We start from the raw sequence: 54,563 nt of genomic DNA, 5'->3' as shown, positions 1-54,563 counted from the left end.
CGAGTGGGTGGCGGGCATCATCAACGGCACCACCAACTTCATCCTGACCAAGATGCGCGACGAGGGCCTGGGCTTTGCCGAGGCCCTGGCCCAGGCCCAGGCCCTGGGCTATGCCGAGGCCGACCCGGCCTTCGACATCGAGGGCGTGGACGCCGCGCACAAGGTGACGCTGCTGGCGGCCAATGCCTTCGGCATGCCGGTGCGCTTTGCCGATGCGCAGGTGGAGGGCATCACCGCGCTGCAGGGGCTGGACGTGGCCTGCGCCGAGCAACTGGGCTACCGCATCAAGCTGCTGGGCGTGGCGCGAAAACGCGCGGACGGCGTGGAGCTGCGCGTGCAGCCCGCGCTGGTGCCGGCCACGCACCTGCTGGCGCATGTGAACGGCTCGATGAACGGCATCCTGGTCAAGGGCGATGCGGCCGGCGTGACCATGTACTACGGTGCCGGCGCGGGCTCGGAGCAGACCGCTTCGGCCGTGATCGCCGACCTGGTGGACGTGGCCCGGCTCGACGGCACGAACGCCGCACAGCGCGTGCCGCACCTGGGCTTCCACGCCCACGCGGTGGACGAGGCGCTGGCCGTGTTGCCGCGCGCCGCCGTGCACACGCGCCACTACCTGCGTGTGCCTGTGCATGCGGCGCAGGACATCGAGGCCGTGGGCGCCTGGCTGGCCGCCCAGCATGTGCCGGTGGCGCAGGTCGCGCTGGCCGCCGAAAAGGCCCTGCCGCCCGGCAGCGGCCCCCAGGTGCTGGTACTGACCGACGCCGTGGCCCAGGCCACGGTGGATCTGGCCGTGCATGCGCTGGCCGCGCACAAGGCCGTGGCCGGGCCCGTGACCTCGCTGCGCGTGGAGATGCTGGACAGTTAAAGAAGGATCCGTTGGCTATGCCGCTGCGCACCGCCCGCGGGGCATGAAACTGGCGCGGCCGAAGCCAGTGCCCCCGTGCAAGGGCCGCCAAGCCGCGAATGCGGCGCTTCGCTTGCGTGCACTGGGGGCGTCCCCCTCCCGACTCGCGCAGCGAGTCGAGAGAGGGGTGAAGGCGCGAAGCGACTCAGGGGGTGTTTAACTTCAAGCAGGGGAGCCCTGCCGCACCAGCGCCGCCATCTCCAGCGCGGCGGGTGTGCCCTCGGCCGTGAGGCCGGCCACCACGCCCGCGCGGTCGGTCTCGGTGCGGTTCTGGCTGACCTTCCACACCCCCTCCCAGCGCTCCACCGCGAGCTCGATGCCGACGATGGCGCGCATCAGCTGCTCGATGTAGGCAGGCGGCGCGTCGTCCAGGCGCCAGGGCTCGGGGCGGTGCGCCTCGTGCGCCTCGCTCAGCGTGTGCAGGATGGCGCGCAGCGTGGAGGGGTCGTCCTGGAGCGCCGTGAGCCTGCCATGCGCATGCACCGTGGCGTAGTTCCAGGTCGGCACCTGCTTGCCGTCGATGGCCTTGGAGGGGTACCACGTGGGCGAGATATAGGCCTGCGGCCCGTGGAAGATGGCCACGGCCGTCTGCGGCAGCAGCGGCCACACGCCGTTGGCGCGCGCCACATGGCCGACCAGCGTGCCGTGCTCGCCGCGCGTGGGGTCCAGGTACAGCGGCACGTGGTTGGCGTGCAGCGCGCCTTCGTGCGTGATGACCAGCGTGGCCAGGGGCTGGGCGCGCACCAGGGCCTGCAGCACGGCGGCATCGGCCACGCGGAATTGGCGGTTGGCATTGGCCATGTCAGCCCCCTTCGCTCAGTTGCAGCACGGGCGCGCAGTCGATCTGCGTCTTGACCGAGTTGGCCAAAAAGCACGAGGCGTGGGCCTTGTGGTGCAGCGCGTCAAGCTGCTCGGCACTGGGGGCGTGCGCAGGGTCGAAGCGCGTGACGGGCTTGAGCTGCACATGGGTCACGACGAGCTGGCCCGCCTCGTTCCTGGCCATGGTGCCCACGGCCGCGTCGCTGTAGCTGTCGAGCCGGTAGCCCGCGCGGCTCGCATAGTCCATGAACCACAGCATGTGGCAGCTCGACAGCGCGGCGATGTAGGCCTCTTCGGGGTCGACCGCGGCCGCATCGGAGTAGGGCAGGGGCACGACGTGGGGTGAGGACGATGCGGCCACAGTGGCGCCGCCGTCGAACTGCCAGGTGTGGGCACGGTGGTAGCGCTTGTCGAGGAAATCGTCGCTGCCGCGTTGCCAGGTGATGGTGGCGAAATGCTCTGCCATGGTGGGATGCTTTCGTGGGGTGGGTGCCTACAATGGTTCCTCAGTCTATTGCGATACTGCACCATCGAAGGGGCCAATTCGTGCCAAGCGCCAGAGCCAATTCCACCGTGGCGACCAGCACCCTGCGCCAGCAGGTCTACGAGCAGTTGCGCAGCGCCATCGAGCAGGGCAGCCTGCGCGCGGGCACGCGGCTGCCGCCCTCGCGCGAGCATGCCGCGGCGCTGGGCGTGTCGCGCAACACGGTGCTGTGGGCCGTGCAGCGCCTGCAGGCCGAAGGCTATGTGGAGGCGCGCGTGGGCGATGGCACCTATGTCTCGCAGGCGGCCGCGGGCGCTGCCGGCCGCAGCCCGCAGCTGGTGGCGCCGCCGCGCGGCCTGTCGCGGCGCGGCCAGCTCATCGCCGACACGGCCGCTCGCTGGAACCCACCGGTGGCGGTGGCGCGGGCCTTTCGCATGGGCGCGCCCGAGGTGGACACCTTTCCGTATGCGGTATGGGACCGTCTGGCGCGCCAGGCCGGCCCGGGCCAGCGCGCGGCACGCGCCCAGTACCTGGACCCGGCCGGCGACCCGCAGTTGCGCGAGGCCGTGGCGCAGTGGCTGTGGGCCTCGCGCGGCATCCGCTGCGATGCGGCGCAGGTGGTGGTGTGCTCGGGCTCGCAGCAGGCCATCGACCTGATTGCGCGGCTGCTGCTGGACGCGGGCGACGAGGTGCTGGTGGAAGACCCTGGCTACCCCGGCATCCGCGCCGCGCTGCTGGCGCACGGTGTGCTGGCCCGCCCCATGGCCATGGACGGCGAGGGCGCCTGCATTGCCGAGGCCACAGAGCGCTGGCCCGGCGCCCACATGGCCGTGGTCACGCCCACGCACCAGTACCCCACGGGCGTGCGCATGGGCCTGGCGCGGCGCCAGGCGCTGCTGCAGTGGGCGCGCACGCACGATGCCTGGGTGGTGGAGGACGACTACGACGGCGAGTTCCAGTACGGCGCGCAGCGCGTGCCCGCGCTGTGCAGCCTGCCGGGGTCGGAGCGGGTGCTGTACGTGGGCACCTTCTCCAAGACGCTGCACCCGGGGCTGCGCCTGGGCTTCATCGTGGCGCCGCCCGCGCTGGTGCAGCCCTTTGCCATGGCCCGCGCCATCACCGACCGCCATGCGCCCGGCGACACCCAGGCGGTGCTCGCGCAGTTCATTGCCGAAGGCCACCTGCTGCGCCACCTGCGCCAGATGCGCGAGCTGTACCAGGCACGCCAGCAGGCCCTGCGCGATGCGCTGGCCGATGCCAGCGATGGCGCGCTGCAGCTGGCCGCGAGCGACCGCGGCATGCACCTGCTGTGCGAACGCGCGCCGGGCAGCGACGACGAGGCGCTGTGCCGCCAGGCCCAGGCGGCAGGGGTCATGCTGGCGCCGCTGTCGCGCTATGTGATCGCGTCAGAACGGCGCGGCTGGCTGTTCGGCTATGCGGGCTTCGACGTCGCCGAGATCACAGCCGCGGCACGCACCGTGGGCCAGCTCGCCAGGCGCCGGTCGCGCGGCTAATCACCCGGTTCGGTTCACTCCGCGCTTTTCCACCAGCTTTGCGAAAGGGCCGGGTTGCGGATGTCCAGGCGCTCGCCCATCACCGGTGCCACCAGGGGCACATTGGCAGTCGCGGCCAGCTGGGTGATGCGGTCGAAGGGCTCGTGCCAGGGGTGCATGGCCAGGTCGAAGGTGCCGTTGTGGATGGGCATCATGTGGCGCCCCTTCACGTCGCGGTGGGCCTGCAGGCTTTCCTCGGGCTGCATGTGCACGTCGGGCCACTGGGCATCGTAGGCACCGGTCTCGACCATGGTCAGGTCGAAGGGGCCGTAGCGCTCGCCGATGGCCTTGAAGCCGTCGAAGTAGCCGGTGTCACCGCTGAAGAAGATGCGCGTGTCGCCCGCCATGATGACCCACGAGGCCCACAGCGTGCGGTTGCCGTCCGACAGGGTACGACCCGAGAAATGCTGGGCCGGGGTGGCAACGAACTTCACGCCGCCCACGCTGGTGCCCTGCCACCAGTCGAACTGCTGCACCTTGGCGGCCGGCACGCCCCAGCCGATGAGGCGGTCGCCCACGCCCAGGGGGGTGAGGAAATGCTCGACCTTGGGCGCGAGCTTCTGGATGGCATCGAAGTCCAGGTGGTCGTAGTGGTCGTGCGAGAGCACCACGCCGGTGATGGGCGGCAGCTCGTCGATGGTGAGCGGCGGCGCGTGGAAGCGCTTGGGCCCGGCGAACTGAAAGGGCGAGGCGCGCTCGGAGAACACCGGGTCGGTAAGCCAGTACTTGCCGTCGAGCTTGAGCAGCATGGTCGAATGGCCCAGGCGCCACAGGCTCTGGTCGGGCGCGGCCAGCACATCGGCCTGGGTCAGCGGCTTGACCTCGATGGGCTTGGTCGGCACGGTGTTGGCGGGCTTCTCGGTGGCAAATTTCCAGAAGATGGCCACGGTCTTGAGGAAGCCCGGCGCCTGGCGCGGCACGGCGTTGCGGAACTTGCCGTCCTGGTACTGGGGCGAGGCCTCGTAGGAGCCCGAGGGCAGGGTGGCACAGGAAATGATGCTGTAGGCCATGGCGGTAATTGCGGTGAGGATGAGGAGGATTCGGGGCACGCGGCGGAACATGGGGACTGCCTTTTCTGAAAAGTGCACTGCACAGTGTAGTGTTGTTTTTGAAAAAGTAAACTACCCGGTGTAAAATTTCTCCTATGCACCCGATAGCCCCCACCGCCGCCCCGACCCGCCTGACCGACCGCAAGCGCGAGGCGATCGTGCAGGCTGCGATTGCGGAGTTCCGCGAGAACGGCTTTGCCGGCACCAGCATGGACCGCGTGGCCGCGGCGGCCGATGTCTCCAAGCGCACGGTGTACAACCATTTCCCGAGCAAGGACGAGCTGTTCGAGGCCATCCTGGCCCAGATGTGGGAGCGCAGCCATGCCCAGGCCGAGATCCCCTACGACGCCAGCGGCCCGCTGCGCCCGCAGCTGCTGGCGGTGCTGGAGCAGAAGATGCAGATGCTGGACGATGCGAGCTTCATCGACCTCTCGCGCGTGGCCATGGCCGAGCTGATGCACACGCCCGAGCGCGCCCGTGCCCTGGTGGACCGCCTGTCCGAGAAGGAAGAGGGCCTGCCCCAGTGGCTGCGCGCCGCCCAGCAGCACGGCCGCCTGCGCGCCGGGGTGGACGCAAACTACGCCGCCCACCAGTTGCACGGCCTGGTCAAGTCCTTCGCCTTCTGGCCGCAGCTGGCCATGGGCCAGCCGCCGCTGGAGCCCGCGCTGCGCCAGCAGGTGCTGGAGGATGCGGTGGATATGTTCCTGGGGTTCTACGAAGTCGCTGCGCCGGCCTGACGCGTGCGGCGTATGCTGCCAGCCCATGGCAGCACAGCAACAACCCTCGCAGATCATTTTTCTCCCAGGCGTCGGTGGCGACCCGCAGTTCTGGCAGCCCGTGTCCGCCCTGCTGGAGCACCCGGCCGCCCGCCGGCTGATGGGCTGGCCCGGCTTCGGCCCGGTGCCGGCCGACCCTGCGGTGCGCGGGATGGAAGACCTGGTGGCGCGGTTGGTGGATGCCATCGACCAGCCCACGGCCCTCGTCGCCCAGTCCATGGGCGGCACCGTGGCCGTCCAGGCCGCTCTGCGCCGCCCCGATCGGGTCACCCACCTGGTGCTCACCGCCACCTCCGGCGGCGTGGACATGGCCGCCCATGGCGCGCAGGACTGGCGCCCGGCCTTCGCCCAGGCCCACCCCACGGTGCCGCCTTGGTTTGCCGACTACCGCGGGGACCTGAGCGAGGCCCTGGCGACCCTCCAGGCCCCCACGCTGCTGCTGTGGGGCGATGCCGACCCCATCAGCCCCGTGGCCGTGGGCCGGCGCCTGCAGGCGCTGCTGCCCCAGAGCCGGCTGCACGTGGTGCCCGGTGGCGCGCACGACCTGGCGAACCGGCATGCGGCGCAGGTGGCGCCGCTGGTCGCAGCCCACCTGGGTGGCGGCGCCTGACTTTGCACTACGCTCGGCGCTTTCCCTGCATTCTAAGCCCCTAAAACCATGCCCACCGCTCCCTACCTCGATACCGCACCCGTGCTCGGCACGGGCGTCTTCCTCCACAGCTCCGCCCAGGTGATCGGCGACGTCACCCTGGGCAAGGACGCCTCGGTCTGGTGCAACGCCGTGCTGCGCGGCGATGTGAACCGCATCGTGGTGGGGGAGGCGAGCAATGTGCAGGACCTCACCATGGGCCATGTCTCGCACCGCAATGCGAGCAAGCCCGAAGGCTCGCCCCTCATCATCGGCAGCCATGTGACCGTGGGCCATTCGGTGATCCTGCACGGCTGCCGCATCGGCAACGAATGTTTGATCGGCATGGGCTCCATCGTCATGGACGACGCTGTCATCGGCGACCGCGTGATGCTGGGCGCCGGCAGCCTGGTCTCGCCCGGCAAGGTGCTGGAGAGCGGCTACCTGTACATCGGCCGGCCGGCGGTGCGCCAGCGCGCGCTGACCGACCAGGAAATCGCCTATCTGCGCTACTCGGCCGAGCACTATGTGCGCGTGAAGAACAACTACCTGGCGGGCACGCCCGAGGCGGTGGTGGAGCCGCCGGCCCAACCGATGTAAGGCCGACGCGCCCACCGGATAAGGGCCAGGCGGGATAATCGGGCACTTCCACGATTCCCCTTGAGGCGGCACTGCATCGCTCAGCCGCCCCCACCATGTCTGCCGCCCCACCGCTTCGCGTCCTGTCCGTCATCCCGCCGATGACGCAGCTGAACACGCCCTACCCGTCGACCGCCTACCTCACGGGCTTTCTGCGCTCGCGCGGCATCACGGCGGTGCAGGAGGACCTGGCGCTGGCCCTGGTGCTGCAGCTGCTCTCGCCCGAGGGCCTGCGCGCCGTGGCGGCGAAGGTGGATGCGCTGCCCGCGAAGAAGCACAGCCCGGCGGTGCAGGCCTTCGTGGCGCAGCGGGAGCGGTATTTCTCCACCATCGCGCCCACCATCGCCTTTCTGCAGGGGCGCGACACCACGCTGGCTCACCGCATCGTGGGGCGCAACTTTCTGCCCGAGGGGCCGCGCTTCGAGTCGCTCGACGTCTACGTGGACGACGAGGGCGGCGACCCGCTGGGCTGGGCCTTCGGCGCCCTGGGCCTGCACGACCGGGCCAAGCACCTGGCCACGCTGTACCTCAACGACCTGGCCGACGTGCTGCGCGACGCGGTGGACCCGCGCTTCGAGTTTGTGCGCTATGCCGAGTCGCTGGCGGGCAGCCAGCCCACCTTCGACCCACTGGCCGAGGCCTTGGCCGAGCCCCTGAACCTGGTGGACGAAACCCTGCGCACGCTGGCACTGGCCGCGGTGGAGCGCCATGCGCCCACGGTGGTGCTGCTGTCCGTGCCCTTCCCAGGCGCGGTGTACGCGGCCTTTCGCATCGCGCAGGCGATCAAGGCGGCGCACCCGCACATCGTCACCGTGCTGGGCGGCGGCTTCGTGAACACCGAGCTGCGCGAGCTGGCCGAGCCGCGCGTGTTCGACCACTTCGACTATGTGGCGCTGGACGCGGGCGAGCGCCCGCTGCTGGCGCTGCTGGAGCATGTGCAGGGCCAGCGTGGGCGCCAGCGCCTGGTGCGCACCTTTGTGCGCGAGGCCGGCACGGGCGCGGTGCGCTACATCAACATGCAGGAGGCGGACATCGCGTTCGCCGAGGTGGGCACGCCCACCTGGGACGGGCTGCCGCTGGACAAGTACCTGTCGCTGCTGGACATGCTCAACCCCATGCACCGGCTGTGGAGCGACGGGCGCTGGAACAAGCTCACCGTGGCCCACGGCTGCTACTGGAAGAAGTGCAGCTTCTGCGACGTGAGCCTGGACTACATCAGCCGCTACGAGGGCGCCTCGGCCAGCACCCTGGCCGACCGCATCGACACCATCGTGCGCGAGACGGGGCAGACGGGCTTCCACTTCGTGGACGAGGCCGCGCCGCCCAAGGCCCTCAAGGCCCTGGCCACCGAACTGATCGCGCGCAATACCGGCATCTCGTGGTGGGGCAACATCCGCTTCGAGAAGACCTTCACGCCCGAACTGGCGGAACTGATGGCCGACAGCGGCTGCATCGCCATCTCGGGCGGGCTGGAGGTGGCGTCCGACCGGCTGCTGAACCTGATGAAGAAGGGCGTCTCGGTGGACCAGGTGGCGCGCGTGACGCGGGCCTTCACCGACGCGGGCATCCTGGTGCATGCCTATCTGATGTACGGCTTTCCCACGCAGACGGTGCAAGACACGGTGGATGCGCTGGAGTATGTGCGCCAGCTGTTCGCCAACGGCTGTATCCAGAGCGGCTTCTTCCACCGCTTTGCCTGCACGGTGCATTCTCCCGTGGGCAAGAACCCCGAAGAATACGGCGTGACGCTGGCGCCGCTGCCGCCCGGGGACTTCGCCAAGAACGACGTGGCCTTCATCGACCCCACGGGCGTGGACCACGACGCACTGGGTGCCGGCCTGAAGAAGGCCATCTACAACTACATGCACGGCATCGGCCTCGAAGAGGACGTGCGCAGCTGGTTCCCCTTCAAGGTGCCCAAGACGACGGTGCGGCGCGACCGCATCGAGCGGGCGTTGCAGCAACGCGGCTGACCTCGGGAGGTCAGGCCGCAGCCACGAACGCCAGGATGTCGTCGAAGTCCTTGCGGTCCTTGGGCGTCTGGTACTTGTAGGCAGCGAACGATTGCTGGAGCATGGTGGTCAAGCGGTCCCGGCTCCCTTGCAGTTCGGCCTTCCACGCCGGATCGCGCACCAGCAGCTGGAAGATGGCGAGCTTGCCGTCCAGGTTCTCGTACATGGCGTCGAACGAGGTGGCCGTGAAGTCCAGCAGGTTGGCCAGTTGGGGCAGGCCGCGGGTGCTCGCACCCTTGTCCAGCAGCGACTGCACGATCCTGGCCTGGTGGTAGTAGATGGCGATCTCGATAGGGTAGCTGGCACTCGAAGATCCCTTCTCGCGCACGTCAGGATCGGCGCCGTGCTGCAGCAGCAGGTCCACGATCTTGGGGGCCGAGAAGCGGCAGGCCTCGTACAGGTTGGGGTAGCCTTTGTGCGGTAGATTCGGGTCGGCGCCATGTTCCAGCAGGAGCTGCACGACCTTCACGCGCTTGTCGGTGATGGCCTTGTTCAGGCAGGAATAGCCCGACGAGAACTTGCTGTTCGGATCAGCCCCCTTCTCCAGCAGGGCCTGCACGGTGGCCTGGTTCTTGGAAAAGCCAATGGCACGGATGAAGGCATAGGTCGGGTCGTTCTCTTCGCGCTCGGCGGCCTCAATGGTGCGACCCACGCGGCCCAGCTGGGCGGTCGGGGCCAGGGTCTTCATCAAGGCTACGACGTCGGCAGGCGGCTTTTTCTTGCCGTCGATGAAACCGTATTCAAGCTTGCGCGCCACTTCGTCGTCCACCAGTTCCGCATGCAGGGCGTGGCAGACCTTGGACAGGGGCCCGATGAAGTCCCCGACATCGGTGGAGCCTGCGGTGAAGACCGCGTCGATGACTCGGCCCGAGCGCTCATAGTGGTCGAAGCCCAGGTGGTCCGTGGGGTGGATGGCGATCTTGCGGGCCGCAAAGAAGGCCTTGACCGCGGCTTCGAGCGACGCGCCCTCGGGAGTGCTCGTGAACACCGCATGCAGCGCATCGGCATCGGTGTCGTTCTTGCAGACCAGCGTGAATCGCGTGGTGGTTTCCATGGTCCCTCGGAGGCAGTGGTTTTGCAGGCATCATATTTCGATGCCGACCCCGCACCCGCCCTTCGCCGCCGCCATCTTCGACATGGACGGCCTGCTCATCGATTCCGAACGCGCCACCCTGCGCGCCTGGACCGAGGCCGCCCTGGCGCTGGGTGTGGTGCTGCACGAACCCGACTACCTGCAGGTGGTGGGCAAGGCGGCGCAGGATTCGCATGCCATCCTGCAAAGGCACCTGGGCGGGGTGGCGCCGTTCGAGCAGGCCATGGCGGCGGTGCGCACCGCGCTGGGGGAGGGGGAGGGCCGAGAGCTGCTGTTCCCGCTCAAGCCCGGCGCGGCCGCACTGCTCGCGCGATTGCAGGCCGCAGGCATTCCCTGTGCGGTGGCGTCATCGTCGCGCACCGACGAAATCACCCACCGCCTGGCGCGCGTGGGCGTGCTGCAGCACTTTGCGGCGGTGGCCGGCGGCAACGAGGTGCTGCGCGGCAAGCCCGACCCGGCGCTCTATGCGCTGGCGGCCGCGCGGCTGGGGGTGGACCCGGCCCGCTGCCTGGCCTTCGAGGACAGCCACAACGGCGCCTGCGCGGCGCTGGCCGCGGGCATGGGCCTGGTGGTCGTACCCGACCTGCTGCAGCCCGCGCCCGAAGTGGCGCAGGACTGTGTGGCCGTTTTGGGCTCGCTGGAAGAGGCCCTGGCCGAGGTGCCGCGCTGGTTCACGCGCAGCACCTGACGCCATCAGATGGCGGTCTGCGACTCGGCTTCGAGCACCTTGCGGCGGGCCATGGCCAGGTTGGCGCGGCTGCGGTCGAGCACGTAGTAGATGAACAGGCCGTCGTGCTTTTCCACGGGGCGGATGATGTGGTACTGGTGGGTCAGGGTGATCAGGATGTCCTCGATGGTGCCCTGCATGCCCAGCGACTTCATGGTCTTCATCTTGGCGCGCACGACCTCGGTGTTGCCTGCGGCCGCCAGCTCCAGGTCCATGCCGCTGCCCACGGATTCGAGCAGCATGCCGCTGTTGTAGTCCACCAGCGCAGCGCACATGGCGCCCTCGGTCTGCATGAGCTGGTTCAGGAGTTCTTTGGGGGTCATTGCCATGGCGTGGTCTCCGGTGGTGGTGGAACAAGGGAACGGGAACGGCAAAACAGGGGATCAGCCCGGCTGCGGCGCTGCGGCGCAGGCCGCAATCACCTGGTCGGCGGTGTTGCGGCAGCTCCAGAGCAGCTTGCCCAGCAGCGAGGATTCGTTGGTGACCACTGTGAGCACCAGGTCGCCCGAGGGCACGGGCACGTTCATCGAGACGATGTGGCCGCTGCCCGATTCGAGGATCAGGCGCTCGGGCGCGCTGTGGCCGGCCTCGCGCGTCATGGCCCCGGCCAGCGCGCTCAGCGAGCCCGACATGGCCGAGAGCTTGTCGGCGTCCTGGCTGTCCGAGAGCGTGGAGGCCACCGTGAAGCCGTCGGCGCTGGCCAGCGTGGCGCTCAGGATGCCCGGGGTGCCGCGCTGCAATTCGCCCAGCAGTTCGGCCAGGCGCGCAATGGTCACCAGGCGCAAGGACGCCTGAACCGCCGGGGCGGCAGAAGGAACGCCGGTGGAACTGTCGCTGCTGCTACTACTCATGTTCGATCTCCGCCATGCTCACCAGGACCGACAGCAGAAGGCGCACGTCGGCATCGCGCCGCACGTCCACCTCCAGCACCGGGGGGTTGTAGCCCAGGGCGCCCAGCTGCTCGCAGTAGTCGGCGATGCCGGGCGCGGGATGGGTGTCGAGCCGGCCCACGCCGACCACGGTGCGCCGCGTGGGCACGTGGGGCGCAAAGGCCTTGAGGTAGCGCGCCACCTCGCCCACGGGGTCGCTCTGCGAGTTGTCGGCCAGCACGATGAGGCCGAAGGCCCCCGCGCCCAGGATGTCCCACATGAAGCGAAAGCGCTCCTGCCCCGGCGTGCCGAAGAGCTTGAGCTTCCACTGGCCGCCGTCCATCTGGCATTCGCCGTAGTCCAGGCCCACGGTGGTCATGGTCTTGCCCGGCATGGGCAGCTCGGCCCAGCCGGTGATGGGCACGTCGGTGGACAGGGCCTGGCCATCGCTGATGGCCTGGATCGCGGTGGTCTTGCCGGCCCCCATGGGGCCGGTGAAGACGATCTTGAGATCGCGGGAAGTGCCTGCGAACACCGCAGGCCCGGTGGAAGGCATCACCATAGCTTGAGCCGTTCTCGCAGGTTGCCGAGCCAGCCTGCGGGCGCGGCGGCCGGGACGGGGGTTTTGGCCGCGGCCACGGGTGCGGGCGTTGCCACGGCGGCTGCAGCGGCGGGCGCCGCAGGCGCGCTCTCCTCCACCGCCAGGCCCAGGGCCAGGCTGGCTTCGAGGAACCAGCGCACCGTGGCCTCGGGCACGCCGCTCTTGGCGCACAGCTGCTCGCAGCTCAGGGGCCGGCTGGTGAGCAGCGCCGCCAGGCGGGGGTGGCCGGCCGCCGACAGGCCGATGGCATCGGGCCAGCGCAGCAGCCGGTACCAGCCGGGGCGGGCCGGGGCGCCCGCGCGGGTCTCGGCCAGGCGCATGGCCAGGCTCCACAGCAGGTGGCGCAGGCTGTGCGAGGGCATGGACCCGATGAGCGCCTCCTCCACCGGGCTCACGCGGTGCGGCTCGCCCAGGGTGTAGGCGCCCGAGAGCAGCGCATCCATGGACATGGAGGTGTGCACCAGCTGCTGCACGAAGTCGAACACGATCTGCTGGCCCCCGCTGATGGGCACCACGGCCCGGCGGCGTTCGGCGACACGGGTGCGCTCGGCGAGCAGGTCGAACATGGCCCGCAGGCCCTGGACCGGGTCGAATTGCGAGGCCCCATGCACCCGCTGGGTCGCCGACTGCAGCACGGCGATGACATTGGTCATGCGCAGCGGGGTGGAGACGGTGAGGTCGGCCGTGGCCTCGGGCAGGGCGCCGGCATCTTCGGGGTGCAGCACGCGCACGGTGATGCAGGGGGCATGGAAACGGTAGGGCCAGCTGCCGGGCACGAAAACCACGTTGCACTCGGCCAGCTGCTCGCTGAAGCGTGCGCGGACATTGACCCCGCCGTCCAGCAGGCGCACCAGCGCGCGCAGCACCATCTGGTCCTTCTGCGCGATGTCCTGCGTACCGATGACCAAGCCGTCGCCCATAGTTCAAGCCCCCTGTGCAGGATGGCGCCCTGGAAGGCGGCCATGGAAGGCCCGGCCCGCGCTCGAAGCAGGAAGAACAGGAACAGGAACGGCGGCGAGTGCGGGACCGTGGCGGTGTTGCATCGCTGGAGGCAGCCTCGTGGTTGTAGGTATGCGACAACAACTGAGACGGCGGCTCCCCTGAGCAACCCTGGATCAACGTGGCAGTCCCGCCGTCCTGGGCCCGGGAACTGCTTCCAGGGCCGGTAGACCGGTGACTTTGCGGACCCGGCTTTCGCACGGGGGTGCCGTTTCAGTGCTTTTCAGTATAGGGGAATGGGTTGCGCTGGCAACCATTAGATTGGCGCGCAGCGCCGCCTGCACCCGGCAGGCTTTTTTCGGGTGTTGTTCTGGCGCACACCCGCAGGGTGGGCTGCGCCGTTCGCACCGGGGCTACTTACTTCTGCTTCTGGTAGGCCTTGTCGGCCGGGGGCCCGCGGTCGGTGTCCTGCAGCCCGCGCTGCACGTCGCGGTAGGCCTGCTGCACCTGCACGTCGGGCTGGCCGTGGGTCATGTCCACGGATTGATCGCGCTCGTGGGGGAGCTTGGGGTCCTGCGCCTGGGGCTTGCCCGTGGCCACTGCACCACCGGGTGAGGGGGTGTTGGCGCTCTGGCGCCGGGTGGTGTCCACCGAGGCGGGGGTCGTGCGGGGTTCGGCGCTTGTGGTCATGGGAATCTCCTGGGCCGCGCCATGGGGCGCGTGTACAGCCCCATGGTAGGCAGGCGCCAAGGGCTGCCGTGTAGGCCCATGCCCTCAAAAATACTGTATGCCCAACCATATGCCACACTCTCGTCCTTATGTCTTCAGCAGAGTGGGCCCAGGCGGCCCTGCAGTCGTTCGATGCGGTGGTGCAGGCCACCCCGGGGTTTCGCAGCCGCGGGGGGCAGCGGCGCATGGCCGAGCAGGTGGCCCACACCTTCAGCCACGCCACGCTGGGCAAGGTGGACGAGGAGGCGGGCGAGGCCGCGCCCACGCGCTCGATCGCCGTGATCCAGGCCGGCACGGGCGTGGGCAAGTCCCTGGCCTACTGCGCACCGGCGATCGCCATGGCGCTGTCACGCGGCACGCGCGTGCTGATCTCCACCGCCACGGTGGCGCTGCAGGAGCAGCTGGTGCACAAGGACCTGCCGGCCCTGGCCAAACTGCTGCCCCAGCCCTTCAAGTTCTCCCTGGCCAAGGGGCGCGGGCGCTATGTCTGCAAGCTCAAGCTCGACCGGCTGGCCGGCACCGGGGAGGCGAGCGAAGACCCGATGGAGGACGACCTGTTCGCCGAGGAAGAGGCCGCGGCCCGCGCCAAGCGCCCGCGCCAGGAGACCGAGGCGCGCATCCAGTTCTATTCGGCCATGTCGCAAACCCTGGCCCAGGGCGCCTGGGACGGCGACCGCGACAGCCTGGACACGCCGCCCGAGCCCGAGGTCTGGAGCGCCGTGGCGGCCGAGGGCGCCTCCTGCACCGGCAAGCACTGCCCGGCCTTCAGCCAGTGCACCTACTACGACAAGCGCAAGGAGTTGGTGGGTGCGCAGGTGATCGTGGCCAACCACGACCTGCTGCTGTCCTCGCTGGGCGCGCGCGTGCTGCCCGAGCTGGACAACTGCCTCTTGGTGCTCGACGAAGCCCACCACCTGCCTGCGACCGCGCTGGACCAGTTCTCCTGCAGCATGGACCTGAGCCGCCTGACCTGGATCGAGCGCCTGGCGAGCCGCGGCCTGCGCATCGGCGCGCTGCTGGAGGTCGAGGAGATCGCCGACATCCCCAAGCATTCGGGCCAGTTGCGCCAGACGCTGCAGGACCTGGCGCGCATCGTGATGGACGTCTACGGCCCGGCCCTCAAGAGCCAGAGGGACACCTGGGGCCCGGCGCGCGTGCGCGTGCCGCGCGGCGAGCTGCCCGAGCCGCTGCTCGCGCCGCTCGGCCTGCTGTCGGCCAGCGCCGAGGGCTTTCTCGAAGCGCTGCGCGCCATCTCCAAGGCCTTGCGCGCCGAGATGCGCGACAAGCCCGACGAGGCGCGCCGCCTGTCCACCCTGTATGCGCAGATCGGCATGCTGGCGCCGCGCCTGGAAGAGCTGCACACCACCGCCCAGCTGCTGCTGCAGGACGCGCCCGAGGGCGCCGTGCCGGCGGCCAAGTGGTTCACGCTGGAGGTGGAGGGCGACTTCATCGTCGTCAAGGCGCATGCCAGCCCCATCCTGCCGGGCACCACGCTGCGCAACCACCTGTGGAGCGCGGTGCGCGGTGCGGTGCTGACCTCGGCCACGCTCACCAGCTGCGGGCACTTCGAGTTCTTCATGCGCGAATCGGGCCTGCACGGCGATGCGGCCGCCACCACGCTGGAGGTACCGAGCCCCTTCGACTACGCCGCCCAGGGCACGCTGATTGCGGCCGAGACGCGCGCCGACCCCAAGAACGCCGCGCAGTTCACGGCCGAGATGGTGGAAGCGCTGCTCTACGACATCGCCAACGTGGAATACGGTGCGCTGGTGCTGTTCACCTCGCGCGAGCAGATGCGCCAGGCTGTCGATGCCCTGCCCACCGCCATGCGCAATGTGGTGCTGGTGCAGAACGCGCTGCCGCGCACCCAGTTGCTCAAGCGCCACCGCGAGCGCGTGGCCGACGGCCTGCCCTCGGTGATCTTCGGCATGCAGTCCTTCGGCGAGGGGCTGGACCTGCCGGGGCGGCTGTGCGAGTCGGTGTTCATCACCAAGCTGCCGTTTGCCCCGCCCGACGACCCCGTGGGCGAGGCCCGCGCCGAATGGCTGCGCGCCGTGGGGCGCGACCCGTTCAGCGAGCTGGTGGTGCCCGCCACCGCGATCCGCCTGGCCCAGTGGGTGGGCCGCGCCATCCGCACCGAGGAAGACCAGGCCCATGTGTACTGCTACGACAAGCGGCTCATGAACACCTCGTACGGGCAGCGCCTGCTCAAGGGCCTGCCGCCGTTTGCGCTGGAACGGCGTACGGCGCGCTGACCCCGCGCGCTGTCGGACAAACGCCCTAGGCAAGCCGGGCCGGATACCGACGCCCCCGGGCTGCCTGGCGGCCTACAGTGAATTTTTACCGATTCACCACCCGCCGGAGGCACCCCATGCAACACGAGACCCCCGCCCGCGAGACGCTGTGGAAGCTGATCAAGGACATTAAATTCGGCATGCTCACGCACCGCCATGCCAACGGCATGCTGCATGCCCACCCGCTGACCACGCAGAACCGCAGCATCGACGAGCAGTCGCTGCTGTACTTCTTCATTCCACGCAACGGCGAGCTCTATGGCCGCCTGCTGACCGACGGCCAGGTGAACGTGTCCTATGCCGATCCCGGCGATGACAGCTATGTCTCCCTGTCGGGCCAGGCCAGCTTCGTCGAGGACCTGGCGCAGAAGGAGGCCCTGTGGTCGCCCATGGCCAAGGCCTGGTTCCCTGCGGGCCACACCGACCCCAACCTGGCACTGCTGGCCGTGCGCATCGGCCACGCCGAGTTCTGGGACGTCAAGGAAAGCAAGATGGTGCAGCTGTTCAAGATGGCCAAGGCCGCCATCACCGGCGAGCAGCCGCGCGACCTGGGCGAGCACCAGGAACTGACGCTGTCCTGAGGCAGGCAGCAGCGTGCACACCGCGGTGCGCCCGCCCGGCGCGCCCTTCATGACCGGACCCGAGGAGATTGCCATGAGCAGCAAGGAAAACCAGCCAGACGACCCGAATGCCGCCAGTGACGGCAGCGGAAAGGTGGCCAACGCCCACAACAGCGCAGGCGACCAGGCCACCCAGACCAACCAGGGCCGCCGCACCCCCGAAAGCCGCGGCGACCGCGACACCCACCTGGGCAGCGGCAACCAGGGCCAGTCGCGCCAGGGCGCGGCCGGCAGCAGCAGTGGCGGGGGCAGCCGCGGTGCGGGCTGATCTCGCCGCGCCGCCGCCACGCACCAGAAAGGGCCCTTGGGCTCTTTCTTTTTTGAGGACCTGCACTTGAAAAGGCCGGCACACCATCCATTTACCATCCATATGGATGGCGTAAACCGACCAGAAGGCATACCATGACCCCCACTTTCAGCCCCCCCTCGGCCTTGCGCAGCAAGGTCCCTGATTCAGAGAAGATCACCATCAACCTCGGCTATGTGGACCTGGGGCACATCGATCTGCTCGTATCGGAGGGCTTCTACGCCAACCGCACGGACTTCATCCGCACGGCCATCCGCAACCAGCTGAGCACCCAGAACGAGGCCGTGCGCCAGGTGGTGGCACGCAAGATGCTGGTGCTGGGCCTGCAGCGCTTTGGCCGCACCGACCTGGAGACCGTGCAGGCGGCAGGCCAGACGCTGGAGATCCGCGTGCTGGGACTGGCCAGCATCGAGGACGACGTGACGCCCGAGCTGGCACAGGCGACGATCGCCTCGGTCACGGTGCTCGGGGCGTTTCACGCCAGCCCGGCGGTCAAGGCGGCGCTGGCGGGCCGCATCATCGGCTGAAACAAGCGCCTCCCACCGTGGCGCGGTGTCCAGGGCACCACAACGGCGATTTTTTGCCCCCTTCCATTCCAGACCGGCCCCTTCGAGCGGCGGCATCCCGAGACAAAAACCGACGGCACCGGCCGCCCCAGGGCGCCGGCGCCATGACCGGCGCATGCCCTATCCGCAGACCCAAGGACCTTCCCATGGACTGGAACCCCCATCTCAAGCAATTCCTCGGCAACGCCACCGACCTGGTGCGCAAGGGCCAATTGGCCGACGCCACGCGCGCCATCCAGCAGGCCCTGGGTGGTGCGCCGCTGCGCGAAGCCCGGGCGCCTGCAGCCCCGGCACCCACCCTGGCCGCCGCGCCATCGGGCCCGAGCTGGCGCAACGGCTATGCGCAGGCCGATGTCGAAGACGCCACCGTGATCCTCGACCGGGTGGAGGAAGCGCCCACGAGCGCGCAGCCACCGCAGCCCGCCCCGGCACACGCGGCCGAGGCACCCGGCAGCTTCCGCCGCGTGGCCTTTGCACGGGCCGGCGCGCCGCAAGACCACTACTACCTGTATGTGCCGCCGGGTGCCAGCACCGCCGCCGGCCCCTTGCCCCTGGTGCTGATGCTCCACGGCTGCACCCAGGACCCCGAGGACTTCGCCACCGGCACGGGCATGAACCGCGCAGCAGCGCGCGAGCGTGCCCTGGTGCTCTACCCCGCCCAGTCCGGCCAGGCCAACCCCAAGGCCTGCTGGAACTGGTTCCAGCCCCAGGACCAGCGGCGCGGCAGCGGCGAGCCCGCCACGCTGGTGGCCATGGTGCGCGAGGTGATGGCGCGCCACCCGGTGGACGCACGGCGGGTGTATGTGGCGGGCCTGTCGGCCGGCGGTGCCATGGCAGCCCTGCTGGCGCGCGAATACCCCGATGTGTTTGCCGCCGCGGGCGTGCACTCGGGCCTGGCGGCCGGTGCCGCCCAGAACGTGATGGCCGCGCTGTCGGCCATGAAGACCGGCGCCAAGCCCACCAGCACCAGCCCTTTTGCACCGGTGCCGCCCATCGTGCGGCTGGAGCAGGCGCCACCACTGATCGTCTTCCACGGCGATGCCGATGCCACCGTGCACCCGCGCAATGGCGAGCAGCTCATCGAAGCAGCGCTGGCCGTGGCCCCCGAGGGAGCAGTGCCGTCGGTCAGCACCGGGCGGTCGGCCCAGGGCCAGGCCTATACGCGCACCGTGTACCAGGGCGGCGGCACCACGCTGGCCGAGCACTGGGTGCTGCATGGCAGCGGCCACGCCTGGGCCGGCGGCGATGCGCGCGGCAGCCACACCGATCCGCGGGGAATCTCGGCCACCGAGGCCATGCTGCGCTTCTTCCTCGCGCATTCCCGCAGTTGATACCGCAGCGCGCGCCACCATAATCCGCCCCCGGGACCACCCGCGCCGCCCATTGCAGCGACAGCCAGTACACACAAGGCGCGGTACCGACCAAGGGAGAGGGGAAATCACATGGAGAACGTCTACATCACCATCGCGGGGCTGGTGGCCATCGGCCTGGTGGTCTACTTCTGGCGGCGCGCCCGGCGCCAGGACAACACCCGCACCGACCTGAAGATCACCGGCGTGCGCATCAACCCGCCGTCGGGCAGCGTGCTGCCCGCCAACACCCCCATCACCGTGACCCTGGACTACCGCTACACGGCGCCCCGGGAGCCGCTGCATATCTGGGTGAAGATCCTCGATACCACCTACGACTCGATCTACGAGGGCTCGCGCGACAGCCTGGAGCCCGGCAAGGGCCAGGTGACCCGCCGCGTGCACCTGACGCAGGCAGGCACCGTGCGCGAGCTGTTCATCGTGGCCAAGAACCAGGAGTTCGTGGAGGTGTTCAACCAGCCGCTGGCCGTGGACTTCACCTACGAAGCCGACGACGAGGCCGACGAGGAATGGCTGAACGATGGCCGGGGCTCGGAGATCACCGGCGTCAAGGTGTCCATTCCCTCCCCGGCCGTGGTCAAGGCCGGCACGCGCATCGACGTGGACCTCGCCTACGCGATCAACAGCGAAGAGGGCCTGGACATCTGGGTCATCCCCGAGACCGAGGCCAACATGACCTACGAAGGCACCACGGGCAAGCAGGTGGGCACGGGCGTCGTGTCCAAGCATTTCACCGTGATCGACCCCGGCAAGCTCAGCAGCGTGCGGCTGGTGATGAAGAATGCCGCCAGCCAGACGGTCTACGAGCTGCGCGTGCCGGTGGACTACACCTACACGGCGGCCTGAGGCCCGCCCGCCACGGCACGGACGGCGGCAAGCCCTGGGCCCGGGACGGGGCAAGGGCTTCGGTATATCCTCCGGACCCCATGTCCCGCATCGCCGTCATCGACTTTGAAACCACGGGCGTCTCGCCCGGCCAGGGCGCGCGCGCGACCGAGATCGCCATCGTGCTGCTGGAAAACGGCCGCCGGGTGGACCACTACCAGAGCCTGATGAAGACCGGCGCCTGGATCCCCGCCTTCATCATCCAGCTCACGGGCATCACCAACGCCATGGTGAATGCCGCGCCCGATGCCGCCGGCGTGATGCAGGACGCCGCGCGCTTTGTGGGCGATGCGCCCATGGTGGCGCACAACGCCGCGTTCGACAGCAAGTTCTGGCAGGCCGAGCTGGCCCTGGCCGGCGTGGCCGCGCCGCACGCCTTCGCCTGCACGGTGCTGCTGTCGCGCCGCCTGTACCCCGAGGCGCCGAGCCACAAGCTCGGCTCGCTGGTGGACTACCACGGCCTGCCACGCACGGGCCGGGCCCACCGGGCCCTGGCCGACGCCGAGATGGCGGCCGAGCTGCTGGCGCGCATGCAGCACGACCTGCGCCAGCGCTGGGGCGTGGCCGAGCCCGGCCATGCGCTCTTGATGGCGCTGCAGCGCTGCGCCAAGCCCCAGGTCGGCAAGCTGCTGGCCCAGCATGGCAACAGGCCTGCGGTGCCGGCGGCCTGCTGATCCCCTGCCCGCAACCTTGCTTTGCCGGCGCGGGCATGCCGCCAAATCGCCGAAAATGCGCGGTTGCCGACTTGAACCGAACCCCCTTTGTTTCCATGACCGATACCACCCAAGCCCCACCGCTGCCCGACCACCTGTCTGCCGACCCGCGCAGCCCGCACCATGTGGCGGCCGTGTTCGAGCACGACATCGGCATCCGCTTCAACGGCAAGGACCGCACCGACGTGCAGGAATACTGCATCAGCGAGGGCTGGGTGAAGGTGCCTGCCGGCAAGACGCTGGACCGCAAGGGCCAGCCGCTGATCATCAAGCTCAAAGGGAAAGTGGAAGCGTACTACCGCCAGCCCGAATAAGGCACCGTCCACCGCCACCATGGACCTGCCCGCGCCCTGGGTCATCCACTGCGATGGCAGCGCCATCCCCAACCCGGGCCGCATGGGCCTGGGCGCCGTGCTGGTGGCGCCCGACGGCACGCGCCATGCACTGTCGCAGGCCACGCACACCACGGGCTGCAACAACGAGGCCGAGTTGGGTGCCCTGGTGCTGGCGCTGACCGAGGCCCGCGCCCACGGTGCCACTTCACTGCAGATCTACAGCGACAGCAGCCTGCTCGTGGAGCAGATGGGCACACCTGCGGCCGCCCACGCGCGGCTCGCGCCGCTGTACGCGGCGGCACGCGCGCTGCTGGCGGGCTTTGATGGCGTGAAGATCCATTGGATACCGCGCCACCGCAATGGCGAGGCCGATGCGCTGGCGCGTGCGGCACTGGGGGCTGCGCCCAAGCCGGCCGTGCACCCCTCCCTGAAGCACCTGCCGCGCAAGAAGCGCAAGGCCCTGGCCGCCCCTTACAGCGGATCGAACCCCATCGACGCCCGGTAGGCCGCGATCCGCGGCAGCAGCACCTGGCGGCGCGCCAGGCTCTCGGGCGGCCAATGCGCCTCGCGTTCGTAGTATTCGGGCACCACCCTGGCGCCCTCGGGCAGCACCACCCAGGGCTGTTTGGACCGCGTGAAGATGTGGATGTCGGGCGGCAGGTGGTCGGGCGCATCGAGCGTGCCCACGCGCACGAAGGAGACCAGCGGCCCCGCGCCCGCATAGTGGCTCCACAGGGCCACGTGGCAGTGCGGGCAGCGCGCGATCTTCTGGCCCAGGCCGCTTTCCGATGGCGTTTCGACCAGCACGGGCTTGCCGCCCTGCAGGTGCACACGGTCGGCCTCGATCATGGCGTTGAGTGCGAACGAAGCCCCGCTCTCGCGCTGGCACCAGCGGCAGTGGCAGCAGTGCACGAACAGCGGCGCCGTCTCCATGCGGTAGCGCACATGGTGGCAGTCGCAGCCGCCTTCGAGCGGGAACGGGGGCGTGGGCGCAGGGTGCATGGCGGTCGCTCCTTGGAGGGCTGCACGTTACGGCAAAGACCGCCCCCTGTCACGCGCCGCATTGCGCGGCGCGCTGCAGCAGCAGCGCCTGCTCCTGCGCGTTGCGCGTGAGCGTGGCGGCATGCGCGAACTGGGTGCGGGCCTCGCCGTGGCGGCCCAGCTTGGCCAGCAGGTCGCCGCGCACGCTGGGCAGCCAGTGGTAGTCGCGCAGGGCGGGGTCGGCGCCCAGCTGCTCGACCAGCGCCAGCGCCGCGGCGGGACCGTCGGCCATGCCCACGGCCACGGCGCGGTTGAGCGCGACCACGGGCGAGGGCGAGACCTGCAGCAGCGCGTCGTACAGCGCCACGATGTGGTGCCAGTCCGTATCCTCGGCGCGGCGTGCACGCGCATGGCAGGCCGCGATGGCGCCCTGCAGCGCGTACGGCCCCCAGGGATGGCCGGCGCGCGCCAGCTGCTCGGCCTTGTCGAGCGCGGCCAGGCCGCGGCGCACCAGCAGGGCATCCCAGCGCGAGCGGTCCTGGTCCATGAGCAGCACCGGGCGGCCTTCGGCATCGGTGCGCGCAGCCAGGCGCGAGGCCTGGATCTCCAGCAGCGCCACCAGGCCCTGCACCTCGGGCTCGTCGGGCGCCAGGCCTGCGAGCACGCGCACCAGGCGCTGGGCCTCGCCGCACAGGGCCGGACGCATCCAGTCGTCGCCGGCCGTGGCCGCATAGCCTTCGTTGAAGATCAGGTAGATGACCTCGAGCACCGAGGCCAGGCGCGGCGCGCGCTCTGCAGCACTGGGCACCTCGAAGGGCACATGCGCGGCCGTGAGGCTGCGCTTGGCGCGCACGATGCGCTGGGCCACGGTGGCCTCGGGCACCAGAAAGGCGCGCGCGATCTCCACCGTGGACAGGCCGCCCAGCAGCCGCAGCGTCAGGGCCACACGCGCCTCGGTCGAGAGCACGGGATGGCAGGCGGTGAAGACCAGGCGCAGCAGGTCGTCGCCGATGTCGTCCTGGCGCGCGGCGTCCAGGGCGTCGACGAAGTCGGGCGCGTACTGGGCTTCGAGCGCCTCCATGTCATGGCCCAGGGCCTCGTGCTCGCGCGCCTGCATGGCCTGCTGGCGCAGGTGGTCCAGGGCGCGGTTGCGGGCGGTGGTCATGAGCCAGGCGGCGGGGTTGTCAGGCAGGCCGGTGGCGGGCCAGTGCTCCAGGGCGGAGACCAGCGCATCCTGCGCCAGCTCCTCGGCCCGGCCCACGTCGCGCGTCATGCGCGCCACGCGGGCGATGATGCGGGCCGCCTCGATGCGCCATACCGATTCGATGGTGCGGTGCAGCGCATCAGCGTCGGGCACGCCCATGGCCTTCAGCCCAGCGCCTTGCTGGCGTCCACCATGTAGGCGAACTCCCAGGTGTGGCCGTCGAGGTCATCGAAGCCGTGGCCGTACATGAAGCCATGGTCCTGCGGCGGGCGCGGTGCCGTGGCGCCGGCGGCGACCGCCTTGGCCACCAGGGTGTCGATCTCCTCGCGGCTCTGGGCCGAGAGGCAGACCAGCACTTCGGAGGTCTTCTTCGCGTCGGCGATGGCCTTGTCGGTGAAGGTCTTGTAGAACTCTTCGACGAGCAGCATCACGAACAGGTTCTCGCCCAGCACCAGGCAGGCGCCCTGTTCGTTGGTGAACTGGGGGTTGAAGTCGTAGCCCAGGGCGCGGAAGAAGGCTTGCGAGCGGCCCATGTCCTTGATGGGCAGGTTGACGAAGATCATCTGGTGTTGCATGGCGGTCTCCAAAAGTGGTGGAACGATAAGGGATAAGGGACGGGGAAAACAGGGGGTGATGCGAAAGCCGGGCAGCATCACTTGGCGGCCTCGGCCGCGAGGAAGCCGAGGCCCTCCTCGAAGTCCTTGCCGACCATGCGGTCCACACTGAAGAACAGGTGCATGACCTTGGCCATGTAGGGCACGGGGCCGTGCATGGCCCAGGTGACACGGGTGGCGTTGCCCGCCTCGGGCTGCAGCGTGAAGTCTGCCCGGTTGTGCGCCTCGAAAGGGGCGATGAAATCGAGCTTCATGCCCACGTGGGCGGGGGCCGTGGCCTCGGTGATCTCCATGCTGCCCGTGCCCACCTTGTCGCCCTGCCAGGCATAGCGCGCGCCGGGGCCGGCGGTGGCAGCGCTGTACTGGCCCTTGGCGCCGGGGTCCTTGCGCTCGTAGGGGTTCCAGGTGTTGAAGCGGCGCAGGTCCTGGATCAGGCCGAAGACGCGCTCGGGCGGGGCGGGGATCACGCGGCTGCGCTCCACGCGGAAGGTGTCGGGGCGGGTGGCGGCAAAGGCCAGCAGCAGGGCAATGGCAGCAAGGGCCACGAGGGCGATGGTCTTGATCATGGGGTTCTCCTGGGATGAATGCGTCAGTGGCGGGCCGCTTCGATGTCGCGAAAGCGCTGCACGGCTTCGCCCTGCACGAAGTCGTCGAGCTCGAAGACCGGGCGCACCTCGATCTCGGCTTCCAGCCCTTCGCCGCGCGGGTTGGGAAAGCGCCGCGCCCATTCCATGGCCTCTTCGCGCGAACGCACCTGGATCAGCGTGTAGCCGGCCAGCAGTTCCTTGGTCTCGGCAAACGGGCCGTCGACCACCGTGCGCTGGCCGCCGCTGCCGTAGCGCACGCGCCAGCCGTGGGTGCTGGCCTTGAGGCCCATGCCGTCGAGCAGCACGCCGGCGCGCGACAGCTCCTCGTGGTAGGCGCCCATGGCGGCCAGCAGGTCCTCGCCGGGCAGCACGCCGGCTTCGCTCTCGGGGCTGGCCTTGACCAGAATCATGAATCGCATGGCAGATCTCCTGTGGTGGAAGTGGTGGCGCAGAGACCAAGATTTCTCTGCGCTCATACCTCCACGACGGATGGGCCAGAGCGGAATCGACACGGATTCTGGAAAATCAGGGTTTGCACCTAGAAAATTTCCGTCTTCCGAATGAAAACAGCCCATGCCGGGTGCGGCATGGGCTGTGTGGCGAGCGGGACTGCGGCGCTCAGCGCTTGGCGGCAGGGTTCTGCGCCATGTACGCCAGGGTGGCGCTGGTGAGCGCACGCACGCCGATGCGCAGCGCTTTCTCGTCGATCACGAATTCGGACGAGTGGTTGGGCGCACCCGGCTTGTCAGCGAACGGCGAGGCGTACAGGTTCCAGAACACCACGGGCACGCCGCTGCCGCCGAAGGAGCCGAAGTCTTCCGAGCCCATCGAGGGCGGCACCTCCCTGGCCTTGTCGGCGCCGCCGGCCGCTGCGGCGAAGGCAGGGGCCAGGGCGGCGGTGATCTTCGGGTCGCTGACCACGACCTCATAGCCGGTGTCGATGGTCACCTCGGCCGTGAGCCCCGCGCTCTCGGCGATCTTCTCGGCCTTGAGGCGAATGCCCTCGTGCGCGACCTTCTGGTTGCGCGCCGACAGGGAGCGCACGGTGCCGCCGATCTCGGCCGTGTCGGGCAGGATGTTCACGCGGTTGCCGCTTTGCAGCAGGCCCACGGTGACCACGGTGGGGCCGTCGAGCGGGTCGATCTGCTGGCTGATGATGCCCTGCAGGGCGAGCACGATCTCGGCCGCGGCCAGCGTGGGGTCCTTGGCCGTCCAGGGCGAGGAACCGTGGCCACCCTTGCCCTTGAGCTTGATGTTGAAGGCATCGCCGCTGGCCATGAAGCTGCCCGCGCGGTAGGCCAGGGTGTTGCCCGGTGCCCGCGCGCTGATGTGCTGGCCCATGACGACGTCGACCTTGGGGTTCTCGAGCACCTTGGCCTCCATCATGGCCTTGGCACCGCTGGGCACGGGGCCGGGGCCCAGTTCCTCGGCCGGCTGGAACAGGAAGACCACCGTGCCCGCGAGTTCGCTGCGCACGCTGGAGAGCGCCTGCGCCGCGCCCAGCAGCATGGCGACATGGGTGTCGTGCCCGCAGGCGTGGGAGACGGGCGTCTCGTTGCCGCGCCACTGGGCGCGCGCGGTGGACTTGAAGGGCAGGTCGTTGCGCTCCTGCACGGGCAGGGCGTCCATGTCGGCGCGCAGGGCCACCACGGGGCCGGGCTTGCCGCCGCGCAGCACGGCCTTGATGCCGGTCTTGGCAATGCCGGTCTGCACCTCGATGCCGGGCATCTTGGCCAGCGCCGCCGCGATGTAGGCGGCCGTCTGCACCTCTTCGTACGACAGCTCGGGGTGCTGGTGGATATGGCGGCGCCAGGCGATCACCTGGGGCTCGGCCGCGTCGGACAGGGCCAGCACGCGCTGGGCCAGGGGAGATGCCGTCTGGCTCTGGACAGAGCTGGTGAACGCCAGGCTGGCGAGCAGGGCGGCAAGGGGCAGAAGCCGGTGGTTCATGGAGAAAGCCTTGGGGAAGGGTGGGAACGACGGCCCCCACTCTATCGACACACCCATGCCACGAACAGTCACAATTTCGTTACTGTGAAAACTGAAATGCATCACCCCCTTCGCCCAGGATGCCGATGAAGCCGCACCAGCTCAAAGCCTTTCTCACCGTGATGCAGCTGCGCAGCATCCGCCAGGCAGCCAACGCGCTGCACATCACCCAGCCCGCCATCTCACGTGCGATCCGCGAACTGGAGGACCACCTTGCGGTGCCGCTGTTCGTGCGCGGTGCCCAGGGCGTCACACCCACCGAGTACGCTCTGGCCTTCGAGCGGCGCGCGCGCCTGCTGGAGCAGGAGGCCGAGCGCGCCCGCGACGAGCTGCGCCAGATGCGCGATGGCCGGCTCGGCTGCGTGCGCGTGGCGGTGTCGTCCGTGCCTGCGATGGCGCTGCTGCCCCAGGCACTGGCCCTGTTCCGTACCGAACTGCCGACCACGGCGCTGGAGTTCAGCGAAGGCCTGGCTCCCATGGTGCTGCCGGCGCTGCGCGAGGGCCTGCTGGACCTGGCCCTGGTGCAGCACCGCATGGAGCGCACGGGCCCCGAGTTCGATTGCGAGGAACTGCTCACCACACCGCTGGCCATCTGCGCGCGCGTGGGCCATGCCCGTGCGCGGGTGCGCAGCCTGGCGGCGCTGCAGCAGGAGGAGTGGGTGGGCTGGGACCGGGCCATGGTGGAAGACCTGTTCGCCGGCAGTGGCACGGAGCCGCCCCAGCGCATCGTGGTGAGCCGCTCGATGGAGATCACGCGCGCCCTGGTGGGCCGCGGCGATCTGGTCAGCGCGTTTGCGCGCCCGGTGGTGGAACGCGAGCTGGCGCGCCACGGCATCCGCGCGATCCCCGTGCGCGAGCGCCTGCCTGAACTGACCATCAGCGCCATCACCCGGCGCGGCGCGCAGCCCACCCCGGCCGCAGCGAAGTTCCTGGCCGCCGTGCGCGCGGCTGCCAAGTCCCTTCGGCACTGAAGGCAACAGTTTTCACCAACTGATACATCCACCCCGGTCGGCCTGGCGCCACCCGACAGGGCGTGGTGCCAGGTGGCGCAAAGCGTGACAAATGCCCGGCTTTTCGCGCAGGCAGGGGATCGGGGGCCCGGAGTGTCCAGGCCCGCGCTTACGATCCCGCGCGGAGGAAAAGGACCATGGAAAAGAACACCGCTGCCACCCCCCCGTGGATTGCCCACATTCCGCTGTCCCCCGACAGCACCCGCCATGCCCGTGTGATCGTGCACCGAGGCCGGGCCGTCAGCCCGCCCGAGGGGCTACAGGCGCTGCTGCGCTTCAATGCCGACGGCCAGGGGGGCTGGATCTCCGCGGCCCAGGCGGGCGATGGCCGCTGGGGCTACATCGATGCCGAAGGCCGCTGGCGCGTGCCGCCCACGCTGGAGAACGCGCGCAGCTATTCCGAGGACGGCATGGCCCGCTTTCAGCAGGACGGGCGCTGGGGCTTCGTGAACCTGGCAGGCGAGGTGGTGATAGCGCCGGCCTTCGAAGACACCCGCCCGTTTCGGGACGGGTTGAGTGCGGTGAAGGTGGGCAAGAATGCCTGGCGCATCATCGACCGCGCGGGCCAGTTCACCTGCGACGAGAGCTTTCGCGATCTGAGCCTGTTTGGGGCAGGGGGACTGGCGCGTGCGGTCAGCAAGATCAAGGGCACGAACCAGCTCGGCGATGGCTTCGTGGACGGCACGGGCCGCTGGGTGATCGAGCCGCGCTTCAAGCGCGCACAGCCCTTTGGAGAGACCCCCACCACCCCGGCCTCGCTGGACGGCGAGAGTTACGGCCTGATCGACACGCGCGGCCAATGGGTGCTGGAGCCGTGCTATCCCAGCATCGACACCTTCAACAGCGAGGGACTGGCCTTTTTCGACGAGCCCAATTCCTGGGACAGAGGCCATGGCTACCTGGATGCCAAGGGCCATGTGGTGGTGAAAGGCGAGCGCCACCTCTCGCGCCACATGGCCTGCGGGCTGGCGGCCAGCACCTACAACGGCACCGCCTTTTTGCGTGCCGATGGCACGCCGCTGCCCACCCCGCCACTGGCCTGGGGCAGCCATTTCCGCGAGGAGGGCGGCTTTGCCGTGGTGCGCACCTACCAGCGCCGCAAGGGAGACCGCCCGGCCACCTGGGGCCTGCTGCACACCGATGGCCGGGTGTTCACCGTGGACGATGGGCTGCTCGAACCCCTGACCGATGGCGAAGGCTGGCTGGCGGACGAGCAGCCCGACACCCCCGTGGTGCCCTTTCTCACGCGCGATGGCCAGGTGGCCTTTGTCGACAAGGAGGCGGCCGTGGTCTGGCGCGCCGTGTACGACGGCCAGCATGTCGCACTGCTCGATGCCGAGGGCCAGGCGCTGTGGCGCAGCGGTGCGCAGGAGAACTGCCGGCCGCCCCGGCCCTTCTTCGAGCCTGCGCCCACCGAACACCTCGAAGCCGTCGACAGCGTGGAAGGCATTGCCCCGCTGGCCCAGACCCTGCTGGACGAAGCCGAAGCCCGGCTGCACCAGCTGGCCGCTGGCGCGACGCTGGAGCGCGAGTCCTCATCAGAAGATGACGACGAGGATGATGAGGACGACGACGGTGAAGACGAGGACACCGTGCAGGCGAACCGCGCGGTGGTGGTGCGCCGCGTGGCGCGCACCTACACCAACGAGGAACACAACGGCCACTACGACTACCTGGCCAGGGAACTCGACCAGGCCGTGAACGGGATCCGCGAGGCCATGGTCCAGGCCCTGTCCGCGCGCTACGGCACGCCCGACCCCGACCCTGAGCACGCCGCACCCTGGAACCGTTCGGGCGATCTCACCCAGGCCTGGGCCGTGCCGCTGGCACAGCCCCTGCCGGGCGACAGCGGCGTGCTGCGCGAATCGCGCGAGCAGTGGCTCACGCTGTACAAGCATTCGGACTCGGGCGATGGCGATACCTGGTCGGAGCTGTACCTGATGGTGGCGCCCAGCCTGGATGCACTGGAGACGGCGCGCCGCGCTCGCCGCGGCATGGCACCGCAGAGTGCCGGTGATGCTCTGGTACAGGAGCCCAATGGCGACACCAGCGCGGAGCCTGCCGAGCGGCCGAAGCCGCAGACGCGCGAAGAGTGGCTGCAGGCCGTTGCCAGCGACCGCTATGCGATCGCCCATGTGCCCGCCCCCTGGCTCGACGATGCGATGGTGGATGCGGCCCTGGCCAACGATGTGGAGGCCCTGGCCTGGGTGCCCGGCCCGTTCCAGACGCCGGCGCGGCTCGCGGCGCTGATCCGCCGCGGCGTGGACGAGGCCTCGAACATCCCACCCGAATGCATGACCGCCGAAGGCCTGGCCCTGGCGCGCGAGCTCTATGCCGACCAGCACGAGTGGGACTGGCGCGACGAGCGCAACAGCCTCCTGCCCAAGACCTGGGACCACAACAGCCTGTGCGACATCTGGGGCTGCCTGCTCACGCCGGAACTCGCGCTCAAGGCGGTGCGCGCCAAGGCCCCGCTGCGCGACCTGGCGCACTGGCTGCGCACCGATGCGGTGGAGCAGGCCGCGCTCAAGGCCGATATCTACAACATCAGCTACATCGACAAGGCGAAGATCACGCCGGAGCTGGCGGCGCTGGCCGTGCGGCACGACTATGGCACCCTGATCGAGGAGATTCCGCCCGAACTCATCACGCCCGAGCTGTGCCTGGTGTCGGCGCGCGTCAACGGCCTGTCGCTGGAGAAAATCCCCGAGCCGCTGCGCAGCGTGCCGGTCTGCGTGGCCGCGCTCAAGGACCGCTCGGACGTCTTCCTGCACGTGCCCGAAGCCCTGCGCCTGGCGGTGACCACACAGCTGATCGAAGACGATCTGGCCGAGGCACGCAAGGACGGCGAACCGCGCGAGGGCAGCCACTGGCATGGCTACCGTGCCTGGGTGAAGCTCTGGGCCGGCGACTACGAGGGCGCGATTGCCGATGCACAACTCGGCCGCCCGCAGATGCGCTACGAGCAGCACGCGCACTATGTGCTGGCCAGTGCCTACCGGGCCCTGGGGCGCGAGCAGGAGGCGGCACTGGAGGCATCGACCGTGCTCTCCATCCACTCGCCCTACAGCGCGCAATGGGACGATGCCGAGGACACGCGCTGGCTGCAGGCGCTGGCGCAGGGCCAGGCCGGCGCGGCCGACGATGCGGCGCTGGTGGCGCAGCTGCAGTCGCACCCGCGCACGCTGGCCGACATTCCGCGCGAGCGCATCACCGATGCCATGGTGGACGCGGCCCTGGCCGCCGACGAGGACACGGTGCGCTTCGTGCCACGCCGGCTGATGACGCCGGCACGCTACGCCGCCGCGCTGCGCCAGGGTGTCAAGGAGTTCAAGCAGATCCCGCCGGCCTTGCTGAGCGAAGAGGCCTGCATCGAGTACGTCAAGGACAGCGGCTGGCGCCTGGAGTACCTGCCCGAGGCCTGGCGCACGCTCACCGTGTGCGCCTATGCCGTGCGGCGCAGCAGCAGCGCCATCGAGCATGTGCCCGAGGCCCTGCGCGACCAGGTGCCCGGTGCGATCAAGAAGCTGCCGCCCGAGGAGGAAGACGATTCGTCCGGCGGCTCCTCGTCATCCAGCGACTGGCTGACCCGCAAGCTCGTCGACTCGGTGATGGGCAGTCAGCAGACGGCCTCCAGCCGGCTGCAGCAGAAGGGCCTCTTCACGGCCTTCATCGTCAAGACCATGCTGGGCGCCAAGTCCGACGACACGCCCACGCTCAAGGGCCTGGCGGGCTGGTTCGAGGTGCGGCCCTTCCTGGCCATGGTGAACAACCTGGTGCTGGGCCTGGCAGCCCTGATCGCCCATGCCTTCGTGTCCGTGGGTGCCTGGCGCGCCGAGGGCCCCTGGGTGGGCCTGGGCACCTTCGCGCTGATGGGCTTCTCGGAGCTCTACTGGGCCTGGCGCTTCTTTTTCTCCACCCCGTTCCGGCCCGGCCTGGGCGTGGCCTGCCTGGTGGTGATGCTCTATGTCTTCGCCTGGCGCTGGATGTACCGGCGCATTGGCCTTGTTTACGCAGCCCAGGCCAAGGAGAAGGGCGAGGATTGATGGGTCAGGCTACCGCGCCGTCGTAGCAGGGGGCGATGGCGCGCACTTCGATGGTCGCCCATTCAGCCGCCGGGCATTCGCGCGCGATGGCCAGGGCCTCTTCGCGCGTGGCGCAGTCCACAAGGAAGAAGCCGCCGACCATCTCCTTGGTCTCGGCGAAGGGGCCGTCCACCAGGCGCGGCTGGCCTTCGCGCACCTGCAGGCGCACGCCTTCGGTGTCGTTGGCCAGCGATTCGCCGCCCAGCAGCAGGCCGCGCGCCTGCAGGCCGGCACCGAAGCGCTGCATGCGCGCATAGACCTCCTGCCCGGCGGCCAGGCCGCGCTCGGCGCGCTGGCCTGGGGGTTCCATGATGAGCAGCATGTAGGGCATGGGGTCGTCTCCGGCAGTGGGTAGTGAAGATGGATGGGCGCGATTCTAGAACTCAGAACACGGCACGGCCGGGGGTGCGCAGCGCCTGCGCCAGGTCGACCGCCAGGTGCACCATGTCCGTGGGCCGGCATTCGCCCAGGCTCACGCGCACGGCGGGCGCGCTGGCCAGGCGCAGCGGGCTGCCGGCCTGCACGGCCCAGCCAAGCGAGGCCAGGGACTGCACGACCGCCGCCTCGTCGGCCACGGGCAGCCACAGGTGCAGGCCCTCGCCGGGCGGCACCACCACCTGGTGTGCGGCCAAGGCCTGGACCAGGGCCTGGCGCCGCGCGGCGTAGGAGCCGCCCGCCTGGGCCAACGCGCTGCCTTCGCGCATCTGGCGCCACAGGCCGGCCACCAGGCCCTGCAGGATGCGGCTGACCCAGCGCGGCCCCAGGGCCTGCTGCGCCTGCATGGACTGCAGCAGGGCCGGGGTGCCCGTGGCCAGGGCCACGCGCAGGTCGGGCCCGAGGAATTTGCTGACCGAGACCACATGCAGCCACAGCGCAGGCAACGAGGCCGCCATGGCCAGCGGTGCGCTGGACAGCGGGCCCCAGTGGTCGTCGAGCACCACGAGCAGGTGGGGCAAGGCCTGCAGCTGGCGGTGCAGCGCCTGCCAGCGCGCGGGGCTGACAGCAGCCCCCGTGGGGTTGTGCGCGCGCGGCGTGAGCACCAGGGCCGCACAGCCCTGCAGCACGGCGGCATCGGGCACACACAGACCCTCGCCGTCCACCGGCAGGGGCACGGGCTTGAGGCGCAGGCTGTGCAGCAGCGCCACCATGGGCGGCCAGCAGGGGTCTTCGACCGCGACCCGCTCCCCCGGGTGCGTGTGCGCGCGCAGGGCGCGTTCCACGGCATCCAGGGTGCCCGAGAACACCCCGACCTGCTCGCAGGGCAGGCCCTGGGCCGTGAGCCATTGCCGTGCCTCGGCCTGCAGCGCGGGCAGGTCGGCCGGGGCCTCGTAACCGGCCGACGAGGCCAGGGCCGCCCAGGCCGCCGCGCCGCCCTGCAGCTGGGGCAGCAGCGACGCATCGACATTGCCGCTGGCCAGGTCGCGCAGGCCTGCGGGCACGGCATAGGCCTGGGGCAGGGTTGCGGGCGGGGCCACCACGCGCGTGCCGCGGCGCCCATCGGTCACCACATGGCCGGCATCGCGCAGGCGCGCATAGGCCACCGCCACGGTGTTCGGGTTGACGCCCAACTGCTGCGCCAGCGCGCGCACGGCGGGCAGGGCGTCACCGGGCTGCAGCGCGCCGTTGCGCAGGGCTTCCAGCAGGCTGTCGGCAATCTCGGCAGCGGTTTTGCCTGAGGCGTACAATGTTCTCATACATTAATTTTAATGTATTAGTACAAAAAAGGAAACTGCCATGAAAACCGCGCTTGTGCTGCGCCATGTGCCCTTTGAGGACCTGGGCCTGCTCGCGCCCTTGCTGCAGCAGCGCGGCTATGCCGTGCGCATGCACGATGCCGGCGTGGGCCCGCTCAAGGACCACCTGCACCCCGCGCCCGACCTGCTGGTGGTGCTGGGCGGGCCCATCGGTGCCTTCGACGAGGCCGCCTACCCCTTCCTCGCCGACACGCTGGCGCTGGTGGGCGAGCGGCTGGCGCGCCGCCAGCCGGTGCTGGGCATCTGCCTGGGCGCGCAGCTCATGGCGCGGGCCCTGGGCGCCGGCGTGGCGCCCATGGGGCACAAGGAGATCGGCTTTGCACCGCTGGCCCTCACGCCGGATGGCGAACGCTCGGTGCTGGCCCCCCTGGACGACGGCACGCCGGTGCTGCACTGGCATGGCGACCAGTTCGAGATCCCTTCGGGTGCCCAGGGCCTGGCCGCCACGCCCCTGTGCCCGCACCAGGCCTTTGCCGTGGGCACGCATGCACTGGCCCTGCAGTTCCACCTGGAGGCCGACCTTGCACGCATCGAGCAGTGGCTGGTGGGCCATGCCTGCGAGCTGGCCGCTGCGGGCGTGGATCTGCATGCGCTGCGCGCCGGTGCGCGCAAGCACGGTGCGGCGCTGGCCCGCGCGGCCGACGCCGTGTTCGGGGCCTGGCTCGACGGCATTGGCGCCCCATGACCCCAGTATTGCTGGGCCAGGTGGTGGCCGTGCTGCGCGGGGCCGCCGTGCCCTTCGGGGACCGGCCGGACGTGCGCAGCGCCATCGCCAAACAGGCCGTGGCGGGCCCGGTGTCCGTGGACGCCGCCGGACTGCAGGGTGACGAACAGGGCGATACGCGCATCCATGGCGGCCCCGACAAGGCCGTGCACCAGTACCCGTTGGACCACTATGCGCTGTGGCGCAGCGAACTCGGTGATCTGCCCGTGCTGGATAGCCCGGGCGCCTTTGGCGAGAACATCGCCAGCACCGGCATGGCCGAGGCCGACCTGTGCTGGGGCGACCAGGTGCGCATGGGCAGCGTGCTGTTCGAGGTGGCGCAGACGCGCCAGCCCTGCTGGAAGCTCAACACCCGCTTCGGCCAGCGCGACATGGCGCTCTCCCTGCAGCGCACGGGCCGCACCGGCTGGTACTACCGCGTGCTCGAAGCCGGCACGCTGCAGGCCGGCGACGCCATCACGCTGGTGGCGCGCCCACACGCGCACTGGCCGCTGTCGCGCGTGATCGAGGTGCTCTACCACCGCACGCTCGATGCGGTGCAACTGCGCGAACTGGCGCAACTGCACTTGCCACCGTCGTGGCAGAAGCTGGTGGCGCGGCGGCTGGAGCAGGGCGAGGTCGAGGGCTGGGACCGGCGTACGCAGGGCGGTTAAAAAAGCCGGGGCCTGGCAGCGCCACCGGGCCTGTGCTAGGATTTGCCGCTATGCAACGCAGCATGTCCCTATCCACCCTAGCTCTAGGCCTAGTGCCTGGCCGGGGTCTGCCTGCGTTCGCCATCGTTGCCATTCCGCGCAACACCTGATTTCCCCCTGACCCCGGCCCGCGAACCAGCCTTTGCCCACCAGCAAAGGGCTGCAGGGGACGTCATCCGTATTCATTTCGTTTGACCTGCATGCAGGCGGCGCCCACCACATGGCGCACTGCACGCACCTGTTCGTGGAGCCTCTCATGATTGCCAAGCCCGCCACCAAGTACCAGCCCATCGCCCCGGTTGCGCTCACCGACCGCACCTGGCCCTCGCGTTCCATCACCCAGGCGCCGGTCTGGCTGTCCACCGACCTGCGCGACGGCAACCAGGCCCTGTTCGAGCCGATGAACGGCGAGCGCAAGATGCGCCTGTTCCAGGAGCTCGTGCGCATCGGCTTCAAGGAGATCGAGGTGGGCTTTCCGGCCGCCTCGCAGACCGATTTCGACTTTGTGCGCCGCCTCATCGACGAGGACCTGGTGCCCGCCGATGTGACCATCATGGTCATGACGCAGTCGCGCCCCGACCTGATCGAGCGCACCGTGGAGGCCGTGCGCGGCGCACCGCGCGCCATCGTGCACCTGTACAACGCCACCGCGCCGGCCTGGCGGCGCATCGTCTTCGGCATGAACGTGACCCAGGTCATGGAGTTCATCGACCAGAACGTCTCGCACCTCAAGCGCTTGACCGATGCCGAGCCGGGCACAGAGTGGACGCTGCAGTACTCGCCCGAGACCTTCAGCGCCACCGAGCTCGAAGTCTCGCTGCGCGCCTGCCAGACCGCGATCAAGGCCTGGGGCGTGGGCCCGGGCCGGCGCATCATCATCAACCTGCCGACCACGGTGGAGAACGCCACGCCCAACGTGTTCGCCGACCAGATCGAGTGGATGCACCGGCGCCTGGCACCGCGCGAGCACGTGGTGCTCTCGGTGCACCCGCACAACGACCGCGGCACCGGCGTGGCCGCGGCCGAGCTGGCCATGATGGCCGGTGCCGACCGCGTGGAGGGCTGCCTCTTCGGCAACGGCGAGCGCTGCGGCAACGTGGACATCGTGACCCTGGCGCTCAACATGTACACCCAGGGCGTGCACCCGGGCCTCGACTTCTCGGACATCACCGCCGTGGCACGCGTGGCCGAGGAATGCACGGCCCTGCCCGTGCACCCGCGCCACCCCTATGCGGGCGACCTGGTGTTCACCGCGTTCTCGGGCTCGCACCAGGACGCGATCAAGAAGGGCTTTGCCGCGCAGGACCCGAATGCGCTCTGGGAAGTGCCCTATTTGCCCATCGATCCCGCCGACCTGGGCCGCACCTACGACAGCGTGATCCGCGTGAACAGCCAATCCGGCAAGGGCGGCATCGCCTTCTTGCTCGAACGCGAGCACGGCGTGGTGATGCCACGGCGCATGCAGGTGGAGTTCAGCGCCGTGGTGCAGCGCCAGACCGATGCCAGCGAGGGCGAGATGACCGGCGATGCGCTGTGGACGCTGTTCCAGTCCACCTACCTGGCCAGCGGCCCCGACGCGGCCATCGTCTGCCATGGCCACAGGCTGGCCGATGACGGCCAGGGCATCGAACTCGACGTGAGCATCGATGGCACGCGCCAGACCCTGCAAGGGCAGGGCAACGGCCCGATCGCCGCCACGGTGGACGCATTGGGCCTGCCGCTGCGCGTGGACCACTACGAAGAGCGCGCCACGGGCACGGGCGCCAACGCCCAGGCCCTGGCCATCGTGGAGGCCGCGCTCGAAGGCGTGGCCGGCTCCACCTTCGGCGCGGGTGCCAGCCACAACATCGTGACCGCCTCGGTGCAGGCCATCGTGAGTGTGGCCAACCGGCTCGCGCAGCGCCGCAGCGAAGGCACGCGCGCCGCCACCGCAACGGCCTAAGCAAGCACAGGGGTTCAAGGGGACGCTGCCGGCACAAAAGGCAGTGACCCCGGCGGGGCATTCACCCCCGCGTGCAGGGTGCGGTACGCTTGCGATCCATGCGTGCCCTTTCCTGCCTGGCCCTGGTGTCCGCTGCGCTGCTGATCGCAGGCTGCGGCAGCTCCCGGCCCCCCTCGTCATCGCCGTCCTCGTCCTTTCCATCCGCCCCGGTCCGCACCACGCCGCCGCTGAGCCCGGACCAGGCGCACGGCATCGCCATCCATGCCCTGGGCCTGGTGGGCACACCCTACCGCTACGGCGGCAACACGCCGGATTCGGGTTTCGACTGCAGCGGCCTCATTGGCTATGTCTACCGCAACCAGGTGGGTACACCGCCACCACGCACCGTGGCCGCGCTCAATACCTGGGGCTACCCGGTCGAAGGGGGCGAACTGCGCGCCGGTGACCTCGTGGTCTTCGGCACCGGGCGCCAGCCCAACCATGCGGGCATCTATGTGGGGGAAGGGCGCTTCGTGCATGCGCCCTCCACGGGCGGCACGGTGCGCCTCGACTACCTGAGCGCCAAGCACTGGGCCGGCCAAAAACCGGCGTTCCGCCGCCCCTGACCTCAGCTCGCCAGCGGCGGGCGGCGCATGGCCTGGGCAAAGGCCAGGTGGTTGCCGTCCGGGTCGGTCACCAGGATCACGCGCACCCGTTTGCTATTGGAGCGCTGGGCGGTGTCCACGCCCATGCGTTCCAGTTGCTCGCCCTGTTCGTCGATGTCGTCCACCGCCAGCGTGACCGAGCAGCGGCCCGCGCGCCGGGGCAGCTCGTAGACCTGCAGCCAGCCGCCCTGCGGCAGGGTCCATTCGGCCAGTTCGGGCATGGGCTGCGAATCGGGGCCGCGCTCGAACAGGGCCCCATACCATTGCACGGCGTCGGGCAGGCTGCTGACGGCGACACTGGCAAGGGCATTCTGGATGGCCATGGAAACTCCTGGAGACGGGTGTTGGTCTGGCTACAGGTATACCGGGGACAGGGGTGAAGGGCTGTAGGACAGCACCGTAGCGCAAACACGTTCTGCGACCAAGGCGAAAATGGCGGCCACCATGACCCTCCACGTACACACCACCCCCACGGCAGCGCTGTCCACCCACGACACGACCCGCATCGACGACACCCGCATCAAGGCCGTGCGCCCGCTGATCACCCCGGCCCTGCTGCAGGAGTGGCAACCCGCACCCGAAGCCGCACAGACCCTGGTGGAAAACAGCCGCGCCGCGATCTCGCGCGTGCTGCACGGCCAGGACGACCGCCTCATCGTGGTGGTGGGGCCCTGCTCCATCCACGACCATGGCCAGGCCATGGAATACGCGCGCGCCCTCAAGCAGCAGGCCGATGCGCTGGCCGCCGACCTGCTGGTGGTGATGCGCGTGTACTTCGAGAAGCCGCGCACCACGGTGGGCTGGAAGGGCTACATCAACGATCCGCACCTCGATGGCAGCTTCGCCATCAACGAGGGGCTGGAGATGGCGCGCGCCCTGCTGCTCGATGTGCTGGCCCTGGGCCTGCCCGTGGGCACGGAGTTCCTGGACCTCTTGAGCCCGCAGTTCATCAGCGACCTGGTGAGCTGGGGCGCGATCGGGGCCCGCACGACGGAGAGCCAGAGCCACCGCCAGCTGGCCAGCGGCCTGTCGTGCCCGGTGGGCTTCAAGAACGGCACCGATGGCGGGGTCAAGGTGGCGAGCGACGCCATCCAGGCGGCCAGCGCCGCGCACGCCTTCATGGGCATGACCAAGATGGGCCAGGCCGCGATCTTCGAGACGCGCGGCAACCAGGACTGCCACGTGATCCTGCGCGGTGGCGAGGCGCCCAACTACAGCGCGGCCGATGTGGATGCTGCCTGCGCCATGCTGCAGTCGGCCGGACTGCGCCCGCAGGTGATGATCGACGTCTCGCACGCCAACAGCAGCAAGCAGCACCAGCGCCAGATCACCGTGGCCGAGGACGTGGCCCGCCAGATCGCCGCGGGCGACGCGCGCATCACTGGCCTCATGGTCGAGAGCCACCTGCAGGAAGGCCGCCAGGACATCGTGCCCGGCCAGGCGCTGGCGCATGGCGTGTCGGTGACGGACGCCTGCATCAGCCTGGCGCAGACCGTGCCGGTGCTCGAAGGCCTGGCCGAGGCCGTGCGCGCGCGCCGGGCATTGAAGGGCTGATTCAGGGCCGGGGCGGCCGGGCTGCGCTGCCATCCACATTGTGGGCGGTGGCCAGCAGCGTGGCGCACAGGGTCTCGTCGCCCGAATCCGCCACGGCGAACACATCGGCCGCGCAGACCGTGAGCGTGCGCCCCGCATTCACCACCCGGCCCCGCGCGCGCAGGCTGTGGCCGCGCGCCGGCGCCAGCAGCTTGACATGGGCGTCCACGGTGGAATTGACCCAGCCGCTGGGCAAGGTGCTGCCCGCCGCCGCCACGGCCGCGAAGTCGGCCAGCGCAAACACGGCCGTGGCCTGCAATTGCCCGGGCCGAAAGCACAGTGCGTCCTGCACCGGCATCTCCAGGTCCACCTCGCCCGCCGCCACGCGGGTGAAGCGCAGGCCCAGGGTCTGGGCGATGGGCATGGCCAGCACATGGGCCTGCAACAGGTCGGAGGGGAGGGGGGCTGGGGTCATGGTGAACTCCTGGAAGTGGAACGGGTGGAAGCGGCGGTGGCACGGCCACGCACGCGCGGCCAGGGGGCAACCACCGGGGGAGGGGAGGGCACCCGGGGGGTGGGCGCCCGGGCCTGCAGCCAGGCCACATGTTCCAGCACCTGCTGGCGCTGCGCCTGCAGCTGCGCCACCTGGTCGGAAAGCTCCTGCGCACGCTGCTGCAGGGCCTGCACCATGGCGTCGATGGTGAGCTGGCCGCTGCGAAAGTCGGCCAGGTGTTCGGCGATGCGGGGCAGTGCAAACCCCAGCTGGCGCGACATGGCGATGAAGACCACCTCGCGCTCGGTGCCCTCGGCATAGTCGCGGTAGCCGTTGGCCCGGCGTTCGGGCTGCAGCAGCCCCTGGCTTTCGTAGTGCCGCAGGGCGTGCACCGAGACCGAGGTGCGGCGGGCGAGTTCGGAAATCTGCATGCCGCCAAGGCTAGCAAGCCTCGCCCTGCACGAAGGTTGCCTGCGCGACGCGACCAGGCTGTTTCAGAGGGTTGTCAGCAGGCACCCCGCGGCGCGCACCGGTGTAGGATTGTTCTTTTGAAGTTGCAATGCTCACCATTTGCGTCTAGAAACGGTGGCAGGGCGTGCCGCGCCGTGCCTTTTTTGCTACTTTTCCCACCATCGACCACGGTCCGGGCTACTTTCTCTTCCATGCTGGCCATTCCGACCCCTCCCAGAACACCTCCACGGCGCCGGCAAGCGCCCGCGGCAAGCGCTTCGCGCACCTGAGCCATGCAACATCCAGAGCACGCCACCGCTGAGGCTGCGCGGCTCCATGCACTGCAGTCCTACGCCATCCTGGACACCCCGTCCGAGGATGCTTTCGACAAGCTCGCCCTGTTGGCTGCACGCATCTGCCGCACACCGATGGCGGTGGTCAATTTCGTGGACAGCGAGCGCCAGTGGTTCAAGGCGGCCGTGGGCATCCCGTTCCAGGAGACCGACCGCGCCGTCGCTTTCTGCGCCCACGCGCTCCATGGCAGCCGGGAGCCGGTGGTGGTGGACGACGCCAGCGTGCACCCCGTGTTCTCGCACAACCCGCTGGTGACCGGCAGCCCGCACATCCGCTTCTACGCCTGCGTGCCGCTGGTCAATGGCGAGGGCTTTGCCCTGGGCACGCTGGCGGTGCTGGACACCCGCGTGCGCGGCCTGGAGGCCGAGCAGCTCGACGGCCTCACGGTGCTGGCCGAGCAGGCCATGGTGCAGCTGGAGCTGCGCCGCCAGCAGCGCCTGCTGGCCCAGCTGGTGGAACAGCGCGACCGCATGCACGACGAGCTGGTGGAGCAGGGCGAGACGCTGCGCGTGGCCGGCCGCATCGCCCAGGTGGGCGGCTGGTTCGTGGAGCTGCCCAGCATGCGGCTGAGCTGGTCGCAGGAGATCGCCGCCACCTACGGGCTGACGCGGCGTGTAGGCTCCGTGGGCCAGATCCTGGACCTGTACACCGCCCCCTACCGCAGCGCCTTGCGCAATGCCTTTCGGGCCTGCCTGCGGCACGGCACCCCCTTCGACCTGGAGGCCGAGGTCGTCATGCCGGGCGAGCGGCACTTCTGGGTGCGCACGGCGGGCCAGGCGGTGCGGGATGCGCAGGGCCGCATCGTGCGCATCCAGGGGGCCTTCCAGGACGTTTCGGCGCGCCACCAGGCCGACCTGGCGCTGCAGCGCAGCGAGGAGCGTTTCCAGCTCGTCTCGCGTGCCACGGCCGATGCGATCTGGGACTGGAACCTCACCACCGACGCCATGTGGTGGAACGAGGGCATGCAAAGCCTGTTCGGCGTGCCGCTGGACCAATTGCCACCGGACAGCACCTCCTGGACGCTGCGGCTGCACCCCGAGGACAGCGAGGCCGTGCTGCGCGGCATCCACGCGGCCATCGACGGGAGCGACAGCCACTGGTCGGCCGAGTACCGCTTCCGCCGCCAGGACGGCAGCTATGCCTGGGTGCTGGACCGCGGCTTCCTGATCCGCGACAGCAGCGGGCGCGCCGTGCGCATGGTGGGCGGCATGGCCGACCACAGCGCGCAGAAGGCCGTCGAGCTGGAGGCCCAGCGCGACACGCGCAACCATGCCGAGCTGCTGCACCTGCAGCAGCGCATCTCCTCGCTGGACATGCCCCTGCCCGATGTGCTGCGCATGGTGGCCGAAACCGTGCAGCGCCAGACCGGTGCGCGCGGCGCCATGGTGGAGCTGCTCGAAGGCCGGCATCTGGTGGCCAAGGCTTCGGCCGGCGACATGGTGCGCCCCGAGGGCGATCTGATGGCCGTGGACGACAGCATCCTGTGGCCTGTGCTGTACCAGGGGCGCACGGTGCTGTGCAACGACACCGAGGCCGCGGGCTGGGACATGGCCGCCATGCCGCACCGCCTGGGCGTGCGCTCGGTGATGGCGGCGCCGTTGCGCGCTCAGGAGGTGGTCGTGGGCTCGCTCAAGGCCACCTCGCACCAGGCGAATGCGTTTTCGCGGCGCGATGTGGCGCACCTGGAGATCCTGGCCGAATCGCTCGGCGCCATGGTGCAGCTGCGCCACGTGGCCGGCCAGCTGCACGCCTCGGAGCTGCAGTACCGCATGCTGTTCGACGAGCATCCGCAGCCCATGTGGGTCTACGAGCGCGAGAGCCTGCGCCTCTTGGCCGTGAACCATGCCATGGTGCACCACTACGGCTACAGCGAGAAGGAGCTGCTGCGCATGCGCATGCAGGACCTGTGGCCAGCACAGTACCGCGAGATCGCCGAGCGCAAGCTGCGTGCCATCGACCCGGAGCAGCGCAGCCTGCCCAAGGTGCGCCGGCATGTGCGCAAGGACGGCAGCCTGATCGACATGGAGCTCACGGCGGGCAACATCGACTTCAACGGCGTGGCGGCGCGCCAGGTGCTGGCCTCCGACGTGACCGAGCGCGTGCGCAACGAGGCAGAGCTCGCGCGCATGGGCCGCGCCCAGCGCCTGCTCAGCGCCTGCAACGAAACCCTGGTGCGCGCCACCTCCGAGGCCACGCTGCTGCAGGCCATCTGCAAGATCGCGGTGGACATCGGCGGCTACCGCATGGGCTGGGTGGGCTTTGCGCGCGATGACGAGCGCAAGTCCATCGAACCGGTGGCCCATGCGGGCCACAACCACAACTACCTGGAGACCCTCAGGCTCAGCTGGTCGGAGGACGAGCCCTATGGGCGCGGCCCCGCCGGCCGGGCCGTGCGCTCGGGCCAGGCCGAGATCGTGCGCGACATCCGCACGGAACGCTACTTCATGGACTGGACCGAGCGCATGCTGGAGCACGGCTTTCATGCCGTGATCTGCCTGCCGCTGCGCGACCGCGACAGCACCTTCGGCCTGCTCTACCTGTATGCACCGGAGGTGCTGCAGATCAGTGCCGAGGAGACCGCGCTGCTGCAGGAGCTGGCCAACGACCTGGCCTTCGGCATCACCAGCCTGCGCACCCAGAAGGCGCAGCAGCGGCTGCAGGCCTCGGTGCTCAAGGTGGCGGCCGCCGTGTCGGCCAGCACCGGCACGGAGTTCTTCGAGCAGCTGGTGCGCAACATGGCCGACGCGCTCGACGCCCAGGGCGGCTGCGTGGTGCGCCTGCTGCCGCACTACCATGACCAGCCCCCGCGCGTGAGCACGCTGGCGGCCGTGCTCGATGGCCAGCTGCTGGCCCCGACCGACTACACACTGGAAGGCACGCCCAGCCTGCAGCTGCTGAACCAGCGCCAGTTCGTGGTGGCCGACGGGGTGCAGCAGCTCTACCCCGAGGCGCCCGTGCTGCGCATGGTGCAGGCGCGCGGCTACGCGGGGCAGCAGCTGTGCAATGCCGATGGCGAGGTGGTGGGTCTGGTGTTCGTGCTCTTCCGCCAGGCCATCGCCGACCCGAACTTCATCATCTCCACGCTGCAGATCTTCGCGGCCCGGGCCTCGGCCGAGATCGAGCGCCAGGTGGCCGATGCGCGCATCCGCCACCAGGCATCGCTGCTGGACAAGGCGCAGGACGCGATCATCGTGCGCGACCTGGAGCACCGCATCATCTTCTGGAACCAGAGCGCCGAGCGCCTGTACGGCTGGTCGAAGCTGCAGGTACTGGGCCAGTCGATCGAGACCCTGCTGTATGCAGACCCCACGCATTTCCGCCGCGCCACGGAGGCCACGCTGGAGCATGGGGAGTGGACCGGCGAGATCGTGCAGCAGCACCGCGACGGCAGCGCCATCGACGTGGAAGGCCGCTGGACCCTGGTGCGCGGCGACAACGGCCAGCCCCATTCCATCCTGGCCATCAACACCGACATCCGCCAGCGCAAGGCCACCGAGCGCGAGATCCAGCGCCTGGCCTTCTACGACCCCTTGACCGGGCTGCCCAACCGCATGCTGCTCATGGACCGCATGCACCAGGCGCTGGCCAGTGCGCGGCGGCACCAGCGCGGCGGGGCGCTGCTGTTCATCGACCTCGACAACTTCAAGACCCTGAACGACACCCTGGGCCATGACCAGGGCGACATGCTGCTGCAGCAGGTGGCGCAGCGCCTGAACACCTGCGTGCGCGCCGTGGACACGGTGGCGCGCCTGGGCGGCGACGAGTTCGTGGTGATGCTCGAGGAGCTGAGCTCGCTGCCCGAGGAGCTGGTGCTGCATGCGCGCTCGGTGGGCGAGAAGATCCTGGCCACCCTGGCCCTGCCCTATGCGCTGGCAGGCTACCAGTACCGCAGCACGCCGAGCATCGGCGTCGCCCCCTTCACGGGCGGGCAGACCAGCGTGGGCGAGCTGCTCAAGCAGGCCGACCTGGCCATGTACCAGGCCAAGACGGCGGGCCGCAACACGCTGCGCTTCTTCAACCCGCAGATGCAGGCCGTGGTGAGCGAACGCGCCTCGCTGGAGACCGATCTGCGCTCGGCCCTGGCTCAGGAGGAGTTCTTGCTGCACTTCCAGCCCCAGGTGCGCCAGTCGGGCCTGGTGGTGGGGGTGGAGGCACTGCTGCGCTGGGCCCACCCGCAGCGCGGTATGGTCTCGCCGGCGCAGTTCATCCCGCTGGCCGAGGAGACCGGGCTGATCCTGCCGCTGGGCCGCTGGGTGCTGCACACCGCGTGCAAGCTGCTGGCCAGCTGGCAGGACGACCCGGCGCTGAGCCACCTGACGGTGGCCGTCAACGTAAGTTCGCGCCAGTTCCGCCATGCGAGCTTCGTGGACGACGTGGCCCGGGTGCTGGCCATCACGGGGGCGCCCTCGGGCCTGCTCAAGCTGGAACTGACCGAAAGCCTGCTGGTCGAGGACATGGAAACCACCATCGCCACCATGGCGGCGCTGCGCTCCTATGGGGTGGGATTCTCGCTGGACGACTTCGGCACCGGCTATTCGAGCCTGAGCTACTTGAAGCGCATGCCGCTGGACCAGCTCAAGATCGACCAGAGCTTTGTGCGCGACCTGCTCACCGACCCCAACGATGCGGCCATCGTGGACACCATCATCGGTCTCTCGCGCAGCCTGGGCCTGGAAGTCATCGCCGAAGGCGTGGAGACGGCCGAGCAACGCGAGCTGCTGGCCCGTGCAGGCTGCGAGCTCTACCAGGGCTATCTCTTCAGCCGCCCCCTGCCCGTGGACCGGCTGGAGGCCTTTCTGCGCAATCCGGGATAGGAAGCCCCCGAGGCGCTGGCCTGGGTCGCGCCGGTACTGAGCAACTGCGCTTGCTTCCTGGCCCCCTGGCCCCCTGGCTTTCAGAACCGGCCCTGGAACCAACACCCGGTGACCCGTGCTTTTCCAGCCCCGAACCGGGTGCGGATGCCGGGGAATGTTGTTCTCTGTCTTCTTCTTAATTTCTTTATAAATACATAGTCGTAGTAGTAAAGCACCGGCTTTTCTGTGGACAAGGGCTTTTTCCTGTGGCCTGACAAGCACTTGCGTCGCTGCCAACCCTGTGTGCAGCACGCGGGTCCCGCTGTCTCGCCAACGGGGACAACAATGCGACATCGCCCTTCGGTGTGGACAACCAGGCGGTTGTGCCAGCAATTCCCCCAAAGTTATGCACAGCACCTGGGCCCATCCTGGAGAAATGGCTGCGCCAGTGGATTTCTCTGCCCGGGAACGGGGGGGTTTGGCCCTTTTCAATGCATCGGCAGCCCGGGCGGTGGCATGGCACCTCCCGACAACCCTTCCATTCCCCCGGTACGGCCTCAGGAAGAGGCCCTGAACCCTTGCAGAGGCCTCTGCCTGCGCCGGGGTGCCTGAGGGCCTCACCCTGGCTGCCAGGGGCCTCTGCCGGGCTTGTGCGCTTGCTGATCCTCTTTCTGCCTTGCAGAGCCGCATTCAAGAGGGCCCCCAGACCTTCCATGGACCCCGCCTTGGCTTTGTCTTGTTATTCCTTGATAGCTCTATAAATCAATAGCAGTAGTAATAGAGCAGGGGCTGTTGTGTGGACAAGCCGGTTTTTCCCAATGCTGGCGCGCACTTGCGTGGCTTCAAACCCTGTGGCGCAAGCGGGGTGAACTTTGCGCGTTCATGACAACAACTTTGGGTTGTTGCGAAGTTCTGTGGATAAGCCATGGGTTGTTCGGCAACCATACCCATGGTTATCCACAGGCTGCTGGAGGGCTGTGCAGAAAAAAGGCCCGCCAGGGCGGGCCGTCGTGGCGGGCGGTGGCCGGCTCAGAAGTGGTAGCCGTAGCGCAGCTGCACGAAGTTCTCGCCCGGGTTGGGTTTCTTGATGCCGGCATTGGACACATGCTGCACGCGCAGCACCAGGTCGTGCTGGCGCTGTTCGCCCAGGCTCACGCCCAGGCCCAGGTGGGAGGCGAAGTTGGCGCGGGTGCTGAAGGTGCGGTTCGGGATTTCGTAGCGCTTGTCGGCCACGGTGAGGCCGATGCCGCCTTCCCAGAACCAGGCCGAGCGGCCTTCGTCCATGCGCAGGCGCAGGGTGGGCGTGAGGCCGACCAGGCTGAGGTGCTCGCGCTGGCCCGACAGGCCGTCATAGGACCAGCGGCTGGCATAGAGGTCCCAGTAGCCCGTGAGCTGGCCGCCCCAGAGGGAGCGCTGCCAGCCTTTCCAGGGCAGGGTGGCGCCGAGGGTCACGGCATCGGTGTCGCGCCGGGCCTGGGAACCCTGGACGTAAAGGGAGGGGGACGCCTGGGCGCTCTGCGCCTGCGCGGCCCGGGGCAGCGCTGCCAGCGCACCCCAAGCCAGGGTGGCCGCCAGCAGGGAAACGAGGGAAACCGGGGGCGCCATGCGGAAGGTTTTGGTGTTCATGGTTTTGTTCCGTGGTTTGACATACACAACTGTATGTAAACGAGTGTAGGAACGCCGTCCGCGGTTTTTTTGTAGGCCGCCACCCCGGCTTGCTGGCGGAAAAAGCGAAAAGGGGCCCGTGCGGGCCCCTGGTGTCAGGCGGTGGCGCCGCGCGGGCGGCGCGGGTTCACGACTGGGGTGCGGCAGGCGCCCCAGCAGGCTTGCCGTGGTGGCCATGGGGGCCGTGCTTGCCGGGGCCGCCATGCGGCGGGCCCATGCGGTGGGTGCGGGCATCGAAGGTCTTTTGCTGCTCGGGCGTGAGCACGGCATAGAAGGCCTTGGTGGCTTCGCCTCGGCGGTCGGCTTCGGCGGCGTGCTGGGCGCGCAAGGCACGCATGCGGTCGATGCGCTCGGGCGTGGTGAGCTTGTCCAGTTCCTTGCGGTCCAGGCGGGCGTGGCCTTCGTTCTGCTGCATGGAGGCCGTGAAGCTGTTCCAGGCCGGTTCCTGGGCGGGGGTTAGCTTGAGCTGCTCCTTGAGTGCGGCGGCACGTTCGGCCTTGCGGGCCTGGTGGCGCTCGCGGTGATCGCCAGGGCCCTTGCGGGCGTCGGGCGCGGCCACCGCGCCGACGGCCGGCGGATTGGCAGGTGTAGCAGGCTGGGCCAGCACCGGCAGGGCCAGGGCAGCGAGAACGGTTGCAGCCACGGTGTGGCGGGACAGGAGGGCCATGGTGAGAGTCCTTTCGGGAGTTAGGGCCCCGGAACGACGGTTCCAGCGCTTGACTGCAGTGTCGGCCGCCGATGTATCGCCCGCATGCACGTTGTTTGTCCCAGTGTAAAGTTGTGACAAGAAGATCGCGCGGGCCTGCGGGGCCCTGCAGCTATCAAAAGCGGAGCAGACGCAGGGATTGCCCCCGTGCCGCGCTGTGGCCCGTGCGCACGGGGGCGCCGACCACCGACAATGGAGGGTTCCGTGCCGCAGCGCCCAGGGCGTGCAGCACCGGTGGACAGCTTCGTCCGGCAACCAGGGGGTTTGTTTCCGTGTTCAAGAACATGATCGTGTACCGCATTGCGCCGCAATGGCAGGTGGAATTGACGCAGGTGGAAGAGGCGCTGGCCAAGTCGCCTTTCATGGAGTGCGGTGCCACGCAGGAAAAGTCGCTGGGCTGGATCCCGCCGCGCGGCGAGGAGCACGGCGCCCTGGTCGAATCGGTGGGCGGGCAGTGGATCCTGCGCTTCATGGTCGAGTCCAAGGTGCTGCCCGGCTCGGTGCTCAACCGGCGCGTGAAGGAAAAGGCCGAGCGCATCGAGAAGGAAACCGGCCGCAAGCCCGGCAAGAAGGAAAGCCGCGACCTCAAGGAAGAGGCCAAGCTCGACCTCCTGCCCATGGCCTTCACCAAGCAGGGCTCGATGTGGGTGTGGATCGACACCGAGGCGCGCACCATCGTGTTCGACACGTCCAGCCAGGGGCGGGCCGACGAGGTGGTGTCGCTGCTGGTCGAGTCGCTGCCGGGCCTGTCGGTCTCGCTGCTGTACACCGAGACCAGCCCGCAGGCCGCCATGTCGCACTGGCTGAGCACGCAGGAGCCGCCCGTGGGCTTCACCGTGGACCGCGAGTGCGAACTCAAGAGCGCGGACGAGGCCAAGGCCGTGGTGCGTTATTCGCGCCACCCGCTGGACATCGAGGAGGTGCAGGCCCACATCGCTGCGGGCAAGCTGCCCACCAAGCTGGCGCTGACCTGGGACGACCGCGTCTCGCTGATGCTGACCGAGGGGCTGCAGATCAAGAAGGTGTCTTTCCTGGACACGGTGTTCGAGGGGACCAAGGCCGATGACGGCGGTTTCGACACCGACGTGGCCATTGCCACGGGCGAGCTGTCCAAGCTGATCCCCGACCTGATCGAGGCACTGGGCGGCGAGTCTGATGGCGTCGGTTCCGGCGGTGGTGCGGTGGCATCGGGCCCGGGTCTCGCATCCGCCGTGCCCGTGCCGCCGCGCGGCAAGGACGTGGGCGGGCGCGCGGTCACCGGGCCGGCCACGGCCCCGGTGGACACGGACCCGGATTCGGCGCCGTTCTGACCGGCACGGGGACGCCCAGCGCGCGATGAAGGCCATTCCGCCCATCCACCTGCTGCTGGCCTTCGATGCGGTGGCGCGGCGCTGCAGCTTCAGCAAGGCAGCCGAGGAACTGCACCTCTCGCACAGCGCGGTGAGCCACCGCATCCGCGAACTGGAACGCCTGGTCGAGAAGCCGCTGTTCGTGCGCAGCACGCGCGCAGTCGCGCTCACGGCCGAGGGGCTGCACCTGCACCAGCAGGTCCAGCAGCCCCTGCTGCAGCTGGCACAGGTCTTTGGTGCGCAGGACGGGGCGCGGGGCAGCGTGGTGCGCATCAGCGCCCTGCCATCGTTTGCGCGCTGGCGCCTGGTGCCTGCCCTGTCGCGGCTGGGCACGCAGACGTCCGGCTGGAATGTGGAGATCCAGCCCTCCATCGACACGGTGGACCTGGAACGTGGCGACGCCGACATTGCCGTGCGCTTTGCGCGCACCCGGCCGGCCGCCCACCATTGCGAAAAGCTCATGGACGACGAGTGGTTCCCCGTGGCCGCGCCGGCCTACCTGGAGCGCCTGGGGGTGCCGGCCGGCACGGCCGCGTTCCGCAAGGCGGTGCTGCTCGCACACACGCGCCAGCCCTGGAAGCCCTGGCTGGACAAGGCCGGCGTCCGTGTGCCGGCACAGCGCCAGCAGGGCATGGCCTTCACCGACACGGGCTTTGTGCTCGATGCGGCGCTGGGCCTGCAGGGCATTGCGCTGGGGCGGCGCTCGCTGGTGCAGGAGCTGCTGGCCAGCGGCGCGCTGGTGCGCCTGGGCGAGGTGGCGCTGCCCAGCGAGCAGTCCTACTACCTGCTTGCGTCGGAGCGCACGGCCATCACGCCGCAAGGGCAGCAGGTGATGGCATGGATCCGCAGCCTGGCGCCTGCGTAGCCTCGGGGCTGCTCAGCCTGCGAGCGTGAGCACGATGCCGGCCAGCACGCCGGCGATGGCCACGGACTTCTGGGCAATGAAACGCTCGCGCAGGAACAGCGCGCCGAGCCCGAAGACCATGACCAGGTTGGTACGGCGCAGCACCGATAGCACCGCGATCATTGCTCCCTCGGCCTGCACAGCCATGAGGTAGAGGTACTCCGCCAGCACATAGGCCAGGGCAATCGCGGGGATGCTCCAGTGGCGTGTGCACAGGCCGCGCAGCGAGGGGAGGGGGCGCACCCAGGGCAGCAGCGCCAGGGCGATCACGCCGCGCTGCACGGCCGACCAGGCCTGCACGCCCGCCAGGTCCATCTGCAGCCCGGCCAGGATGTGCTTGTCGTACAGCGCATTGGCCGAGGACAGCAGCGTGGCGGCCAGCATGCACAGCACCCAGCCATCGCGGTGAAAGCGGATGCCCTCGCGGCTGCCGATGCGCGAGAACAGAAAGTAGGACAGCATGGACACGGCCAGGCCCAGCCACTGCCACCCGCCCAGCTGCTCGCCCAGCAGCACGATGGCACCGGCCGCCGTCCACAGCGGGCCCGAGGCGCGCACACCGGCCGATATCGACAGCGGCAGGGCCTTGACCGCGTAGTACGAGAGCACCCAGTTGGCGACCATCATGAGCGACTTGGGCAGCACCAGTGCCTGTTCGCGCCAGGAGAGGGGCGCGGGGAAAAGCCCCCAAGGCTGCAGCAGCGGGGCGGCCGTGGCTGGCGCGAGCAGCAAGAGCAGCCACAGCAGTGCACCGAGCGCGGAGCTCAGCACGACCACATCGAGCACCGTCTTCTCGCGCAGTGCGAGCTTGGTGAGGAAGTCGTAGCTGCCCAGCACCAGGCCGGCGAGGAGACCCAGGGCGACCCAGGTCATGCCATGCCTCGCAAGGCGGGGAGAGAGAGAAAGGGGATACGCGGCACGGCGGGCTCTTCGGCAAGGTGGAACAACAAGCCACCGAGCGTAGGCACCTGGCGCTGGCGATTGATGAGCAATCGCCCTGCATTGCTGCGCCGCGTTCAGCAATCCATCCCTGCGCCAGGCCTGCAAGGTCCCGGCGCAGGCGGGTCAGACCCGCTCGAAGACCGCCGCGATGCCCTGGCCGCCGCCGATGCACATGGTCACCAGCGCATAGCGGCCGCCCGTGCGGTGCAGCTCGGCAATCGCCTTGGTGGTGATGATGGCGCCCGTGGCGCCCACGGGGTGGCCCAGCGAGATGCCCGAGCCGTTGGGGTTGACCTTGGCCGGGTCCAGGCCGAGCTCCTGGATCACGGCACAGGCCTGGGCGGCGAAGGCCTCGTTGGCCTCGATCACATCCATGTCCTGCACCGTGAGGCCGGTGCGCTGCAGCACCTTCTGCGTGGCGGGCACGGGGCCGATGCCCATGTAGGCCGGCTCCACGCCCGCATGGGCATAGCCCACCAGGCGCGCCAGGGGTTGGAGGCCCAGGGCCGAGGCGCGCGCCCCCGAGGCCAGCACCACGGCGGCCGCGCCATCGTTGATGCCCGAGGCGTTGCCGGCGGTGACCAGGCCGTCCTTCTTGAACGCGGGCTTCATGCCGGCCAGCACCGCGAGCGTGGTGCTGCCGCGCACATGCTCGTCGGTATCGAAGACCACGGTGCCCTTGCGCGTGGCGATCTCCACGGGGACGATCTGTTCGCGGAAGTGGCCGGCCGCGATGGCCTGGGCCGCGCGCTGCTGGCTTTGCACGGCGAGCCGGTCCTGCGCCTCGCGGTCGATGCGGTAGCGCTCGGCCACGTTCTCGGCGGTGATGCCCATGTGCATCTTCTGCCAGGGGTCGTGCAGGATGCCGAGCATGTAGTCGATGCTTTTCGCATCGCCCATGCGCGCGCCGTAGCGCGCAGCGGTGTCGAAGTAGGGGCCGCGGCTCATGGACTCGCTGCCGCCGCCGATGGCGATGTCGCAATCCCCGTAGCCGATGGCCTGGGCCGCCGAAATGATGGCCTGCAGGCCCGAGCCGCACAGGCGGTTGACGTTGAAAGCCGGCGTCTCGATGGGGCAGCCCGCGTCGATGGCGGCCACGCGCGCGAGGTAGGCGTCCTTGGTGTCGGTGGGGATCACGTTGCCCATGACCACATGGCCGATGGCGTCGGCCGGCAGGCCGCTGCGCGCGATGGCGGCCTTCACCGCGGTGGTGGCCAGCTCGGTGTTGGGCACATCCTTGAGGCTGCCGCCGAAGCTGCCGATGGCGGTGCGCGCGGTGGAGATCACATAGACGTCTTGGAGGCTGCTCATGGGTCGTTGGGGGAAGAAGAAATGAAGAATCAGCGCCCGTTGAATTGCGCGGGGCGGCGTGCGTAGAAGGCCTCGACGCCCTCGCGGAAGTCTGCGGTGGCGGCGCAGCGGGCGAAGGCCTGCTGCTCGGCATCGAGCTGCTCGGGCAGGCTGCGCTCCATGGACTGGCGCATGAGGCGCTTCATCGCGCCATAGGCGACCGTGGGGCCGGCGGCCAGGCGCTCGGCAATGGCCGTGGTGGCGGCATCGAGTTCGGCTGCAGGCACGACGCGGTTCACCAGGCCCATGCGCAGCGCGTCTTCGGCGCTGAAGGCTTCGCCCAGCAGTGCGATCTCGAGGGCCTGGCGCAGTCCCACCTTGCGCGGCAGCGCCCACGATGCGCCCACGTCGCAGCTGGTGCCCAGGTTGATGTAGGCCAGGTTCAGGCGCGTGCCCTCGGCCATGAGCACATAGTCGGCCTGCAGCAGCAGGGACAGGCCGGCGCCCGCGGCCACGCCATGCACCTGCGCGATGACGGGTGCATCGATCTGCGCGAGCAGGGCCAGGCCCGCGTGCAGCGGCGTGAGCAGGTCCATGGCGCCCTGCACGGGGTGCGCGCGCAGGGTGGCCAGGTCACCACCGGCCATGAAGCCCTTGCCGGCGCCGCGCAGCACCACCACGCGCACGCTCGGGTCCTGCGCGATGGCCTGCACGGCGGCCAGGAAGGCCTGGGCCATGGGCACGTCGACGGCGTTGAGCGCGGCGGGCCGGTTGAAGCACAGGGTGGCGATGGCGCCCTGGCGCTCATGCAGCAGCGCAGGCGTGGCCTGGGTGGAGTCGGTCATGGCAAGGGTTCCTCAGCGGTAGAGCGCTTCGATCTCGGCGGCGTAGGTTTGGTAGATGCTGGCGCGGCGCACCTTCATGGTGGCGGTGACCTCGCCATCGTCGTGGTCCAGCTCCTTGGTCAGCAGGTGGAACTGGCGGATCTGCGAGACCTGGGCCAGGCGCTCGTTGCCGCGGCGGATCTCGGTGTCGATGAGTTCGCGCACGGCGGGCGTTTCCACCAGCGAGCGGAAATGCGTGAACGCGATGCGCCGCGCCTCGGCCCATTTGCCCACGGTCTCGAAGTCGATCATCACCAGCGCGCCGACGAACTTGCGGCCCTCGGCGACGATGATGCATTCCTTGATGAAGGGGCTGCCCTTCATGGTGTTCTCGATCTCGGACGGCGTGAGGTTCTTGCCGCCGGCCGTGATCATGATGTCCTTGAGGCGGTCCACGATCTTGATCTGGCCCTGCTCCTCGCGCACCACGTCGCCCGTGTGCAGCCAGCCATCGACAATGCTCGCGGCCGTGGCCTCGGGGTTCTGGTAGTAGCCCGCAAAGACCATGTCGCCGCGCAGCTGCAGCTCGCCGTTCTCGGCAATGCGGTGCTCCACGCCCAGCGTGGGCACGCCCACGGTGCCCACCACCACCTGGTTGAGCCGGTGGCCGGTGACCATGCCGGTGGATTCGGTCAGGCCATAGACCTCGATCAACGGCAGGCCCAGCGTGCGGAAGAAGCGCACCACATCGGGCGGGATGGGCGCGGCGCCCGTGAGCGCCACGCGCGCCTCGCGCAGGCCGATGAAGTTCTGCAGCGCACGGAACACCAGCCAGTAGCTCGCGCCAGCTGCCATGCGCTCGCCCAGGCTCCAGGCGCTGCGCGGCTTCTCGGCCAGGGGCTGGCAGGCCGCGAAGGCGCGCTCGAACAGGCGGCGGCGCAGGCCGCCGGTCTCCTGCAGCTTGATGTGGATGGCGGCGTGCATCTTTTCCCAGATGCGCGGCACGCCAAGGAACATGGTGGGGGCCACCTCGCGCAGGTCTTCCTGCACGGTGCGGATCGATTCGCCGAAGTTCACCTGCGAACCGATGTACACCGGCACGAAGCTGGTGAGCATCTGCTCGGCCACATGGCACAGCGGCAGGTAGGACAGGTGCGTGGTGGCCGCGTCGAGCTGCAGCCGGTCCACGATGCCGGGCACCACGCCGCGGATGTTGCGGTAGCTGATCATCGCGCCCTTGGGCTTGCCGGTGGAGCCCGAGGTGTAGATCATCAGGCCCAGGTCGTCGAGCGTCTGGCGTGCCAGGGCCTCGTCCACCAGCGCCTGCTGGCCCGATGCCGCACCCAGTGCCTCGACTTCGGCGAAGGTGGCGATCAGCGCGCGCACCTCGGGCGCAAAGCTGCGCAGGCCCTTGGTCTCGATGACGATGATCTTTTTGAGGCGTGGCAGCTCGGGCAGCGCCGCGAGCAGCTTGTCGGTCTGCTCCTGGTCCTCGCAGACCATGACCTCGATGTCGGCATGGCCCACCACGTAGGCGACTTCGTTGGTGGGGCTGGTGGGGTAGACCCCCACGGTGACCGCGCCGACCAGGCCCGCGCCCATCTGCGCGAGCACCCATTCGGTGCGGTTCTCGGAGATCACGCCCACATGGCCGCCGGCCGGCAGGCCCAGCGCGCGCAGGCCCAGGCCGAAGTGGCAGGCGCGCTCGTGGTAGCGGGCCCAGGTGAAGGGCTTCCAGATGCCGTAGTCCTTTTGCCGGATGGCCACGCGGCCCGGCTCGGCGCGCGCGCGCTCGCGCAGCATCTGGGGCAGGGTGAGGTCAGGGAGGGTCATGACAGCCATCTCTTGCGGCGTTTGTAGTGCTTGATGTCCTTGAAGCTCTTGGCTTCGCCGCCACCCCCCATGCCGAGGTAGAACTCGCGCACGTCGGGGTCGTTGGCCAGGCGCTCGGCCGGGCCGTCGATCACGATCTTGCCGTTCTCCATGATGTAGCCCTGGTGGGCCACGGCCAGGGCCACGGTGGCGTTCTGCTCCACCAGCAGCATGGAGGTGCCGCGCTCGGCGTTGATGCGCGCGATGATGGTGAAGATGTCTTCCACCAGCTTGGGCGACAGGCCCA

Annotated in this window: 53 protein-coding genes and 1 riboswitch (2 of these 54 running past the window's edge); of the genes, 26 read left to right on the top strand and 27 right to left on the bottom strand. The window is 69.5% G+C overall.

From position 1 onward, the window contains the following. Window positions 1–868: the 3' portion of a homoserine dehydrogenase gene (locus AC3WOH_RS01330; RefSeq protein WP_492227614.1), read on the top strand. Its footprint begins 527 nt before the window's first position; the window shows 868 of its 1,395 coding nt (coding positions 528–1,395); its start codon lies beyond the left edge, outside the window; it ends in the stop codon at window positions 866–868. 201 nt (window positions 869–1,069) lie between these two features. Here the strand turns inward: AC3WOH_RS01330 and AC3WOH_RS01325 are convergent, their stop codons facing one another. Continuing rightward, window positions 1,070–1,708, bottom strand: coding sequence for an FMN-binding negative transcriptional regulator (locus AC3WOH_RS01325; RefSeq protein ID WP_492227613.1), 639 nt, complete (start codon window positions 1,706–1,708; stop codon window positions 1,070–1,072). 1 nt (window position 1,709) lies between these two features. Beyond that, window positions 1,710–2,192: an OsmC family protein gene (locus tag AC3WOH_RS01320; protein WP_492227612.1), complete on the bottom strand. Its 483-nt coding sequence runs from the start codon at window positions 2,190–2,192 to the stop codon at window positions 1,710–1,712. Window positions 2,193–2,299: 107 nt separating this feature from the next. Here AC3WOH_RS01320 and pdxR point away from each other — a divergent pair, with 107 nt between their 5' ends. After that, window positions 2,300–3,724, top strand: a complete 1,425-nt coding sequence (gene pdxR, locus AC3WOH_RS01315) for a MocR-like pyridoxine biosynthesis transcription factor PdxR (RefSeq protein ID WP_492227611.1) — start codon at window positions 2,300–2,302, stop codon at window positions 3,722–3,724. Window positions 3,725–3,738: 14 nt separating this feature from the next. Here pdxR and AC3WOH_RS01310 read toward each other — a convergent pair whose 3' ends face one another. Beyond that, a complete protein-coding gene (locus AC3WOH_RS01310; protein WP_492227610.1) occupies window positions 3,739–4,773 on the bottom strand; it encodes an MBL fold metallo-hydrolase in 1,035 nt (344 codons plus the stop codon). A gap of 134 nt (window positions 4,774–4,907) precedes the next feature. On the opposite strand from AC3WOH_RS01310, the gene AC3WOH_RS01305 reads away from it, so the two are divergent. The 4 genes from AC3WOH_RS01305 (at window position 4,908) to AC3WOH_RS01290 (ending at window position 8,828) form a co-directional block, all read left to right on the top strand. Then, the gene (locus tag AC3WOH_RS01305; RefSeq protein WP_492227609.1) at window positions 4,908–5,549 is read left to right on the top strand and encodes a TetR/AcrR family transcriptional regulator; all 642 of its coding nucleotides are present in this window, start codon (window positions 4,908–4,910) and stop codon (window positions 5,547–5,549) included. A gap of 25 nt (window positions 5,550–5,574) precedes the next feature. Beyond that, window positions 5,575–6,198, top strand: coding sequence for an alpha/beta fold hydrolase (locus tag AC3WOH_RS01300; protein ID WP_492227608.1), 624 nt, complete (start codon window positions 5,575–5,577; stop codon window positions 6,196–6,198). Window positions 6,199–6,246: 48 nt separating this feature from the next. Continuing rightward, entirely contained in the window at window positions 6,247–6,816 is a 570-nt protein-coding gene (locus AC3WOH_RS01295; protein WP_492227607.1) for a gamma carbonic anhydrase family protein, read from the top strand. A gap of 140 nt (window positions 6,817–6,956) precedes the next feature. Then, complete coding sequence (locus AC3WOH_RS01290) at window positions 6,957–8,828, top strand: B12-binding domain-containing radical SAM protein (protein WP_492227606.1); 1,872 nt, start codon at window positions 6,957–6,959, stop codon at window positions 8,826–8,828. Window positions 8,829–8,838: 10 nt separating this feature from the next. Here AC3WOH_RS01290 and AC3WOH_RS01285 read toward each other — a convergent pair whose 3' ends face one another. Then, entirely contained in the window at window positions 8,839–9,921 is a 1,083-nt protein-coding gene (locus tag AC3WOH_RS01285; RefSeq protein ID WP_492227605.1) for an ankyrin repeat domain-containing protein, read from the bottom strand. Window positions 9,922–9,961: 40 nt separating this feature from the next. Between AC3WOH_RS01285 and AC3WOH_RS01280 the strand changes: the two genes are divergently transcribed. Continuing rightward, window positions 9,962–10,648 (top strand): HAD family hydrolase, encoded by a 687-nt coding sequence (locus AC3WOH_RS01280; RefSeq protein WP_492227604.1) that lies wholly within the window; start codon window positions 9,962–9,964, stop codon window positions 10,646–10,648. A gap of 5 nt (window positions 10,649–10,653) precedes the next feature. Here the strand turns inward: AC3WOH_RS01280 and AC3WOH_RS01275 are convergent, their stop codons facing one another. From AC3WOH_RS01275 to AC3WOH_RS01255, 5 genes are all read right to left on the bottom strand, one after another. Beyond that, complete coding sequence (locus AC3WOH_RS01275; protein WP_184855248.1) at window positions 10,654–11,016, bottom strand: hypothetical protein; 363 nt, start codon at window positions 11,014–11,016, stop codon at window positions 10,654–10,656. 54 nt (window positions 11,017–11,070) lie between these two features. Further along, window positions 11,071–11,538 (bottom strand): roadblock/LC7 domain-containing protein, encoded by a 468-nt coding sequence (locus AC3WOH_RS01270; protein ID WP_492227603.1) that lies wholly within the window; start codon window positions 11,536–11,538, stop codon window positions 11,071–11,073. Continuing rightward, complete coding sequence (locus AC3WOH_RS01265) at window positions 11,531–12,118, bottom strand: GTP-binding protein (RefSeq protein WP_492227602.1); 588 nt, start codon at window positions 12,116–12,118, stop codon at window positions 11,531–11,533. Before AC3WOH_RS01265 ends, AC3WOH_RS01270 begins: the two co-directional genes overlap by 8 nt. After that, window positions 12,112–13,077 carry a hypothetical protein gene (locus tag AC3WOH_RS01260; RefSeq protein ID WP_492227601.1) on the bottom strand — a complete coding sequence of 322 codons (966 nt, stop codon included), beginning with the start codon at window positions 13,075–13,077 and terminating at the stop codon, window positions 12,112–12,114. Before AC3WOH_RS01260 ends, AC3WOH_RS01265 begins: the two co-directional genes overlap by 7 nt. Before the next feature lie 199 nt (window positions 13,078–13,276). Beyond that, window positions 13,277–13,376, bottom strand: a riboswitch (cyclic di-GMP riboswitch). Between the two features lie 137 nt (window positions 13,377–13,513). Then, window positions 13,514–13,786 carry a hypothetical protein gene (locus AC3WOH_RS01255; RefSeq protein ID WP_492227600.1) on the bottom strand — a complete coding sequence of 91 codons (273 nt, stop codon included), beginning with the start codon at window positions 13,784–13,786 and terminating at the stop codon, window positions 13,514–13,516. A 128-nt stretch (window positions 13,787–13,914) separates the two neighbouring features. On the opposite strand from AC3WOH_RS01255, the gene dinG reads away from it, so the two are divergent. The 9 genes from dinG (at window position 13,915) to AC3WOH_RS01210 (ending at window position 21,420) form a co-directional block, all read left to right on the top strand. After that, complete coding sequence (gene dinG, locus AC3WOH_RS01250; RefSeq protein ID WP_492227599.1) at window positions 13,915–16,080, top strand: ATP-dependent DNA helicase DinG; 2,166 nt, start codon at window positions 13,915–13,917, stop codon at window positions 16,078–16,080. A gap of 116 nt (window positions 16,081–16,196) precedes the next feature. After that, window positions 16,197–16,700, top strand: coding sequence for a pyridoxamine 5'-phosphate oxidase family protein (locus tag AC3WOH_RS01245; protein WP_145694118.1), 504 nt, complete (start codon window positions 16,197–16,199; stop codon window positions 16,698–16,700). A gap of 73 nt (window positions 16,701–16,773) precedes the next feature. Then, on the top strand, window positions 16,774–17,007 hold the full coding sequence (locus tag AC3WOH_RS01240; protein ID WP_492227598.1) for a hypothetical protein: 234 nt from the start codon (window positions 16,774–16,776) through the stop codon (window positions 17,005–17,007). Between the two features lie 134 nt (window positions 17,008–17,141). Then, complete coding sequence (locus AC3WOH_RS01235; protein ID WP_492227597.1) at window positions 17,142–17,573, top strand: CopG family transcriptional regulator; 432 nt, start codon at window positions 17,142–17,144, stop codon at window positions 17,571–17,573. A 185-nt stretch (window positions 17,574–17,758) separates the two neighbouring features. After that, window positions 17,759–18,943, top strand: coding sequence for an extracellular catalytic domain type 1 short-chain-length polyhydroxyalkanoate depolymerase (locus AC3WOH_RS01230; RefSeq protein ID WP_492227596.1), 1,185 nt, complete (start codon window positions 17,759–17,761; stop codon window positions 18,941–18,943). Between the two features lie 111 nt (window positions 18,944–19,054). Next, complete coding sequence (locus tag AC3WOH_RS01225; RefSeq protein ID WP_492227595.1) at window positions 19,055–19,828, top strand: hypothetical protein; 774 nt, start codon at window positions 19,055–19,057, stop codon at window positions 19,826–19,828. A gap of 80 nt (window positions 19,829–19,908) precedes the next feature. After that, window positions 19,909–20,541 carry a 3'-5' exonuclease gene (locus AC3WOH_RS01220; protein ID WP_492227594.1) on the top strand — a complete coding sequence of 211 codons (633 nt, stop codon included), beginning with the start codon at window positions 19,909–19,911 and terminating at the stop codon, window positions 20,539–20,541. Between the two features lie 95 nt (window positions 20,542–20,636). Further along, on the top strand, window positions 20,637–20,894 hold the full coding sequence (locus AC3WOH_RS01215; protein WP_184855236.1) for a DUF3297 family protein: 258 nt from the start codon (window positions 20,637–20,639) through the stop codon (window positions 20,892–20,894). A 19-nt stretch (window positions 20,895–20,913) separates the two neighbouring features. Then, the gene (locus AC3WOH_RS01210) at window positions 20,914–21,420 is read left to right on the top strand and encodes a ribonuclease HI family protein (protein ID WP_492227593.1); all 507 of its coding nucleotides are present in this window, start codon (window positions 20,914–20,916) and stop codon (window positions 21,418–21,420) included. Here the strand turns inward: AC3WOH_RS01210 and AC3WOH_RS01205 are convergent. From AC3WOH_RS01205 to AC3WOH_RS01180, 6 genes are all read right to left on the bottom strand, one after another. Then, a complete protein-coding gene (locus tag AC3WOH_RS01205; protein WP_492227592.1) occupies window positions 21,387–21,917 on the bottom strand; it encodes a GFA family protein in 531 nt (176 codons plus the stop codon). The two genes, AC3WOH_RS01210 and AC3WOH_RS01205, sit on opposite strands and share 34 nt — an antisense overlap. Before the next feature lie 49 nt (window positions 21,918–21,966). Beyond that, on the bottom strand, window positions 21,967–23,259 hold the full coding sequence (locus AC3WOH_RS01200; protein WP_492227591.1) for an RNA polymerase sigma factor: 1,293 nt from the start codon (window positions 23,257–23,259) through the stop codon (window positions 21,967–21,969). Between the two features lie 5 nt (window positions 23,260–23,264). Next, window positions 23,265–23,675, bottom strand: coding sequence for a VOC family protein (locus tag AC3WOH_RS01195; protein WP_184855233.1), 411 nt, complete (start codon window positions 23,673–23,675; stop codon window positions 23,265–23,267). A gap of 77 nt (window positions 23,676–23,752) precedes the next feature. Next, on the bottom strand, window positions 23,753–24,280 hold the full coding sequence (locus AC3WOH_RS01190; RefSeq protein ID WP_492227590.1) for an SRPBCC family protein: 528 nt from the start codon (window positions 24,278–24,280) through the stop codon (window positions 23,753–23,755). Window positions 24,281–24,303: 23 nt separating this feature from the next. Continuing rightward, window positions 24,304–24,720 carry a YciI family protein gene (locus AC3WOH_RS01185; protein ID WP_492227589.1) on the bottom strand — a complete coding sequence of 139 codons (417 nt, stop codon included), beginning with the start codon at window positions 24,718–24,720 and terminating at the stop codon, window positions 24,304–24,306. Between the two features lie 199 nt (window positions 24,721–24,919). Further along, on the bottom strand, window positions 24,920–26,251 hold the full coding sequence (locus AC3WOH_RS01180) for a M20 metallopeptidase family protein (protein ID WP_492227588.1): 1,332 nt from the start codon (window positions 26,249–26,251) through the stop codon (window positions 24,920–24,922). A 125-nt stretch (window positions 26,252–26,376) separates the two neighbouring features. On the opposite strand from AC3WOH_RS01180, the gene AC3WOH_RS01175 reads away from it, so the two are divergent. Both AC3WOH_RS01175 and AC3WOH_RS01170 read left to right on the top strand, forming a co-directional pair. Next, complete coding sequence (locus tag AC3WOH_RS01175; RefSeq protein ID WP_492227587.1) at window positions 26,377–27,261, top strand: LysR family transcriptional regulator; 885 nt, start codon at window positions 26,377–26,379, stop codon at window positions 27,259–27,261. Window positions 27,262–27,437: 176 nt separating this feature from the next. Then, a complete protein-coding gene (locus AC3WOH_RS01170) occupies window positions 27,438–31,346 on the top strand; it encodes a WG repeat-containing protein (RefSeq protein ID WP_492227586.1) in 3,909 nt (1,302 codons plus the stop codon). A gap of 4 nt (window positions 31,347–31,350) precedes the next feature. Here AC3WOH_RS01170 and AC3WOH_RS01165 read toward each other — a convergent pair whose 3' ends face one another. Both AC3WOH_RS01165 and AC3WOH_RS01160 read right to left on the bottom strand, forming a co-directional pair. Then, complete coding sequence (locus tag AC3WOH_RS01165) at window positions 31,351–31,716, bottom strand: YciI family protein (RefSeq protein WP_492227585.1); 366 nt, start codon at window positions 31,714–31,716, stop codon at window positions 31,351–31,353. Window positions 31,717–31,768: 52 nt separating this feature from the next. Next, a complete protein-coding gene (locus AC3WOH_RS01160; protein ID WP_492227584.1) occupies window positions 31,769–33,079 on the bottom strand; it encodes an aminotransferase class I/II-fold pyridoxal phosphate-dependent enzyme in 1,311 nt (436 codons plus the stop codon). Between the two features lie 40 nt (window positions 33,080–33,119). Between AC3WOH_RS01160 and AC3WOH_RS01155 the strand changes: the two genes are divergently transcribed. From AC3WOH_RS01155 to AC3WOH_RS01140, 4 genes are all read left to right on the top strand, one after another. Then, complete coding sequence (locus AC3WOH_RS01155; RefSeq protein WP_492227583.1) at window positions 33,120–33,824, top strand: glutamine amidotransferase; 705 nt, start codon at window positions 33,120–33,122, stop codon at window positions 33,822–33,824. Continuing rightward, the gene (locus tag AC3WOH_RS01150) at window positions 33,821–34,516 is read left to right on the top strand and encodes an MOSC domain-containing protein (protein ID WP_492227582.1); all 696 of its coding nucleotides are present in this window, start codon (window positions 33,821–33,823) and stop codon (window positions 34,514–34,516) included. Before AC3WOH_RS01155 ends, AC3WOH_RS01150 begins: the two co-directional genes overlap by 4 nt. A gap of 295 nt (window positions 34,517–34,811) precedes the next feature. Then, window positions 34,812–36,497: a 2-isopropylmalate synthase gene (gene leuA, locus AC3WOH_RS01145; protein ID WP_492227581.1), complete on the top strand. Its 1,686-nt coding sequence runs from the start codon at window positions 34,812–34,814 to the stop codon at window positions 36,495–36,497. 98 nt (window positions 36,498–36,595) lie between these two features. Then, window positions 36,596–37,102, top strand: a complete 507-nt coding sequence (locus AC3WOH_RS01140) for a C40 family peptidase (RefSeq protein ID WP_492227580.1) — start codon at window positions 36,596–36,598, stop codon at window positions 37,100–37,102. A 2-nt stretch (window positions 37,103–37,104) separates the two neighbouring features. On the opposite strand, the gene AC3WOH_RS01135 is transcribed toward AC3WOH_RS01140, so the two are convergent. Further along, the gene (locus AC3WOH_RS01135; RefSeq protein WP_492227579.1) at window positions 37,105–37,464 is read right to left on the bottom strand and encodes a VOC family protein; all 360 of its coding nucleotides are present in this window, start codon (window positions 37,462–37,464) and stop codon (window positions 37,105–37,107) included. A 121-nt stretch (window positions 37,465–37,585) separates the two neighbouring features. Here AC3WOH_RS01135 and AC3WOH_RS01130 point away from each other — a divergent pair, with 121 nt between their 5' ends. Continuing rightward, the gene (locus AC3WOH_RS01130) at window positions 37,586–38,695 is read left to right on the top strand and encodes a 3-deoxy-7-phosphoheptulonate synthase (protein ID WP_492227578.1); all 1,110 of its coding nucleotides are present in this window, start codon (window positions 37,586–37,588) and stop codon (window positions 38,693–38,695) included. A 1-nt stretch (window position 38,696) separates the two neighbouring features. Here AC3WOH_RS01130 and AC3WOH_RS01125 read toward each other — a convergent pair whose 3' ends face one another. Then, window positions 38,697–39,149, bottom strand: a complete 453-nt coding sequence (locus tag AC3WOH_RS01125; protein WP_492227577.1) for a PaaI family thioesterase — start codon at window positions 39,147–39,149, stop codon at window positions 38,697–38,699. Next, window positions 39,146–39,598 (bottom strand): MerR family DNA-binding transcriptional regulator, encoded by a 453-nt coding sequence (locus AC3WOH_RS01120; protein WP_492227576.1) that lies wholly within the window; start codon window positions 39,596–39,598, stop codon window positions 39,146–39,148. The genes AC3WOH_RS01125 and AC3WOH_RS01120 overlap by 4 nt, the downstream gene beginning before the upstream one ends. A 312-nt stretch (window positions 39,599–39,910) precedes the next feature. Between AC3WOH_RS01120 and AC3WOH_RS01115 the strand changes: the two genes are divergently transcribed. Then, complete coding sequence (locus AC3WOH_RS01115) at window positions 39,911–44,785, top strand: EAL domain-containing protein (protein WP_492227575.1); 4,875 nt, start codon at window positions 39,911–39,913, stop codon at window positions 44,783–44,785. 1,008 nt (window positions 44,786–45,793) lie between these two features. Here the strand turns inward: AC3WOH_RS01115 and AC3WOH_RS01110 are convergent. Together AC3WOH_RS01110 and AC3WOH_RS01105 are read right to left on the bottom strand one after the other, a co-directional pair. Beyond that, the gene (locus AC3WOH_RS01110) at window positions 45,794–46,390 is read right to left on the bottom strand and encodes an acyloxyacyl hydrolase (RefSeq protein ID WP_492227574.1); all 597 of its coding nucleotides are present in this window, start codon (window positions 46,388–46,390) and stop codon (window positions 45,794–45,796) included. A gap of 166 nt (window positions 46,391–46,556) precedes the next feature. Then, entirely contained in the window at window positions 46,557–47,096 is a 540-nt protein-coding gene (locus tag AC3WOH_RS01105; RefSeq protein ID WP_492227573.1) for a Spy/CpxP family protein refolding chaperone, read from the bottom strand. A 311-nt stretch (window positions 47,097–47,407) separates the two neighbouring features. Between AC3WOH_RS01105 and AC3WOH_RS01100 the strand changes: the two genes are divergently transcribed. Together AC3WOH_RS01100 and AC3WOH_RS01095 are read left to right on the top strand one after the other, a co-directional pair. Beyond that, window positions 47,408–48,445: a recombination-associated protein RdgC gene (locus tag AC3WOH_RS01100; protein ID WP_492227572.1), complete on the top strand. Its 1,038-nt coding sequence runs from the start codon at window positions 47,408–47,410 to the stop codon at window positions 48,443–48,445. A gap of 25 nt (window positions 48,446–48,470) precedes the next feature. Next, the gene (locus tag AC3WOH_RS01095; RefSeq protein WP_492227571.1) at window positions 48,471–49,349 is read left to right on the top strand and encodes a LysR substrate-binding domain-containing protein; all 879 of its coding nucleotides are present in this window, start codon (window positions 48,471–48,473) and stop codon (window positions 49,347–49,349) included. 12 nt (window positions 49,350–49,361) lie between these two features. Here the strand turns inward: AC3WOH_RS01095 and AC3WOH_RS01090 are convergent, their stop codons facing one another. The 5 genes from AC3WOH_RS01090 to AC3WOH_RS01070 form a co-directional block, all read right to left on the bottom strand. Next, window positions 49,362–50,261 (bottom strand): EamA family transporter, encoded by a 900-nt coding sequence (locus AC3WOH_RS01090; protein WP_492227570.1) that lies wholly within the window; start codon window positions 50,259–50,261, stop codon window positions 49,362–49,364. 192 nt (window positions 50,262–50,453) lie between these two features. Continuing rightward, on the bottom strand, window positions 50,454–51,641 hold the full coding sequence (locus AC3WOH_RS01085; RefSeq protein ID WP_492227569.1) for an acetyl-CoA C-acyltransferase family protein: 1,188 nt from the start codon (window positions 51,639–51,641) through the stop codon (window positions 50,454–50,456). Between the two features lie 29 nt (window positions 51,642–51,670). Further along, window positions 51,671–52,465, bottom strand: a complete 795-nt coding sequence (locus AC3WOH_RS01080; protein ID WP_492227568.1) for an enoyl-CoA hydratase/isomerase family protein — start codon at window positions 52,463–52,465, stop codon at window positions 51,671–51,673. 12 nt (window positions 52,466–52,477) lie between these two features. Next, window positions 52,478–54,277 carry an AMP-dependent synthetase/ligase gene (locus tag AC3WOH_RS01075; protein WP_492227567.1) on the bottom strand — a complete coding sequence of 600 codons (1,800 nt, stop codon included), beginning with the start codon at window positions 54,275–54,277 and terminating at the stop codon, window positions 52,478–52,480. Further along, window positions 54,274–54,563, bottom strand: the final stretch of a protein-coding gene (locus AC3WOH_RS01070) for an ABC transporter ATP-binding protein (RefSeq protein WP_492227566.1). The gene runs 529 nt beyond the window's last position; the window shows 290 of its 819 coding nt (coding positions 530–819); the start codon falls outside the window, past its right edge; the stop codon is at window positions 54,274–54,276. Before AC3WOH_RS01070 ends, AC3WOH_RS01075 begins: the two co-directional genes overlap by 4 nt.

It is taken from the genome of Acidovorax sp. FW305-C-20-28, from assembly GCF_058783375.1.
The sequence above is the reverse complement of the archived record's forward strand: the minus strand, read 5'-3'. Positions and strand labels throughout refer to the sequence as shown.

Excerpts from the sequence above, each read along its gene's own strand:
- AC3WOH_RS01080 (WP_492227568.1), bottom strand. The coding sequence starts at position 52,465 with ATGACCGACTCCACCCAGGCCACGCCTGCGCTGCTGCATGAGCGCCAG.
- AC3WOH_RS01170 (WP_492227586.1), top strand. The coding sequence starts at position 27,438 with ATGGAAAAGAACACCGCTGCCACCCCCCCGTGGATTGCCCACATTCCG.
- AC3WOH_RS01300 (WP_492227608.1), top strand. The coding sequence starts at position 5,575 with ATGGCAGCACAGCAACAACCCTCGCAGATCATTTTTCTCCCAGGCGTC.
- AC3WOH_RS01150 (WP_492227582.1), top strand. The coding sequence starts at position 33,821 with ATGACCCCAGTATTGCTGGGCCAGGTGGTGGCCGTGCTGCGCGGGGCC.
- AC3WOH_RS01200 (WP_492227591.1), bottom strand. The coding sequence starts at position 23,259 with ATGGGCGTGCCCGACGCTGATGCGCTGCACCGCACCATCGAATCGGTA.
- AC3WOH_RS01230 (WP_492227596.1), top strand. The coding sequence starts at position 17,759 with ATGGACTGGAACCCCCATCTCAAGCAATTCCTCGGCAACGCCACCGAC.
- AC3WOH_RS01105 (WP_492227573.1), bottom strand. The coding sequence starts at position 47,096 with ATGGCCCTCCTGTCCCGCCACACCGTGGCTGCAACCGTTCTCGCTGCC.
- AC3WOH_RS01085 (WP_492227569.1), bottom strand. The coding sequence starts at position 51,641 with ATGAGCAGCCTCCAAGACGTCTATGTGATCTCCACCGCGCGCACCGCC.
- AC3WOH_RS01195 (WP_184855233.1), bottom strand. The coding sequence starts at position 23,675 with ATGCAACACCAGATGATCTTCGTCAACCTGCCCATCAAGGACATGGGC.
- AC3WOH_RS01295 (WP_492227607.1), top strand. The coding sequence starts at position 6,247 with ATGCCCACCGCTCCCTACCTCGATACCGCACCCGTGCTCGGCACGGGC.
- AC3WOH_RS01260 (WP_492227601.1), bottom strand. The coding sequence starts at position 13,077 with ATGGGCGACGGCTTGGTCATCGGTACGCAGGACATCGCGCAGAAGGAC.
- AC3WOH_RS01285 (WP_492227605.1), bottom strand. The coding sequence starts at position 9,921 with ATGGAAACCACCACGCGATTCACGCTGGTCTGCAAGAACGACACCGAT.
- AC3WOH_RS01120 (WP_492227576.1), bottom strand. The coding sequence starts at position 39,598 with ATGCAGATTTCCGAACTCGCCCGCCGCACCTCGGTCTCGGTGCACGCC.
- AC3WOH_RS01305 (WP_492227609.1), top strand. The coding sequence starts at position 4,908 with ATGCACCCGATAGCCCCCACCGCCGCCCCGACCCGCCTGACCGACCGC.
- AC3WOH_RS01130 (WP_492227578.1), top strand. The coding sequence starts at position 37,586 with ATGACCCTCCACGTACACACCACCCCCACGGCAGCGCTGTCCACCCAC.
- AC3WOH_RS01165 (WP_492227585.1), bottom strand. The coding sequence starts at position 31,716 with ATGCCCTACATGCTGCTCATCATGGAACCCCCAGGCCAGCGCGCCGAG.
- AC3WOH_RS01155 (WP_492227583.1), top strand. The coding sequence starts at position 33,120 with ATGAAAACCGCGCTTGTGCTGCGCCATGTGCCCTTTGAGGACCTGGGC.
- AC3WOH_RS01325 (WP_492227613.1), bottom strand. The coding sequence starts at position 1,708 with ATGGCCAATGCCAACCGCCAATTCCGCGTGGCCGATGCCGCCGTGCTG.
- AC3WOH_RS01220 (WP_492227594.1), top strand. The coding sequence starts at position 19,909 with ATGTCCCGCATCGCCGTCATCGACTTTGAAACCACGGGCGTCTCGCCC.
- AC3WOH_RS01095 (WP_492227571.1), top strand. The coding sequence starts at position 48,471 with ATGAAGGCCATTCCGCCCATCCACCTGCTGCTGGCCTTCGATGCGGTG.
- AC3WOH_RS01190 (WP_492227590.1), bottom strand. The coding sequence starts at position 24,280 with ATGATCAAGACCATCGCCCTCGTGGCCCTTGCTGCCATTGCCCTGCTG.
- AC3WOH_RS01255 (WP_492227600.1), bottom strand. The coding sequence starts at position 13,786 with ATGACCACAAGCGCCGAACCCCGCACGACCCCCGCCTCGGTGGACACC.
- AC3WOH_RS01110 (WP_492227574.1), bottom strand. The coding sequence starts at position 46,390 with ATGAACACCAAAACCTTCCGCATGGCGCCCCCGGTTTCCCTCGTTTCC.
- AC3WOH_RS01075 (WP_492227567.1), bottom strand. The coding sequence starts at position 54,277 with ATGACCCTCCCTGACCTCACCCTGCCCCAGATGCTGCGCGAGCGCGCG.
- AC3WOH_RS01225 (WP_492227595.1), top strand. The coding sequence starts at position 19,055 with ATGGAGAACGTCTACATCACCATCGCGGGGCTGGTGGCCATCGGCCTG.
- AC3WOH_RS01205 (WP_492227592.1), bottom strand. The coding sequence starts at position 21,917 with ATGCACCCTGCGCCCACGCCCCCGTTCCCGCTCGAAGGCGGCTGCGAC.
- AC3WOH_RS01125 (WP_492227577.1), bottom strand. The coding sequence starts at position 39,149 with ATGACCCCAGCCCCCCTCCCCTCCGACCTGTTGCAGGCCCATGTGCTG.
- AC3WOH_RS01265 (WP_492227602.1), bottom strand. The coding sequence starts at position 12,118 with ATGGTGATGCCTTCCACCGGGCCTGCGGTGTTCGCAGGCACTTCCCGC.
- leuA (WP_492227581.1), top strand. The coding sequence starts at position 34,812 with ATGATTGCCAAGCCCGCCACCAAGTACCAGCCCATCGCCCCGGTTGCG.
- AC3WOH_RS01270 (WP_492227603.1), bottom strand. The coding sequence starts at position 11,538 with ATGAGTAGTAGCAGCAGCGACAGTTCCACCGGCGTTCCTTCTGCCGCC.
- AC3WOH_RS01215 (WP_184855236.1), top strand. The coding sequence starts at position 20,637 with ATGACCGATACCACCCAAGCCCCACCGCTGCCCGACCACCTGTCTGCC.
- AC3WOH_RS01185 (WP_492227589.1), bottom strand. The coding sequence starts at position 24,720 with ATGCGATTCATGATTCTGGTCAAGGCCAGCCCCGAGAGCGAAGCCGGC.
- AC3WOH_RS01140 (WP_492227580.1), top strand. The coding sequence starts at position 36,596 with ATGCGTGCCCTTTCCTGCCTGGCCCTGGTGTCCGCTGCGCTGCTGATC.
- AC3WOH_RS01180 (WP_492227588.1), bottom strand. The coding sequence starts at position 26,251 with ATGAACCACCGGCTTCTGCCCCTTGCCGCCCTGCTCGCCAGCCTGGCG.
- AC3WOH_RS01245 (WP_145694118.1), top strand. The coding sequence starts at position 16,197 with ATGCAACACGAGACCCCCGCCCGCGAGACGCTGTGGAAGCTGATCAAG.
- AC3WOH_RS01290 (WP_492227606.1), top strand. The coding sequence starts at position 6,957 with ATGACGCAGCTGAACACGCCCTACCCGTCGACCGCCTACCTCACGGGC.
- AC3WOH_RS01320 (WP_492227612.1), bottom strand. The coding sequence starts at position 2,192 with ATGGCAGAGCATTTCGCCACCATCACCTGGCAACGCGGCAGCGACGAT.
- AC3WOH_RS01160 (WP_492227584.1), bottom strand. The coding sequence starts at position 33,079 with ATGAGAACATTGTACGCCTCAGGCAAAACCGCTGCCGAGATTGCCGAC.
- AC3WOH_RS01135 (WP_492227579.1), bottom strand. The coding sequence starts at position 37,464 with ATGGCCATCCAGAATGCCCTTGCCAGTGTCGCCGTCAGCAGCCTGCCC.
- AC3WOH_RS01310 (WP_492227610.1), bottom strand. The coding sequence starts at position 4,773 with ATGGCCTACAGCATCATTTCCTGTGCCACCCTGCCCTCGGGCTCCTAC.
- AC3WOH_RS01210 (WP_492227593.1), top strand. The coding sequence starts at position 20,914 with ATGGACCTGCCCGCGCCCTGGGTCATCCACTGCGATGGCAGCGCCATC.
- AC3WOH_RS01175 (WP_492227587.1), top strand. The coding sequence starts at position 26,377 with ATGAAGCCGCACCAGCTCAAAGCCTTTCTCACCGTGATGCAGCTGCGC.
- dinG (WP_492227599.1), top strand. The coding sequence starts at position 13,915 with ATGTCTTCAGCAGAGTGGGCCCAGGCGGCCCTGCAGTCGTTCGATGCG.
- AC3WOH_RS01235 (WP_492227597.1), top strand. The coding sequence starts at position 17,142 with ATGACCCCCACTTTCAGCCCCCCCTCGGCCTTGCGCAGCAAGGTCCCT.
- AC3WOH_RS01240 (WP_492227598.1), top strand. The coding sequence starts at position 16,774 with ATGAGCAGCAAGGAAAACCAGCCAGACGACCCGAATGCCGCCAGTGAC.
- AC3WOH_RS01090 (WP_492227570.1), bottom strand. The coding sequence starts at position 50,261 with ATGACCTGGGTCGCCCTGGGTCTCCTCGCCGGCCTGGTGCTGGGCAGC.
- AC3WOH_RS01115 (WP_492227575.1), top strand. The coding sequence starts at position 39,911 with ATGCAACATCCAGAGCACGCCACCGCTGAGGCTGCGCGGCTCCATGCA.
- AC3WOH_RS01280 (WP_492227604.1), top strand. The coding sequence starts at position 9,962 with ATGCCGACCCCGCACCCGCCCTTCGCCGCCGCCATCTTCGACATGGAC.
- AC3WOH_RS01275 (WP_184855248.1), bottom strand. The coding sequence starts at position 11,016 with ATGGCAATGACCCCCAAAGAACTCCTGAACCAGCTCATGCAGACCGAG.